Annotated in this window: 54 protein-coding genes and 3 tRNA genes; 6 read left to right on the top strand and 51 right to left on the bottom strand. The window is 39.7% G+C overall.

Annotated features, from left to right (window positions below):
• Positions 1-188: 188 nt before the first annotated feature.
• The 6 genes from BXY41_RS25960 to BXY41_RS25935 all read right to left on the bottom strand — a co-directional run bounded on the left by BXY41_RS25960 (position 189) and on the right by BXY41_RS25935 (position 2,928).
• On the bottom strand, positions 189-653 hold the full coding sequence (locus tag BXY41_RS25960; protein ID WP_104439779.1) for a PDDEXK family nuclease: 465 nt from the start codon (positions 651-653) through the stop codon (positions 189-191).
• Between the two features lie 52 nt (positions 654-705).
• On the bottom strand, positions 706-1,512 hold the full coding sequence (locus tag BXY41_RS25955) for a hypothetical protein (RefSeq protein WP_104439778.1): 807 nt from the start codon (positions 1,510-1,512) through the stop codon (positions 706-708).
• A gap of 64 nt (positions 1,513-1,576) precedes the next feature.
• Complete coding sequence (locus BXY41_RS25950; protein ID WP_104439777.1) at positions 1,577-1,777, bottom strand: hypothetical protein; 201 nt, start codon at positions 1,775-1,777, stop codon at positions 1,577-1,579.
• Positions 1,778-1,839: 62 nt separating this feature from the next.
• A complete protein-coding gene (locus BXY41_RS25945) occupies positions 1,840-2,271 on the bottom strand; it encodes a hypothetical protein (protein ID WP_104439776.1) in 432 nt (143 codons plus the stop codon).
• Positions 2,272-2,443: 172 nt separating this feature from the next.
• Positions 2,444-2,659 (bottom strand): helix-turn-helix domain-containing protein, encoded by a 216-nt coding sequence (locus tag BXY41_RS25940; protein WP_104439775.1) that lies wholly within the window; start codon positions 2,657-2,659, stop codon positions 2,444-2,446.
• Between the two features lie 11 nt (positions 2,660-2,670).
• Positions 2,671-2,928, bottom strand: coding sequence for a hypothetical protein (locus BXY41_RS25935; protein WP_104439774.1), 258 nt, complete (start codon positions 2,926-2,928; stop codon positions 2,671-2,673).
• Between the two features lie 281 nt (positions 2,929-3,209).
• Here BXY41_RS25935 and BXY41_RS25930 point away from each other — a divergent pair, with 281 nt between their 5' ends.
• Positions 3,210-4,679, top strand: a complete 1,470-nt coding sequence (locus BXY41_RS25930) for an IS1182 family transposase (RefSeq protein ID WP_242980418.1) — start codon at positions 3,210-3,212, stop codon at positions 4,677-4,679.
• Between the two features lie 59 nt (positions 4,680-4,738).
• Here the strand turns inward: BXY41_RS25930 and BXY41_RS27305 are convergent, their stop codons facing one another.
• From BXY41_RS27305 to BXY41_RS25865, 12 genes are all read right to left on the bottom strand, one after another.
• Positions 4,739-5,815, bottom strand: coding sequence for a toll/interleukin-1 receptor domain-containing protein (locus tag BXY41_RS27305; RefSeq protein ID WP_242980417.1), 1,077 nt, complete (start codon positions 5,813-5,815; stop codon positions 4,739-4,741).
• 360 nt (positions 5,816-6,175) lie between these two features.
• Positions 6,176-6,844 (bottom strand): hypothetical protein, encoded by a 669-nt coding sequence (locus BXY41_RS25920; RefSeq protein ID WP_146088596.1) that lies wholly within the window; start codon positions 6,842-6,844, stop codon positions 6,176-6,178.
• A 401-nt stretch (positions 6,845-7,245) separates the two neighbouring features.
• Entirely contained in the window at positions 7,246-7,626 is a 381-nt protein-coding gene (locus tag BXY41_RS25915) for a hypothetical protein (RefSeq protein ID WP_104439772.1), read from the bottom strand.
• A 285-nt stretch (positions 7,627-7,911) separates the two neighbouring features.
• Entirely contained in the window at positions 7,912-8,916 is a 1,005-nt protein-coding gene (locus tag BXY41_RS25910) for a hypothetical protein (protein WP_104439771.1), read from the bottom strand.
• A gap of 26 nt (positions 8,917-8,942) precedes the next feature.
• On the bottom strand, positions 8,943-9,800 hold the full coding sequence (locus BXY41_RS25905) for a hypothetical protein (RefSeq protein ID WP_104439770.1): 858 nt from the start codon (positions 9,798-9,800) through the stop codon (positions 8,943-8,945).
• A gap of 111 nt (positions 9,801-9,911) precedes the next feature.
• Positions 9,912-10,247, bottom strand: a complete 336-nt coding sequence (locus BXY41_RS25900) for a hypothetical protein (RefSeq protein WP_104439769.1) — start codon at positions 10,245-10,247, stop codon at positions 9,912-9,914.
• A 431-nt stretch (positions 10,248-10,678) separates the two neighbouring features.
• A complete protein-coding gene (locus tag BXY41_RS27300; RefSeq protein ID WP_242980415.1) occupies positions 10,679-10,852 on the bottom strand; it encodes a hypothetical protein in 174 nt (57 codons plus the stop codon).
• Positions 10,836-11,228: an HU family DNA-binding protein gene (locus tag BXY41_RS25890; RefSeq protein ID WP_104439768.1), complete on the bottom strand. Its 393-nt coding sequence runs from the start codon at positions 11,226-11,228 to the stop codon at positions 10,836-10,838. The genes BXY41_RS27300 and BXY41_RS25890 overlap by 17 nt, the downstream gene beginning before the upstream one ends.
• 593 nt (positions 11,229-11,821) lie before the next feature.
• Positions 11,822-12,223: a hypothetical protein gene (locus tag BXY41_RS25885; RefSeq protein WP_104439767.1), complete on the bottom strand. Its 402-nt coding sequence runs from the start codon at positions 12,221-12,223 to the stop codon at positions 11,822-11,824.
• A 437-nt stretch (positions 12,224-12,660) separates the two neighbouring features.
• Entirely contained in the window at positions 12,661-13,326 is a 666-nt protein-coding gene (locus BXY41_RS25875; RefSeq protein WP_104439765.1) for a hypothetical protein, read from the bottom strand.
• Between the two features lie 312 nt (positions 13,327-13,638).
• Positions 13,639-15,756: a hypothetical protein gene (locus tag BXY41_RS25870; RefSeq protein WP_104439764.1), complete on the bottom strand. Its 2,118-nt coding sequence runs from the start codon at positions 15,754-15,756 to the stop codon at positions 13,639-13,641.
• Positions 15,746-18,043 carry an efflux RND transporter permease subunit gene (locus BXY41_RS25865; RefSeq protein ID WP_104439763.1) on the bottom strand — a complete coding sequence of 766 codons (2,298 nt, stop codon included), beginning with the start codon at positions 18,041-18,043 and terminating at the stop codon, positions 15,746-15,748. The genes BXY41_RS25870 and BXY41_RS25865 overlap by 11 nt, the downstream gene beginning before the upstream one ends.
• Before the next feature lie 274 nt (positions 18,044-18,317).
• Between BXY41_RS25865 and BXY41_RS25860 the strand changes: the two genes are divergently transcribed.
• Positions 18,318-19,283, top strand: a complete 966-nt coding sequence (locus tag BXY41_RS25860) for a DUF5688 family protein (RefSeq protein ID WP_104439762.1) — start codon at positions 18,318-18,320, stop codon at positions 19,281-19,283.
• Here BXY41_RS25860 and BXY41_RS25855 read toward each other — a convergent pair.
• The 9 genes from BXY41_RS25855 to BXY41_RS25815 all read right to left on the bottom strand — a co-directional run bounded on the left by BXY41_RS25855 (position 19,246) and on the right by BXY41_RS25815 (position 28,407).
• A complete protein-coding gene (locus tag BXY41_RS25855; RefSeq protein ID WP_104439761.1) occupies positions 19,246-19,665 on the bottom strand; it encodes a threonine/serine exporter family protein in 420 nt (139 codons plus the stop codon). The genes BXY41_RS25860 and BXY41_RS25855 overlap by 38 nt on opposite strands.
• Complete coding sequence (locus BXY41_RS25850; RefSeq protein WP_104439760.1) at positions 19,659-20,438, bottom strand: threonine/serine exporter family protein; 780 nt, start codon at positions 20,436-20,438, stop codon at positions 19,659-19,661. Before BXY41_RS25850 ends, BXY41_RS25855 begins: the two co-directional genes overlap by 7 nt.
• 19 nt (positions 20,439-20,457) lie before the next feature.
• Entirely contained in the window at positions 20,458-22,455 is a 1,998-nt protein-coding gene (feoB, locus tag BXY41_RS25845) for a ferrous iron transport protein B (protein ID WP_104439759.1), read from the bottom strand.
• On the bottom strand, positions 22,448-22,681 hold the full coding sequence (locus BXY41_RS25840; RefSeq protein WP_104439758.1) for a FeoA family protein: 234 nt from the start codon (positions 22,679-22,681) through the stop codon (positions 22,448-22,450). Before BXY41_RS25840 ends, feoB begins: the two co-directional genes overlap by 8 nt.
• Before the next feature lie 132 nt (positions 22,682-22,813).
• Positions 22,814-24,799 (bottom strand): excinuclease ABC subunit UvrB, encoded by a 1,986-nt coding sequence (gene uvrB / locus BXY41_RS25835; protein ID WP_104439757.1) that lies wholly within the window; start codon positions 24,797-24,799, stop codon positions 22,814-22,816.
• A gap of 115 nt (positions 24,800-24,914) precedes the next feature.
• Positions 24,915-26,162, bottom strand: coding sequence for a 3-isopropylmalate dehydratase large subunit (locus BXY41_RS25830; RefSeq protein ID WP_104439756.1), 1,248 nt, complete (start codon positions 26,160-26,162; stop codon positions 24,915-24,917).
• A gap of 9 nt (positions 26,163-26,171) precedes the next feature.
• Complete coding sequence (locus BXY41_RS25825; RefSeq protein ID WP_104439755.1) at positions 26,172-26,663, bottom strand: LeuD/DmdB family oxidoreductase small subunit; 492 nt, start codon at positions 26,661-26,663, stop codon at positions 26,172-26,174.
• 20 nt (positions 26,664-26,683) lie between these two features.
• Positions 26,684-27,925 (bottom strand): 3-isopropylmalate dehydratase large subunit, encoded by a 1,242-nt coding sequence (locus BXY41_RS25820; protein ID WP_104439754.1) that lies wholly within the window; start codon positions 27,923-27,925, stop codon positions 26,684-26,686.
• A gap of 2 nt (positions 27,926-27,927) precedes the next feature.
• The gene (locus BXY41_RS25815; protein WP_104439753.1) at positions 27,928-28,407 is read right to left on the bottom strand and encodes a LeuD/DmdB family oxidoreductase small subunit; all 480 of its coding nucleotides are present in this window, start codon (positions 28,405-28,407) and stop codon (positions 27,928-27,930) included.
• A gap of 193 nt (positions 28,408-28,600) precedes the next feature.
• On the opposite strand from BXY41_RS25815, the gene BXY41_RS25810 reads away from it, so the two are divergent.
• On the top strand, positions 28,601-29,629 hold the full coding sequence (locus tag BXY41_RS25810; protein WP_104439752.1) for a threonine aldolase family protein: 1,029 nt from the start codon (positions 28,601-28,603) through the stop codon (positions 29,627-29,629).
• 59 nt (positions 29,630-29,688) lie between these two features.
• Here BXY41_RS25810 and BXY41_RS25805 read toward each other — a convergent pair whose 3' ends face one another.
• The 14 genes from BXY41_RS25805 to BXY41_RS25740 form a co-directional block, all read right to left on the bottom strand.
• The gene (locus BXY41_RS25805; protein ID WP_104439751.1) at positions 29,689-30,984 is read right to left on the bottom strand and encodes a S41 family peptidase; all 1,296 of its coding nucleotides are present in this window, start codon (positions 30,982-30,984) and stop codon (positions 29,689-29,691) included.
• A gap of 22 nt (positions 30,985-31,006) precedes the next feature.
• Complete coding sequence (locus tag BXY41_RS25800) at positions 31,007-32,164, bottom strand: murein hydrolase activator EnvC family protein (protein ID WP_104439780.1); 1,158 nt, start codon at positions 32,162-32,164, stop codon at positions 31,007-31,009.
• Between the two features lie 57 nt (positions 32,165-32,221).
• Positions 32,222-33,130, bottom strand: coding sequence for a permease-like cell division protein FtsX (gene ftsX, locus BXY41_RS25795; protein ID WP_104439750.1), 909 nt, complete (start codon positions 33,128-33,130; stop codon positions 32,222-32,224).
• The gene (ftsE, locus tag BXY41_RS25790; RefSeq protein ID WP_104439749.1) at positions 33,120-33,806 is read right to left on the bottom strand and encodes a cell division ATP-binding protein FtsE; all 687 of its coding nucleotides are present in this window, start codon (positions 33,804-33,806) and stop codon (positions 33,120-33,122) included. The genes ftsX and ftsE overlap by 11 nt, the downstream gene beginning before the upstream one ends.
• Positions 33,807-34,060: 254 nt before the next feature.
• Positions 34,061-35,149, bottom strand: coding sequence for a PucR family transcriptional regulator (locus BXY41_RS25785; RefSeq protein ID WP_104439748.1), 1,089 nt, complete (start codon positions 35,147-35,149; stop codon positions 34,061-34,063).
• A gap of 101 nt (positions 35,150-35,250) precedes the next feature.
• The gene (locus tag BXY41_RS25780) at positions 35,251-36,363 is read right to left on the bottom strand and encodes an ABC transporter ATP-binding protein (RefSeq protein WP_104439747.1); all 1,113 of its coding nucleotides are present in this window, start codon (positions 36,361-36,363) and stop codon (positions 35,251-35,253) included.
• Between the two features lie 321 nt (positions 36,364-36,684).
• On the bottom strand, positions 36,685-37,269 hold the full coding sequence (locus BXY41_RS25775; protein ID WP_104439746.1) for a class I SAM-dependent methyltransferase: 585 nt from the start codon (positions 37,267-37,269) through the stop codon (positions 36,685-36,687).
• A 28-nt stretch (positions 37,270-37,297) separates the two neighbouring features.
• Positions 37,298-38,137 carry a CvfB family protein gene (locus BXY41_RS25770; protein WP_104439745.1) on the bottom strand — a complete coding sequence of 280 codons (840 nt, stop codon included), beginning with the start codon at positions 38,135-38,137 and terminating at the stop codon, positions 37,298-37,300.
• Position 38,138: 1 nt separating this feature from the next.
• The gene (locus tag BXY41_RS25765; protein WP_104439744.1) at positions 38,139-38,864 is read right to left on the bottom strand and encodes an acyl-[acyl-carrier-protein] thioesterase; all 726 of its coding nucleotides are present in this window, start codon (positions 38,862-38,864) and stop codon (positions 38,139-38,141) included.
• A gap of 194 nt (positions 38,865-39,058) precedes the next feature.
• Positions 39,059-39,131: transfer RNA gene (locus BXY41_RS25760), tRNA-Gln, on the bottom strand.
• 161 nt (positions 39,132-39,292) lie between these two features.
• The gene (locus BXY41_RS25755; RefSeq protein WP_104439743.1) at positions 39,293-41,002 is read right to left on the bottom strand and encodes a glycoside hydrolase family 2 protein; all 1,710 of its coding nucleotides are present in this window, start codon (positions 41,000-41,002) and stop codon (positions 39,293-39,295) included.
• Between the two features lie 13 nt (positions 41,003-41,015).
• Complete coding sequence (locus BXY41_RS25750) at positions 41,016-41,861, bottom strand: carbohydrate ABC transporter permease (RefSeq protein WP_104439742.1); 846 nt, start codon at positions 41,859-41,861, stop codon at positions 41,016-41,018.
• A 5-nt stretch (positions 41,862-41,866) separates the two neighbouring features.
• Positions 41,867-42,778 (bottom strand): carbohydrate ABC transporter permease, encoded by a 912-nt coding sequence (locus tag BXY41_RS25745; RefSeq protein ID WP_104439741.1) that lies wholly within the window; start codon positions 42,776-42,778, stop codon positions 41,867-41,869.
• 82 nt (positions 42,779-42,860) lie between these two features.
• On the bottom strand, positions 42,861-44,231 hold the full coding sequence (locus BXY41_RS25740; RefSeq protein ID WP_104439740.1) for an ABC transporter substrate-binding protein: 1,371 nt from the start codon (positions 44,229-44,231) through the stop codon (positions 42,861-42,863).
• A gap of 212 nt (positions 44,232-44,443) precedes the next feature.
• On the opposite strand from BXY41_RS25740, the gene BXY41_RS25735 reads away from it, so the two are divergent.
• From BXY41_RS25735 to BXY41_RS25725, 3 genes are read left to right on the top strand one after another with little or no spacing between them, the layout of a single operon-like run.
• Complete coding sequence (locus tag BXY41_RS25735; RefSeq protein WP_104439739.1) at positions 44,444-46,216, top strand: sensor histidine kinase; 1,773 nt, start codon at positions 44,444-44,446, stop codon at positions 46,214-46,216.
• A 2-nt stretch (positions 46,217-46,218) separates the two neighbouring features.
• Positions 46,219-47,745: a response regulator transcription factor gene (locus tag BXY41_RS25730; RefSeq protein WP_104439738.1), complete on the top strand. Its 1,527-nt coding sequence runs from the start codon at positions 46,219-46,221 to the stop codon at positions 47,743-47,745.
• Between the two features lies 1 nt (position 47,746).
• Positions 47,747-48,859, top strand: a complete 1,113-nt coding sequence (locus BXY41_RS25725) for a glycoside hydrolase family 88/105 protein (RefSeq protein ID WP_242980411.1) — start codon at positions 47,747-47,749, stop codon at positions 48,857-48,859.
• A gap of 70 nt (positions 48,860-48,929) precedes the next feature.
• Here the strand turns inward: BXY41_RS25725 and BXY41_RS25720 are convergent.
• The 10 genes from BXY41_RS25720 to BXY41_RS25675 all read right to left on the bottom strand — a co-directional run bounded on the left by BXY41_RS25720 (position 48,930) and on the right by BXY41_RS25675 (position 56,417).
• Positions 48,930-49,001, bottom strand: a tRNA-Gln gene (locus BXY41_RS25720).
• Between the two features lie 95 nt (positions 49,002-49,096).
• Positions 49,097-50,524 carry an anti-sigma-I factor RsgI family protein gene (locus tag BXY41_RS25715; RefSeq protein WP_104439736.1) on the bottom strand — a complete coding sequence of 476 codons (1,428 nt, stop codon included), beginning with the start codon at positions 50,522-50,524 and terminating at the stop codon, positions 49,097-49,099.
• A gap of 8 nt (positions 50,525-50,532) precedes the next feature.
• Positions 50,533-51,111 (bottom strand): RNA polymerase sigma factor, encoded by a 579-nt coding sequence (locus BXY41_RS25710; RefSeq protein ID WP_104439735.1) that lies wholly within the window; start codon positions 51,109-51,111, stop codon positions 50,533-50,535.
• A 76-nt stretch (positions 51,112-51,187) separates the two neighbouring features.
• Positions 51,188-52,366: a cation diffusion facilitator family transporter gene (locus BXY41_RS25705; protein ID WP_104439734.1), complete on the bottom strand. Its 1,179-nt coding sequence runs from the start codon at positions 52,364-52,366 to the stop codon at positions 51,188-51,190.
• A gap of 18 nt (positions 52,367-52,384) precedes the next feature.
• Entirely contained in the window at positions 52,385-53,128 is a 744-nt protein-coding gene (truA, locus tag BXY41_RS25700; protein ID WP_104439733.1) for a tRNA pseudouridine(38-40) synthase TruA, read from the bottom strand.
• A complete protein-coding gene (locus tag BXY41_RS25695; RefSeq protein WP_104439732.1) occupies positions 53,125-53,574 on the bottom strand; it encodes a VanZ family protein in 450 nt (149 codons plus the stop codon). The genes truA and BXY41_RS25695 overlap by 4 nt, the downstream gene beginning before the upstream one ends.
• 5 nt (positions 53,575-53,579) lie before the next feature.
• Positions 53,580-54,746 carry an aminotransferase class I/II-fold pyridoxal phosphate-dependent enzyme gene (locus tag BXY41_RS25690; RefSeq protein ID WP_104439731.1) on the bottom strand — a complete coding sequence of 389 codons (1,167 nt, stop codon included), beginning with the start codon at positions 54,744-54,746 and terminating at the stop codon, positions 53,580-53,582.
• A 130-nt stretch (positions 54,747-54,876) separates the two neighbouring features.
• Entirely contained in the window at positions 54,877-55,494 is a 618-nt protein-coding gene (locus tag BXY41_RS25685; RefSeq protein WP_104439730.1) for a L,D-transpeptidase family protein, read from the bottom strand.
• An 18-nt stretch (positions 55,495-55,512) separates the two neighbouring features.
• Positions 55,513-56,112, bottom strand: coding sequence for a cytidylate kinase-like family protein (locus tag BXY41_RS25680; RefSeq protein ID WP_104439729.1), 600 nt, complete (start codon positions 56,110-56,112; stop codon positions 55,513-55,515).
• A gap of 232 nt (positions 56,113-56,344) precedes the next feature.
• A tRNA-Gly gene (locus BXY41_RS25675) sits at positions 56,345-56,417 on the bottom strand.
• Positions 56,418-56,582 lie beyond the last annotated feature (165 nt).

Here is a 56,582-nt window from a genome sequence, read left to right as displayed (position 1 = left end):
CCAGATCGTTGTAGAAAACTAAAAACACGGTAAAGATACCGCCGCCCCAATCGGGCGGCGAACTTATTGACCTGGACTGGTTATTTACCATTTACTCCTTTCCCGACACCAAGTTGATTTATAAATACTATAAAAGGCACTGATTTATTATTGTTCAATGCCCTCTTACTATCCATAAATATTTAGTTTTATTTAAATCTATCAAAATTCGTTGCAATATATTTTTCAAACCTAGGATAAACATACTCTTTCTTTTCACCTATTGATTTGTCTATTTTGTTGCCATTGAACCATATACTTCTTTTTCCACAGTTTTTCCCATTTTTGTTTGTGACGCACTCTTTCAAAAATTCTTCAGATGACAGTATCCACATAGTTTCAAGCCTTTCTGAATAAAAAAGAAAATAATAATTGTCTCTATGCTCATGGATTAATGCAGCAAACAGGGCAGCATCTCCATCTGCGACTTCTTTTGATCTTGCTTTAATCTGAATTTCTATATATGTACCATCACTTTTTCTTATAACAACATCAATACCGTCATCATCGACAAGTGGCACATAGCAATCCAAACCTTCTTTTAACATCAGGCCTATTAAATAATACTCCATTCTTTTACCGAATCCTGCGCTATGTCTAAATGTATTTCCCATTTTTCTCCTTCGAATCTTAGATTTCATTTAAAAATAATTAAGCGCTACTCTTTTAATTTTCGTCAAGGTTGTCTACGACACTCTTTATACACTCTCCTAATTTCACGAGTAAATCTATACATAAAATGGCTTTTAAAGAATGCTCTTCTGTTCCATAATTTAATTGATCGCCGTGGCAAATCTTATTTCTCAAAGGCTGATGCTCCCATCTGCTTTTACTATCCGATGATGATAATACATCTTCTTTAATGTATTCAACAATAACTTCTTTAATTATATATCCTAAATCCGTGATAAAAGCCATTTGTATAAATTTTCCCTTTTCGCTATCAATGTTAGTCATATTGTATTTATTTGCTAATTTCGCTTTACTTTCATCGTCAATTTCGATATCATTTTTATCAAGGTATCTATAAATATCTATTATCACACCGTACAATTGACACATCATCATAGATGTACATGCATAATAATATTTTTTTCTGTGTAGTTCTACTGCTTCTTCAAATATAGATAGTCTCTCTTTATTGATACAACTAGAGCTGTGCCACTTTTTAAGCATATTGTTTAGGTAGTCATCATTTATATATTTATTAATTATTTTTTGAATATTATTGCTGTTATTCTTGTTCTCTACTATTTCTCTTTTAAAATTTATATTAGTTTCAAGAAATAATGGATACTTTAATTCTCGCAAAGCCATTATGTAACTCGTACCCAACATCATTTCAGGGGCAATTTCTATTTTAGGTATTTTATTATACGTCTCGCGTAATGCCTGTGCGAATTGGGATATTGCAGCAATAGCTCCTTTTATATCAATATAATCATTGTTTAGTTCATTATTATCTTTATTCATACTGTTTCACCCTTCTAAGTTTAAATAGCAATACATAAAATGATCCCATTTTAACTATTACCTACTATGGCCTACCGCCTTGGCAAGCTGGACACTTCCTAAGATGAATATCGGAACCATTTGCTTTATATTGATGTTTACATTCTTGACATACCATTTGATAAAACCACTGTCCGTGATCACTGCCCTTTTCATCAAGTCTTCCTAAATTTTTTTGCTTATTATTGTTTTCATAACCTAGTACTATAGAATAAGACTTCTTCATATTTTACCTCAATATTTTCATTGTAGTAATTTCAGAATAAATGTCGATTTAATTAAAACCAACTATTTATGTTTAACAAAAAAATTATCGTAACTTTGTACTCGCATACCATTCTTTAAGCCTTTATTCGTTGTAAATTGTTTTATTGACTCATTACAATCACTTAGTCTCGCAAGTTCTTCAATTGTCTTTCCAATAAACAGTTTTCCATTATTAGCTCCAGAACTATATGGATCGCATTCATCACAGTAATAATGTAGATCTGGATTTTTACTATAAATGCTATATCTGGTTGCTATATTTTTAGGCTTACATTTTCCATAACAAGCACACTGAAAAGGAATCCTGTTGAGAATACTTACATATTTTTTCATTGCCTGAAATTCTTTTCTATTAGTCATCTCTTGTCTCTTCATCCATTTAAAATAAGAGAAATCATTTCGTATAACCCAACCAACATGTTTATCTTTATATTGTCCGAAACTCATTATCATAAATCATACCCCCAATTTTTATCACCATTATAAGGCATTCAGGAATGTCACTCGATACCTATGATAGCAAGTGAAACGGCCATCTTCTATCTTAACTTCAGCCATCACTTTACTAATATCAACAAAACTTTCGCTCTGCCTCTAGAATCATTAAATCTAGGTACACTACTAATTAACGGAATAATTCCGAATCAAATTCACTACAAAGCCAAGTTATCGTGGTATCCAAATGCATCGCCATTTTCTCTAAAACATCCATCTTAGGGCTTGTAAGATCCTTTTCATAATTTGACAAGGTGGATCTGCTTACGCCTAATAGACCGGCAAGATATTTTTGTGAATAACCCTTTTGTTTTCTTAATGTTTTTAACCTATTTCCGATTTTCATAAAAATCCTTTCTAATTCACAATTCCAGATCCTCCATTATCTTTTTCATGCTTATTATAAGCGGTCTTTTCAGAAGAATTCAAAGGCATATCACCATATGTGCAGGTCATGCTTTTCTTTTCTATTGATTTCATATACTCTCCGCCGCCTGGATAGTCTTTATACTTCCAATCAAGATATTCCTGTGTACCATATCTGGGAGGTTTATTCTTTTGATTGATATATAGGATACCACCAACAATAAATAATAGTCCCAAATATGTACCCATCTTACGCTACCTCCTTAGACAATGTAAATCCAGAGTTTTCAAGTGCCTCTTTCATATTATCATACCATACATGCGGATCGTTTTCATTATAAATCATCTTATTCCCTTCTCATTAAACACGTATTTTATTTAAAATTTAATGATAACAAAAAACTACTAACCAATAATAGTTAGTAGTTCAGACTGTAGACAAAGTCCGGGCTTACGCCACGGACTTTGTTGCTTTTTCTAGTTCGTTTTTGATATAATGGAAGTATCAAACCAGAGGCGGTGAATTACTTATGCTGACACAGAATTCGGATAAAAAACGAGATCAATTGCAGATTTTTTGTATGGATGACTTAGTACCGCAAGATCATCTTTTGAGGTTAGTTGATAGAGCCATTGATTGGAGCTTTATTTATGATCTGGTTCAGGACAAGTATTCTATAGATACTGGGAGACCCAGCATGGATCCGGTTATGCTGATTAAAATTCCTTTCATTCAGTACCTTTATGGGATTAGAAGTATGCGGCAGACTATGAAAGAAATAGAAGTCAATGTTGCTTATCGTTGGTTTCTTGGACTCGAAATGACAGATAAGGTTCCTCACTTTTCAACTTTTGGGAAGAATTATGCAAGACGTTTTCGAGATACTAACCTTTTTGAACAGATTTTTACGCATATACTCGAACAATGTTATAAATTCAGGCTGGTTGATCCAGGAGAAGTTTTTGTGGATGCCACTCATGTAAAAGCCTGTGCTAACAATAAAAAGATGCAGAAACGGATTGCAAAAGAAGAAGCATTATTCTACGAAGAACTTCTGAAAAAAGAAATTAACAAAGATCGTTCCTTGCATGAAAAAAGGCCTTTAAAGGACAAGGACAAAGATGACAGCGGGGATCAGCCTCCGTCTTCGGGAAGTTCTAGTACAGAGCAAAAAACCATAAAAAGCAGCACAACAGATCCTGAGAGCGGCTGGTTTCGAAAGGGAGAACATAAACATGTCTTTGCTTATGCAGTGGAGGCGGCCTGTGATAAAAATGGCTGGATTCTTGGGTATACAGTGAATCCGGGAAATTTGCATGACAGTAGAACTTTTAAAGGTCTTTATGATAAAATTAAAGAGATAGGGATCCGAACCCTGGTGGCAGATGCAGGGTATAAAACCCCAGCAATTGCGAAGCTGTTAATAGATGATGGAATAAATCCACTATTTCCGTATAAGCGTCCTATGACAAAAGAAGGTTTTTTTCGAAAACACGAGTTTGTATATGATGAGTATTATGACTGTTACATTTGTCCAAATAACAAGACATTAAAATATAGTACAACAAACAGGGAAGGATATCGTGAGTATAAGAGCTGTGGTTATATATGTGAAACCTGCCCTTATCTAAAGCAGTGTACAGAAAGTAAGGAACATGTGAAACTGGTGACCCGCCATATCTGGGAGCCGTACATGGAGATGTGTGAAGACATCCGTCAGACACAGGGGATGAAGGAACTTTATGGGCACCGTAAAGAAACGATAGAACGGCTCTTTGGAACAGCAAAGGAAAATCACGGATTCCGATATACGCAGCTGATAGGAAAAGCTCGAATGGAAATGAAGGTCGGGCTTACATTTACGTGCATGAATTTGAAAAAACTAGCAAAAATGCAACAAAGGTTTGGCCTGTTAAAAGTTAATTTAACTTCGTTGGCGTCCGAAATTACAAAAAAACCATATAAACAGAGAAAATCGGTGCTAGGACTTGTGGCCTGACACCGATTTGTCTACAGTCTGAACTACTAACCAATAATAGTTAGTAGTTCAAATTAATATTAATTATTTTTGTAACGCTTGATTAATTCTTTGGCAAGCGAGATAGCTATTTGTTCATCAGAATTTTCATCACTTTTTATTGCTTGGATGTATTGTAGCGCAGGGTATTTATCTTTAAGCTGTTCAAATGTTATATTATGTAACAACGGTAGAATAGTTTTCTGTTTTATTTTATTTTGCCTCTGTAGAAATTCTGACAGTTCGATCTCTGTCCACTCCCTGTCAAAAAAACTTTCGGAAATCACTATTATTGCAAATTCAGATTTTTCTGTACCTGTAAGTATAGTATCTTTCCAATTATCTCCCCACGACAATACATCACTATCATAAAAAATGTTAATTCCTAATCTTTTAATTGTTCTAACCAGATGATCTACATAATTATTTTTATCACGATTTGCATGAGATATAAATACATCATACTCTTTTAATTTTTTATCGCTGATGCTTGTCTTTCTCAATGATTCATATTCCTCCTCTTGCTCTTCGTATGTCCTAGCAGAGTTGTTGATTTGAATATTATAAGGCTTACTATCTGCCCACATTATTTTTATATACTCCTTATCCACTAATTCACGAAGCAAACTTCGGAGTATTTCACATTCTTTTAAAGAGACACATTTCTCAAATCGTTCACTAAGCATTTTACTTGGATTTTCCGAATCTATAATCTCTTTAAGAAGTTTTCTGCTATTTTGGGGAAGCCTTTTATAATTTTCTCTTATTACAACTGGTTCACTTACCTCTTGGTGCTTCTCAGTAATTTCATTATCATCTATCGACTTTAAGTCATTTAAAACAGCTCTTAATAATCCCATCATTTTGTCATAATCTGCAATTTTATTTTTATTATGGAGTATAACCGTGTTAATATCATCGTATAGGGGATGATCTACTAAATTCCTCTTTGTATAAATTTTAATACTACTCATCCACTCTTGCATGCTAGTAAGCATATCACCAGATAGGTCGGCAACTCTATTCTTTGTCAGATCGTCATGTCGTTGCCAATGCTCTTTATAAAGTTTTATTCCGGTATTGATAAATTGTTCAATTGCATATGCCTTTTTATCCATAATCATTCCCCACTTTGCTTCTGCTCATAATAACTTATTTTATCTTAATTGTTAATAACAATCAATAGTGAAATTATTCTTTCGATAGCAGAGTCGCTCATTTACATAATTGATAGAGAAATGTCTAATTTGCATAAAAGCAAACATGTCTTTTATCGAGACGTACATATAGTCTGCTCCACCGCATTAGATCGTCGTAAAGATCCTCTAATACTTCATCTACTTTCTTCTTACTTTCTCTTCTCTCAATATCGCTTGATACCACTGAAAAATAAAACGACATTTTGTCTCCTTTTCTATTAAAGACTGCTTTTATGATAGTAAAAAACCAACTACTTTTCATAGTAGTTGGTAGACATATTAATTATTCAATTGTCTTGCTAAAATATATCTTTTCAATTCCTTTTGGTTAAAATTTCCTTCTCCATTCAAATCTTTTTCCCACTCTTCGCAATATTGGATTACAGAAGGTGAAATCAAGAAATCAATATTGTTCAACAGCAAAGAACTTATAAATAATGAAGATGTATTCTCATTGTTATCCACTGCATATAGATTCCAACAATTATTAATAAAAGGATCAACAACCTTAAAAACAAACTCTAGTGTTTCTATTAAAGCATTTTTTGACTTATCCATTATACCAAAATGTTGCAAACCATTTCTTAATTTACCAAATGAAACAAATCTATCTATATCTGGCATCGTTATACCTGTTGTTGCCCATAAAATGGTTGGGATTTTGTTCCAATCAATTGTCCTCCCCTTATCAAGCAATCTTTCTATGCTTAGTGGGTTGCAAATACCTTTTTTATATTCTGGTAATTGATCAAAAATAAGCAATGGATGTTCTTCTGCAATTCTGGATTTAAAAATAATTTCTGCTGCATGTGCTGCTTGTATAATTGCCAATTCATTCATTAAAGGACTAGACCCATCATGAAATGCTGCGTGTCTATTTGCACTAGCTAATGCAGCTAATCCAATTTCTTTCATACTCTTAGATATATCTAGTAATTGACTGCTCATAACTACCCTCTGTACACATTTTGTTTCAATTATATTATAATAATTCATTTATTTCAATAAAATGTAAATTTAATCAAGGCTTCCTCATAATCTCCGGTGACTCAATATCATAAGTGGAATCAACAAATACACAAAGCAAAAACCCCAGAAACCCTTATATCATCAGTTTTCTGAGGCTTTCATAAGAGAGGCGACAACCAGATTTTTATTTGAACATCACCAGAACCCGCATAACATAATTAAATAGATTGGAGCATATCTGTAGTTGCTGACCGTCTTGCTTGTATAATAAATATAATTGATCAGAGTTTCTATTTCGTCATCATTTATTATCTGCTTACTTCGCTGCCTTCTCTTACAACGAATATATGAAACCTCCACGAATTCCATAGGATTAACAGTTATATATTTCTGTTCCTTTGCTCACTTATAGTTTGGTTATACAAATGATTCTTGACCGTACTTTCATATTTTAAATACGAAGTGTCCCTTATGCTCCCATAGATAAAATTCTTCATTGTAAACTCCACCATGTCGTGCAAAGCAGGAACACCTTGGTTAATTTTATCTGGCACAACAAGACCTCTAAATAACGCAATCTCAAGTTTATTTTTAGAAATAACCTCTTCTTCTGTCTTTCCATATACAGGGTATCTCTTGCCCGTTTTGCTGTGTTTAATCGGAACTGTAATATAAAAATCATTTCTGCTTTCTCTAAATCCAATTTTAGGCAATATTGAAATATCTGTATTTTCTTCTTTAATATCATAAAAAAGAGACAACAGATCACTCTTTGTAATATTTCCGTTTTTAACAAGTACCTGTAAAAACTCTTTTGTAGAATTATTGTTTCCCGTATTTCATCACCTACTGGTATATTCCTATATTTTCCATGTTTGTATAAGAAATATAACATATATTCCTCTGAAATAGATTTCCAATTATTACCTATTGCACATTTATATGTAAAAAGCCAGCACTATCGAGAGTGATAGGCTGACTTCTATTTTCCGGGTACTAGATTACTTATAGTACCTTATGAAAAGGTAATTTTATTTTTGGTAACATTATGACATATTGTTTATAATAAAATCACAAGCGCCAGTTATGTTTACTATAATTGTTGAAATTAATAAAATTATAGAGACAATATCAAATCCATGTTTAAAATCATCTTTATATAAAATATCGTTTATATTTATCAATGATTCTAAATCAGAAACTTTATCTTTATTAAAGTTTTTAATTTTCATTTCAATCTCTTTCATTAAATTTTCTTTCCACATAATTAATATTCGTTTAAGAAAAGCGTAGGGCACAATAAAAATAGCTATAAATGTTCCAATTCCAAATAATAATGTTATACCTCCAATTACTACTGCATAAAGTTTTTGTTTTATTTCTACGTTAGTACTAATTAAGTTTAAGATTAAATAGCCACATATAGAATAAAGCAAAGATACAATTAAGAAAACATATGCATTATTATTTGAAAATGAAATCAAGAACTGAAATCCATAAGTTGAAGATGGTATGTATTTATTACATTTAAATTTCTTTGTTCCTGCAAAGTTTGAAAGATAACGTAAATAGATTACATAAGATATACAAAAGTAGTAACTTGCTCCATTTAAAACCATTGAAAGTATAAAAATCACCAAGCTATATGCCCCAAAAATATTATATAAGTAAAAATGTGTTCTGTGTGCAATACTTATAACTGCTATAATACTTAAAATCCATATTACTATAAAGCTTGCCTTGTATATATTGAATCTTTTTTTTAAATAAAAAAAATCCTTTTTTTCGGTATAAAACGATTCATAAGAAACATCTTTAAAGCAACAGCCAAGTAATTCAAATTTATGGCAGAATTTAGGAGCATAATAAATCCAAAGATATATAATAATAAGAATTAAAAAATCAAAAATCAATAAATGCCAGTTACTTAAAATATCTTCATAGTATATAATAAACGGCATAACATAAAGAACGCATAAGAATAAAAAGAATAATTTTGTCTTTTTTTCTCTGATATTTATTCTTTCATTTATAAATTCAAAAACTTCCATTAACTCTCCTCCTAAATAAGATTACATTAGAAAAATTTTTCATATGACGAATATACAACTTCAGCCCCTTCTTTAAAATACATCTTATATAGCTTTTTAATATACGTAACTAATAATGTAAAATACGAAATAATAAAAAAGGAATGAGAAGCTAAATTATAACTATTTAAATTAAATTCTTCTATTTTTTTATAATCATCTTTTATATAAATTAGAGTAATTAGTATAATAGTGCAAAAAAGTAAGAGCATAAAAATGTCCATTATAAAGTGCTTTATCATATAATTGTATTTTTTCTCCTTAAGGCTTTGATTTATCGTTTCTAAATCATTAAATACCAAACTCCAATCTATTTTGTTATCCCCCCAATAACCTAAAATATTCCATAACGCCCCTATTAAACAGCCAGTAGCAACAATAATAGCAATATAATATGAATTATTCATTCCATAATAACGTAGAAAATAGGTGAAAATATAGGCACAAAACACTGAAACCAGCATATAGCTAATTAATCCAACAAAGTGTATAATGGCAGATGTTTTTTTCATATAATTATCGACTATCTCGTATTTTAAATAATTAACATTCTTTATATAACAAGCACATTCATATATACTTTTTAATAAATATCCATTAATAAAAATACTATACAGTAAGTAAATTAACAATGAAATTAAAATAGGGAAAAATATCATTATTAAAATAACATTTGTATCAAAATTACTTTGGGAAAATAAATTACTATAGATAAGAACTCCTTCGATTACAAATAAAGATATAGCCGCTTCAAGAGGTGCCTGAATAAGATTTAACCTAACAATAAAATTAATGCTCTTCATGTTACAGTTTTGCTTAATATATTCGCTTTTATGATATATCATACACTTCCCCCCCATTATCGCTTTTGTCTTTATTTTACCACACCTACATAAGAAAAAAAATAGGCACATGAGATATTTCTATCCAATATGCCTATAATTTAATCGTCAATTTCAATCCGGGCTATACACATTGTTTCCCTTAAACAGAATATCTTTATCCAAATCCATTTGTTCATCACCAACAGTATAATAATTATCGTCATACCAGTTCTTGAAATTGCTGTAGTTCTTCCATTCCTCACAGACTTCACAGACAGAATATTGCTCCTGCCTTAAATGAAATCTTTCATTGTAACAACGGTGAATCATATCATGCCATCTCAAATACGATCTCGACTTACAATCAACCTCCAGGCTTCCACGAAACCCAACTCCGCACATTAAGGGCACTAATTCAGTGTTTATTTTATAAAATACCTCTTTACATTTAATCTTATTGTCATTCATTTGACCTCCTTTTTTATAACTAGAGGTTTAAGAAAATTGCATAGCAAATAGACCCAGTCGCAACCTACGACTGAGTTTTATAAATCCCATTATTCTATATATACTTTTCAATGTCTTTGTCACATGGAAATAGTCGTACTGATCTGCATTGTACATGGTGTACAACTGACACATAGATAAAAATAGAAATATTCTTGAATTCTAGTGTTGTCTATTGTTTACTTCCCGGCAACTAGGAAATACAAAGATTGCTTTACTTATCTTCCCTTAATGGACACCATTGGGGACTTGTCTTTGGAGGTTTATCTACTCCTAGACATTTGGAATAATCCAGATTCTTAAAAGAACGGTGCTTGCAATAATATGTTTTATAAAACAGCCCTTCATCTCTTTTCATAAATTTACATTCAGTACTATGCGGTAGCAATTTTCTATCCATGATTTATCTCCAGATTATTTTCGTCTTCCTTAATTTCTTCGATGGCTATTGCCAGATATCTATTTACAATACCTTCTAATTCACTTTGATCGACCTGACCATAAAGATCATAAATCCCACTCATATTGTGTTCAGTAACAACAACTACCCTATCTTTCAACTCCATTATGTAATCCCTCCTTGCATTCAACGTCTTCCTTTAAACTCTTAATCCCTTTTTTAAGATTCTTATTTAATTTTGCCTTTAGCATCTCCAATAGCCTATGCTTTGTATGGAATCTCATTTTTATATAGGGTGTAACTTCACTATCGTTTGCCCTTGGGAGTCCATAAGATATTGGCGTTACGATATGAGGTTCAATCGTACCTATATCTTCTATGTTTACCTTCTCCCCTTTCATTAATTGCTCATGGCATTCCTCCAAGTACATTTTAATAACACTTCTGATGACCTCTTTGTCGTATATATTATCTGATCTTTTTATAATCAGATCTACGGCTCTCTGCGTTGTCAATCCATAATCATATTTGTTTTGTTTCATGATTTATTACCTCTTTCATTTTATTTTTGTACAATAAAACAGCAGTTTCAATACTTGTGGTATTAGTGCTATTATAATGCCCCTGTGGCGCACCAGAAGGCTCATATTGCCGTTCAACTGTCACTGGTACAGATTTCCTTGTATGGTATTTTTAGGCACTAAAATAAGCCTACAGGCTCATATTTCTACAAGCATATAGACTTATTTAGATGTCCAAATATTTAATTGGTCAATAAGTGGTCAAACTGCTATTGATGACGCTCAAATCATTGATTTTACGTTGTTTTTTAGTAATTAACCGTAGGTTCGATTCCTATCAGATGCACTATAATTATCTGGAATTATTCACCAAAAATCCTTAGCTTATAAGGGTTTTCTTTTGTTTATAGGGGTTTTAGCCAAATTCAGCTGATTTTAATTTATAGACACCTGTCCGGAAACATTCTCTTAAACCATGTATATCCACGTTGTGATACATTTAATACAATTTTTATTATAACGTTGTAAAAAAAGGCCTGTCTGCATTCTTATTATAAGAATATCAGACAAGCCCGTTTTAAATCTATCTCCTATACATAACAGCTGTTGTTCCATCATTCAGCTGCTTTCCTTGCCTCTGATCTGGTATGCAATACCCCTCCCTCGATGATGAACAACCCACTCCTGCTTCTCATTACGGAATAGTATTCCTTTTGATTTCCTGGTAAACCATAGGCGATCTGAACCGTTTTCCAGTTACTCCTGTAAAGATTACCTACCTTTACAACCTCTGGAATACGTTCTGTTCTGCTGACTTCCACCATATTTCTATTATGTATCATATCAATGTAATTGTAACTGGTCACGGTTATTGATAAAATCAGCCCCATGAGTAAAAAACCAGACAGACCGGTAAGCATCATCCAATCTTTTCCCAGAAAGAATAAAACAAAAAGCAAAAGCATAATCACTAAATACAACACTCCATAAACTGTAATCCCAACAATATTTGTCATATAGTTACCCCCAGGATACAAAAAGAATTATACCATGAATCAATGGATATCTGATTGAATTATACCATATAATTTCTTAAAATAACAGATATATGTTGTATTTATATTGTTCTGTCTATCTTTTCAAGGCAAATGGCGTTATATATTCGGAGCAATACATAAAATATAATAATGATTTTACTTATTCCACCTAAGGCAATTTGCCAAAAAAAGCAACTATTATAGCTGAAATAACAAGTAGTATGGAAAAGATATATTTATAGTTCTTCTTTATATTGAGCAGCCATATTAAACAAATTAAACTCGTTACGATAACAATGTATACGGCCAGCATTTGCAAAAGACTGTTGTACAATTTATAATGATTGGCACTCCACATAATGATTGTAAAAACCGTAAATACAATCATGGAAACAGCTTTTTTAATTTTTTTCATATCAGTATGTACGAACCGACGTTACCTGATGTGTAATTTTATACACTTGTCGTCTCCCCATTCTGGTTCTGTAGTATTTTACGGTTTTTATGGATAATTTTAACCCATGATTAGAATCATTGGGAATAAGTAAAGTGCCGCCCCCTACAATTGTGCTGATTGTGCCAGTTATACCACCAGCGATTTGTGCCCCTGGAACTTTTGTCAGAATTAAACCAACAACTCCTGCTACAGTGGCCGTTGTACCTATTGTATCTCTAATTTCTGCATAAGAAATATATTCAGTACTATAAGAAGACTCTGATCTTAAAGAAATATCACCTTTGTTGCCACGATTGCTTATATCAATTGTTTTACCCGTAATAGATGAGTAGATTGTATCAGATGACTTATCATATTTTAAATAATTTTCTTTACCTGTCTCCAGGTTTTTAATGGTAACCGTTCTTGTATCATCATCTTCTGCAACGGTTACAAGTTCTGAAGATCCCTGGGACTCTACCAATACTGAAGTATCACCAAGTATTTCTATATTATCTACCAGGTTTTCTGATGAATCACCGGATGTAGATACAATGTCACTTTCCGCCGCCGAGACGGGTGTAATCGATAAAACTGTCACAGTAGTTACAGACAATATTATAGCTAAAGCTTTTTTCAATCTCATATTTTTTCTCCTTATATATAAATTAGTCATCGCTAACTCTTGTGTGAAAATACGGCCGTGTTTTCATTTCTATTATAATTCTTTTAAAATTTTATAACAACATTTTACCCCTTAAGTTATTCTTAAATAAAAGCAGCATGATAGACCATAATTTATAACATATTCGCCCTTTTTCGACACTATTTGGCATATTCCGATATCAGTATTTAGATAATACTTAAGGTTTCTTTAACATACTAAAAAACAGGCGAAGAAAAATATCACATCCATCTTCACCCGTTTCATTATTTTATTCCTTTTGCTTTGGTTCTCTTAACTAAAAATCCCCGTAACTGCATTCCACATCTTTGCAAATACATTCTTCACCCGCTGCCATACTCCCACATCCACAGGCGCCGGCTCTATATCTACCGCATTGGTATTTACATCATCTTCTGATATTTCCTGTGACCTTAAGATAATCTGGATACTGGAAGGAGTCTGGTTCTTATCCGATGTAAAGGAAACCATCTTATCATCTAAATTCATTTCCAGCAGATTGCTGTCGTCGGCAATCTTATCCAGCTTCTCATCCAGACTGTTTCTGATACTCTCATTGGCTCCTTTTAGCTTATTTGTGGTGGAGGAAGTATCCGCCGCCTTTTCCAGAATATCAATCAATCCGTTTAAAGTATCTTTTGTACCGCCTTCCAATGCTGCCCGATTGTTTTTTATGGTGTTTTGAACACTGCGGAACAGGGAAATCACCTGGTTGGTTGCAGAACTGATCTGTTCTACAGAAGCTGCGGTGTCATCAAGCATTAAATCAAAGGCTGCCTTATTATCATTTTTTGTTTTATTTAAACTAACCACATCTCCAATTGTTGTATCGATATCGTAAGTAATAGATGCAAGCTTACTTACGACTGCTTTACTGTCTTTTACTCCTCCCTGCACATCAATTCCGGAAATTGTATAACGAACACTGGATAAGATGTTGTTCATGGAGTTTAAGATTTTTGATAATACAGCTGCTGTCTGTACCAGTGCAGCCGCATTGGGGTTGCTCATACCGGAAGCCGCAACCGACTGAAGCTGGGCACGGAGCTTGGCTACCGCATCTGCCCCCAGGGAAAACTCCAGGTCATCAAGAACATCATTCATATCACTCATAAGCTGCTGCATACTTTCAGCCTGTTTCTTAAGATCTTCTGCACTTAAAGCCTGAGATGGGGAAGCAGTGGAGCCAAGCTTCTTTAAAACGCTCTGAATCGCATCAAGCTGCTGCTCAATATCTTTAATCTCACCTGTAATCTGATCTGCATCAGACTCCTCCAGGCCGCTCTGCAGATCTCCCAGGGAATCTTTTAAATCTCTTAAGGATGAAGATAAATTATAGAAATCTTCCCCGGAATCCTGAAGTGTTTCCACCAAAGTATTAACTTTGTTATTTACATCATCAAGTCCCTGCTTATTGGCCATAATGTCCGGTGCAAGCTGGCTGATCTTCTGATTGGCAGCTTCCAGACTGTCTATACTTGCATCTGTTTTTGAGATTATTTCATCCTTTGATGCATCGAAGTTTTCTCTTGCTCCCTGCAGCTGGCTCAGCCCCTTTTTCGTAACATCCATACCATTGCTGATGTTGTGCAGCGTATCCAGCATTTCATTCATACCATCAAGGAGCTCGTCTGCTGAATCCTTAAACGTATCCTTTGCCTCTTTCACATCAGCGATATCACTGATCTGATCCAGGGTTCCCGGAACCATCATCATAATTACTCCGCTGGATTCAAAATCGTGGGAACTTATTTCAATATGAAATGTCTTTTCCTGACCTGGAACAGCTGCAAAAAGAACAGCCTTATAAGTACCCAGAGACTGGATCTGGGCTCCGGGGGCTTCAACGGAATTGACATCTTCCATATCCACCAATGTCGCAACCTGTAAAAGCATGTTGTTCTGATAATATATATTGGCATTCTTATTGGGAATGCAGTGAACGTCTATTTCTACCAGCCCATCCGCATGTAAAAGATCCTGGGCTTCTTTTGGTATTCCATTTAGTTTATAGGAGATATCAAAATCCCATGGAAGAACCACTTCTCCGTTATTTAACTGGCATTCATAATAGAAACGTTCCTTTGTATCATCAGGAAGCTGCCAGGTCACTGTGTCTCCATCTACAGCTGGCTGGGCATAATTTGACATATTGGTAATATCCTTATAAGTTCCATAATCAGAAAAGGAACGGATTCCATTTAATGTGACTCCTTTTACCACGCTGCTGTCAGTCTCTTTTCCGTAATAGTCCAGATTTACATATAGTGTTTCGTCCACAGATACGGCTGGCGGGCCGGCGTAAATAGTTCCAGCCATATTAATACTGATCATTGAAGTGATGAGTGTCGCTGCTGTCAGCCGATATACTGCGCTCCATTTACTTTTCATTGTTTTTCACTTCCTCCTGTTCCTGCTTTTTATCATCTGTCTTTGTTCTCTGTCCACCTTCTGCATTACCGGCTTTTGATTGTTCCGCTTCCAGCAAAGATTTCTTCTTTTCAATTCTGTTCGCTTTGAACGCTTTTTTCTTTTCAATTACGGCCAGATGAGAAGCAATGATCTTTTGTCGTTTTCCATCCTCCCACATTAGGACAGGATCTGCCAGGGTTAAAAGCACCGGCAGCAGGAACAGCACCATAATTACACTGATAAAGGCTCCACGTCCGATTAAGTGCCCCAGACCTGCTATCGCAGATACAGAAGAAATAAAATAAAGCCCATATCCAACTATGGTTAAAATAGTCCCGGAAGTCAGGATGGAAAGTGCACTTTTAGAAATGGTGTGCTTAATAGCCCTTGCCTTTTCCGGATACTTTTTCTTTATATCCATATAGTTATTGGTCATCAGAATGGAGTAATCCACTGTTGCTCCCAATTGAAGACAGCTGACAATGATATATCCAAGATATAAGATGTCCTCACCTGTAAAATAAGGAATTGCAAAATTGATAAATACAGCAACTTCAATGGGGATTAAAACAATAACAGGAATAATCAGAGAACGGAAGGTAACCATAACCACCAGACCCACACCCAGGATGGAAAGAATATTTACAAAATTATAATCTTCCGTAATGATTGACCTGATATTCTGGGTAGATGGAATCACCCCTGTTATATAAGCGCCCTCTGGATAATACTGATTTACGATAGCTGTAATTTCATCCGAACACTGGAATGCAAAATCACTTTCATCCGAAGATTTTACATAGATCATAATTCTGCTGTAATCTTTTGTATGCAGCAGGCTCGTTATGCTCTTTGGTATAATCGTTTCCGGTATTCCTTCTGGTAAGGTACCGGCCAGAGAAGTTGCCGATCTTACATAATCCAGATCCTTCAGTGTATCTGTTAAATTCTTTTCCGTCACCATGTTTGTGTTCGGAACAACTGCAAGAATTAAATTACTCTTTCCAAACCGGCTGTTAATCTGCTGTTCGTCATTATATACTCTGGTACCCGGGCTTGACCCCAGTGCACCATTTCCGAATGTAAATGAATTCATGTTCTGGGCTATAAAAGCCGGTATAACAAGGAGTGCGATTGCAGTCAAAACTCCGTAGCGCACTTTATGTACAAGAATTCCAAGTCCATGGAAGGACGGCATAAAAGAACGATGCTCTGTTTTTTTGATTCTGTCTCCCCATCGAAGCAGCAGGGAAGGCATTAAAAACAAAACCGTAGCGAGGCTGATTACAATTCCTTTTGCCAGAACAAATCCCAAATCGTATCCAATGGAAAAGCGCATCAGCATCAAAACCAGAAAGCCGATAATGGTTGTTGCGCCACTTGCGAGAATGGATGGAATGGATTTGTGAAGCGCATTGGTAATTGCCGTTACCGGATCGTCTCCTTTTTCCCGCTCCTTTGTAAAACTGTCCAGAAGGAAAACCGAATAATCCATGGCTACTGCCAGCTGTAAGATAGCAGCCACACTGAACGTGATAAATGATATGGTACCAATCATCAGGTTGGTTCCCATATTAATGATGATTGCAATCCCCATAATCATCAGAAACAAAAATGGTTCAAACCAGGAAGTTGTTGTTGCGCACAATACCAGTGCAATCATTACCACTCCCATAGCCATGGCAATACTGATCTCTCTGGTAAGGGTCTCATTTAACGATTTGTTCTGAACTGCTGATCCCATGAAATAGCCTTTGTCACCTGTCATCTTCTGCATCTGGCCGATTGCAGACTTGGTGAGACTGCTGGAATCCCCTTCTTTAAAAATGATATCCATAACAGCATAATTATCTTTATAGTAATCCTGGATATCATCATAATTAATAAATATGTTCGCTTTATAGACATCGGTGGTGGTATCTGCCCACATCACCATATCCACACCATCTATATCCGCAATCCGGTCCTTATAGGCCTTCGCTTCATATAGAGTTACAGGACCAACCATCACCCTGGCCGTGCCTGGATATCCGAATTCTTCTTCCATTACATTCAGGCCTTTTTTCGCTGGTGCCCAGTCGGGAAGATATTCACTCAGATCATAATTAACATGAACAAAGCAGGCGCAGAAAGCAGATATAATCACTGCCAGCGCAAAGAGTTTTTCAATTCGTCTGCCGTTCTTAACGATCAGTTCTATAAGGCCCGAATGTCTTTTTTTAGGTCTGGTATCATGAAGCTTTTTGTTTTTTTCTTTTGTATTCACTGTCCTCACCCTTTATTCGTCTTTTCAGTGTATACCATAATACCAATTTCCAATTTTGTAATTATACAATCTTTTTAAGTTGAATGATTTTTCGACAAAATTCCAAATATGTCTAAACATGTTGTCATTTTTTATCAACTAATGTATAATGGACTTGATTTTATTGCTTATCTATCTGCATATCTGTTAATCATATCGAATCCCATTTTTCAACTACTGTGCTGTATCTCGCATCATGCGATTTACATAGATCAAATCTAAGGAGGTATACAATATGGTATACAATCAATTTCAAAAAGCAGTAAAGGAATCACTGGAAGAACGTTTTGGCTCTGGTTACAGCCTGACGCTTCAAAGCATTACGAAAAATAACGGACTGACCCTTGACGGTATCTGCATCAGCAGGCCACAGGAACACACAGCTCCGGCTATTTATCTTAAGACCTTTTATGATACTTATAAAAATGGAAAATCATTTCCCCAGGTTGTAGATGAGATTATGGAATTATATCAGACACAGCATTTGCCAGATGATAATTTTATAGAAGAACTACACTCAGAAAGCCCTTTAACAGACCGTATCATCTTCCGCCTGATCAATGAACCGGCCAACCGTACCCTTCTAACCGATCTCCCCCACATATCATTACCAGATCTGGATTTATCACTGATCTTCTGTCTGTCTTTAAACAAGAAAGATGACCAGCTTCTCACAGCTATTATCCACAATTCCCATCAAAAACTATGGAACTTATCCACCGAAGATTTATATCAGTATGCTAAATTAAATACTCCGGACTTATTTCCTGCACAGATCAGTTCTCTTATGGAGGTAATAAAAGAAATAGCAAGAAAATCTTCAGACACGGAAATAAAAGAGGAAGACTGGTCCGGTTTATTTGACCCCTCTCCCCTGTCCCCTCCCATGTATGTCCTCACCAATCCTTACGGTGTCCACGGTGCTTCCTGTATGTTCTATGAAGACATATTAAAAGACTTCGCAGATAGCATGGAAGGCGATTTAATCATTCTGCCTTCCAGCATTCACGAAGTCCTGCTAATCCCCCACAGCAATCATATTTCCTATGAAGAGCTGGCGGAAACCGTATTTTCCATCAATCAGGAGGAGGTTCCTCAGGAAGACCGCCTCTCCAACCATATCTATTACTATTCCAGATCAAAGAACCACCTGTCTGTTGCTTTTACTTCTTCTTTCCCAATCGGAACAATGAATCCATAATAAAAATTGCCATGGCAATGGCACCGGAAACCTGAAGTGTCTCCACCAGATAATGGCTGGAAAGCACCGGATCATTGCTGATCACATAGGACACGCTTCGGTATATAGAAGCACCAGGCACGGAAGGCAGGATTCCTGCCACCAAAAACACTGTAACAGGTGCTTTACATACTCTTGCAGAGATATGACTGAACAGCGCTACCAAAAGAGTGGATAAAAAAGCCGCAGCTATGACCGACCCGGCTGCGGCTTGTACGAGAAGGTATACCAGCCAGCCGACTGCACCGATTGTTCCTGAAAGAATCAGATACTTTTTCGGAAGCTCCAGTATCAGAGCAAAGCTGATCACTGCAAGAAATGCTCCAACTGTCTGAATTACCATATAATATACCCCCCGGTCATCCACTGATACAGGCCCATGCCAGCACCCACTCCTGCCGCTACTGCAAGGGCAATCACCACAGCCTCCACAATTCTTGCCGTACCTGATGCATAATCCCCATTTAACGTATCACGGATCGCTGTGGTAAAGATTACTCCCGGCACTAATGGCATGATGGCACCGATTATAATAATATCACTTTTAATTCCAGATAGTGCCCATCGTTCCAGTAAAAGAGTGGTCAAAGCAATTAAGAAGGCACAAAATGCATTGGCACAAAAATCATTTAAACGGATCTTTTGGGAAATCTCCATGGCAACCGCCAACACAGCTCCGGTCACAGCTGCCGCCACACAGTCTCTTGCGTTACCCCCAAGAAGCAGGGTAAAAAATACCGCCACTCCCACAAAGCCCATATCCTTAAGCCTTTTATGAAACTGAACTGTCTTTCGTATCTCCTTCAGCCGCTCAAATGCCTCTTCCACCGTCATAAGGTCTGCACAAAGCTTTCTTGACACATCATTCACCAGATAAACCCGGTTTAAATTGGTATTTCTGACCGTCACCCTTCTTGCTACTGTAATCGCCTCTATGGACGGATCGTTTAAGGATGCAAAAATGCCTGTGGAAAATACGATGGCTTCTGCCGTATTCCGGCCTGCTTTTCTTAAAATATGGTCAATGGTATCTTCCACACGAAAGATCTCCGCACCACTTATCAACATAATCTCACCTGCCAGAACAGCAGTTTCCACAAGCAGTTTATCATTCATCAGCTTATCCTCTATCCAATTAAAAAATCAAACTTCCAATCTGATACACCATTACAGCAAAGAACCAGGCAACTGCCAGCTGAAACAGAACCATACCAAGTGTCCATCTCAGCGATCCGGTTTCTTTCTTTATGGTGGCAACCGCAGCAATACAGGGGGAATAAAGAAGGCAGAAGATCATCAGCGCATATGCGTTCACTCCGCCAAATCCCACATTACCCAGCAATCCGGATAATTCAACCATTCCAGCTGCCGAATTAATATTACTGATTCCAAATAATACGGAAAAACTGGAAACCACAACTTCCTTAGCAGAAAGCCCGGAAATAAGCGCTACCGCAATTCTCCAGTCTCCCAGTCCCGCAGGAGAAAGAACAGGAATTAAAACCCTGCCAATCATGGCTGCAAAGCTTTGTGATACATCGGTAACGACCCCATGAAGCCCTGTATTGAGTACAAACCACAGTACGATAGAAGCCAGAAATATGGTAGTACCTGCTTTTCCAAGATAATCTTTCACTTTATCCCACACATAAATTGCAACCGTTCTTGCATTGGGCGTCTTATATTCCGGCAGCTCAATTAAAAGTGTATCCTCTTCCTGAGATTTTATCATCTTATGAGTCACATGGGCAATCAAAATCGCAACCATAAGTCCGATCACGTATAAAGAATAAGCCGCAATCAACGCATGGTTCGGAAAAAACATCTCTGAAAACAATACATAAATAGGCAGTCTGGCAGAACAGGACATAAACGGTGTGATGAGTATTGTCCTTCTCCTGTCCCTTTCACTGGGCAGCGCTCTCGCTGCCATTACAGCCGGCACCGTACAGCCAAACCCTAAAAGCATGGGAAGAAACGCCTTGCCGGAAAGTCCCACCCTTCCCATTATTTCATTCATTACATAAGCAACTCTCGCCATATAACCACTGTCTTCCAAAAAAGCCAGGGCAAGAAACAGAATAAAAATATTCGGTAAAAAAGTAAGGATTCCTCCTACACCTGCAACGATTCCATCCACTACCAGGGAAGTGATCCAGTCCGCTGCATGAATCCCCGTCATCATCTGATACATAAACGACGACAGATGATCCAGTGCGATCTCAAAATAACCCTTCAGAAAATCCCCCACAGTGAATGTCAGGAAAAACACAAGGGCCATAATACCAAGAAACAAAGGAACTCCCCAGAAGGGATGGGTCAGATAATCGTCAATTTTATCTGTCATTGCCGCCTTCTGCTCTTTGTTAACCAGGCATTCGTGAATCACTCCTTCTATATAGTCATATTTCTCATTTATAATCTGTTTTTCATAATTATGATCAATTATATTGCTTAAATCAACGGGATGGTCATTTGCCACCTCTTCATCATATTCCAAAAACTTAATGGCATGCCACCGAAGATTTTTAAGCTTCCCATAATGGGCTTTCAGTACTGTCTCCACTTTGGATATCTTGTTTTCAATTCGTGGTGTGTACGTAACCACCACTCCCTGGGGTCCTTCCTCGTAATGATGAACCACTGCATGCATAAGAACATCAAGTCCGGTCCGCTTTCTGGCTGAAACCGGTACTACAGGGATATTCCCAAGCATCTCAGGAAGGCGGTGAAGATCAATCTCCATCCCCCTGTCTTCTACAATATCCATCATATTTAGAGCCAGAATCACTGGCTTTTTCAGTTCCAGAAGCTGAAGTGTCAGATATAAATTCCGCTCCAGAGAGGAAGCATCCACAACGTTAATAATCACATCAACAGATTCATCTTCCAGACACTTTCTTGTAACAATCTCTTCTATGGTGTAGCTGGTCAGGCTGTAAATTCCAGGTGTATCAATTACCCGTATGGTCTGGCCTTTATAAATGGTTTCCCCTTCCACACGCTCCACCGTAACACCCGGCCAGTTTGCCACTTTCAGCCTTGCACCGGTAAAAGCATTAAACAGAGTTGTCTTCCCGCAGTTGGGATTACCAACGAATGCAACACGGATAGTTCTGTTGTCATCACTCATGGCTGGTCTCCTCCTTTATCTCAATTCCCTCTGAGATCTTCCTGCCCAGAGCCAGACGAGTCCCTCTGACCTTTATAATCACGGTGCCGCTTCCTTTTTTGTTTAATAAGGTAACTGGCGTCATCTCGTTGACGCCTAATGCTTCCAGCCTTCTTGTAATGGCATCTTTCACCATAACACTGTATACAATGTAGGTCTTTCCGATATCTCCTTCATGAAGCTTCATAATAATCTCCTCTGAATGCAGCCAGTTCCAAAAACCGGCGCACCAGGGTTCTTTCCCTGGATTGCATCCATAGAGATTTTACACTTATTGAGAATCATTGTCAATACTATCCTAATACCTGAAAGATATTTTTTACTGACTGATATCCTGAAGCATCTTTTTCACCTGTACCATTCGGTCACGCAGCTTTGCAGCCTCTTCGAAATTCAGTTCTGCTGCTGCCTGATGCATCTTTTTTGTCAGTTCCTTTGATAGCTTTTCCAGTTCCGTTGCATCCATGGATTCTGGATCTTTTTTAAATTCCTTATCGTCAGCTGCTGCCGCTTTTGATATGGCTATTAAGTCGCGAACCGCCTTTTTAATGGTAGTGGGTGTGATTCCATGTTCTTCATTATACCGTTCCTGAATTGCTCTTCTCCGGTTTGTCTCTTCAATTGCAACTCTCATGGAATCCGTCATATTATCTGCATACATGATAACGTGGCCTTCCGAGTTTCTGGCTGCTCTTCCTATGGTCTGAATAAGAGAAGTCTCAGAACGCAGGAAGCCTTCCTTATCCGCATCCAGTATGGCTACCAGTGTGATCTCCGGAATGTCCAATCCTTCTCTCAAAAGATTGATTCCTACCAAAACATCGAACACATCAAGTCGCATATCACGGATGATCTCCGAACGTTCCAGCGTATCAATATCGGAATGGAGATATTTGACCCGGATGCCTACCTCTCTCATGTAATCCGTCAGGTCTTCTGCCATACGTTTGGTCAGAGTGGTGATTAATATCTTATTCTTCTTCTCCACCTCTTTATTGACCTCAGAGATCAAATCATCAATCTGGCCTTCCACCGGTCGGACGTCAATCTCCGGATCCAGCAGTCCGGTTGGACGTATGATCTGTTCTACCCGTAAAAGCTCATGCTGGGATTCATAAACAGATGGCGTAGCCGAAACAAACATCATCTGATTGATCTTGGCTTCAAACTCTTCAAAATTCAAAGGCCGGTTATCCAGGGCTGAGGGAAGACGGAATCCAAAGTTTACAAGAGTGGTTTTTCGGGAGCGGTCTCCTGCATACATTCCTCTTACCTGAGGAAGAGTAATGTGGGACTCGTCCACTATGATCAGAAAATCATCGGGAAAATAATCAATTAAAGTATAGGGTGGTTCTCCCGGTTTCCCTCCTGTTAAATGTCTGGAATAATTCTCAATTCCGGAACAGAAGCCGGTCTCTTTCATCATCTCCACATCAAAATTGGTCCGTTCAGAGATTCTCTGGGCCTCTAAAAGTTTGTCTTCACTTTTAAAATACTCCACCTGCTCTTTTAATTCAGCCAGAATTGTGGAAGCGGCGTGCTCCATCTTATCCTTGGAAACAACATAATGAGAAGCAGGAAATACTGCAATATGACCCAGCTCTGCCCGGATTTCACCTGTCAGTGTATCAATTTCCGTAATCCGGTCTACCTCATCTCCAAAGAATTCCACCCGGTAAGCTTCACTGCCGGAATAGGATGGGAAAATCTCCACCACATCCCCCCGTACCCGGAACGTACCGCGCCTGAAATCCATATCATTCCGGTCATACTGAATATCAATCAGTTTATGAATTACTTCATCCCGGTCCTTGATCATTCCAGGCCGTAAGGAAATCACCATCTCCTGATAATCGATGGGACTTCCCAGTCCGTAAATGCAGGAAACCGAAGCAACGATAATCACATCTTTGCGCTCCGATAATGCCGCAGTGGCAGAATGGCGCAGTTTATCGATCTCATCATTGATGGAGGAATCCTTTTCAATGTAAGTATCGGTAGATGGTACGTATGCTTCGGGCTGATAATAATCGTAATAGGAAACAAAATACTCCACTGCATTCTCCGGAAAGAATTCCTTGAATTCCCCGTAAAGCTGTGCAGCAAGAGTTTTGTTATGAGCAATAATTAATGTAGGCTTTTGTATTTCCTGTATAACATTGGCCATGGTAAAGGTCTTTCCAGAGCCGGTAACTCCCAGTAAGGTCTGAAACTGATTGCCTTCCTTAAATCCTTTTACAAGCTGTTCTATGGCCTGGGGCTGATCTCCGGTCGGGGCAAACTCTGAATGCAACTGAAATTCCATACGTTCTTTTTACCTCCTTGGTGAACTATCGTACCAGGATTATAACATAGCAAAGATAAAAAGTATAGGCAGGGAAGGAACATTTGTTCTGATTTTATTTTTTAGTAATCTGCTGCTATTCAGCGCTTACAATTCGGCCGGCTAATGCACAGGCGGCGGCCGTTTTGGGAGAAGCCAGATATATTTCAACTTTGGAAGTTCCCATTCTTCCCAGGAAATTCCGGTTATTGGTAGCCACTACCCGTTCCCCGTCACTTAGAATTCCTCCGGTTCTTCCGCAGCATAATCCGCATCCCGGATGGGTGATAATGGCACCTGCCTCAGACAGAATCTCCATGATTCCCTGGTCCATGGCTTCCTGGTAGATCTTCCGGCTTGCAGGTGTCACAATAAGCTTTACGTAATCAGCTACCTTTTTGCCCTTTAACACCTCTGCTGCCGCTGCCAGATCCTCCAGACGCCCATTGGTGCAGGAACCGATAAATACCTGGTCAATATCGATCCCCTCCAGTTCACTGACGGGCTTGATTTTATCCACCTGGGAAGGACATGCCATAACAGGAACAAAATCCTCTGCACGATACCGAATTACTTTTTTGTAAACCCCATCCTCATCTCCAGTCAGACTCTTCTGAAATTCGTTCAGCTGTATTTCACAATACTCAGCCGTTTTCTCATCCGGAGTAAACAAGGCACATTTTGCACCTGCCTCAACAGCCATATTGGCTATGGTCATGCGGCTTGACACCGACATCTCCTCCACGGTGCTTCCTGTAAATTCAAGAGCCAGATAAGTGGCTCCGTCTGCACCCAGATCCCCGATCAGGCGCAGAATAATATCCTTAGACATCACATCATCCGGAAGTTTTCCTTCAATTACCACCTTAATCGTCTCCGGTACCTTGATCCACATGGTACCGGTACCCAGAATACTTGCCATCTCCGTATAACCGATTCCGGAAGAAAATGCTCCCACACAGCCATATGTAGTGGTATGGCTGTCTGTCCCAAAAACCACATCTCCCGGTTTTACGTATCCCGCTTCCGTCATCAGCTGATGGCAGATTCCATCACTTCTGTGAACATGCTTCATTCCGTATTTTGCTGCAAATGCATCTCCGATCCGAAAATGCCTGGTGTCATCAAGCTGGCTGGCTGGAACCAGATGATCATAGATGAGAACCGCTTTATCCGGATCCCAAAGCTTTTTAAAGCCCATTTCTTCAAATTTATCTGCTACAAAGGGAATAAAAATATCATGAATCATTACCCTGTCTGCTTTCACAGTCACAATATCTCCCGGCTTTACATTTTGAGCACCTGTATTATGCCTGATTATTTTTTCAATGATTGTGTATCCCATTGCCCCTCCTTAATCCAGTCCGTTGCGTTTTCTCATGGCTTTTACCAGTCCGCCTGCACTGATAATATCAACCAGATTCTGAGGCAGCGATGCAATCTGATAAAATCTGCCCTGGTATTCCACATGTTCATTTACCGTAACCTGAATGATATCACCTTCTGTCATATCATCATATAAATCCGGCTGTTCCATAAGAAGCAGACCATTGTTAATGGAATTGCGGAAAAATATTCTGGCAAAGGATTTGGCTATTACGCATTTCACACCAAGAGCCTTAATAATCTCAGGCGCCTGCTCCCTGGAAGATCCGCAGCCAAAATTTTTACCAGCTACTATGATATCTCCTTCTTTGATCAGTCCAGCCAGTTCCGGCCGGAGAGGGCTAAAGCCATACTGCTTCATCTCATCTATGGTTTTTAGTGCCAGATATTCCGTAGGAATAATGATATCGGTGTCAATATCATCTCCAAGAACCCAGACTTTTCCTGTAAATGTCTCCATTTTTATATCCTTTCCCCTGATTATGCCAGCGTAATTTCTCCTGCAATCGCTGATGCCGTCACTGTGGCAGCAGAACCTAAATATACCTTGGAACTGGGATGACCTGCCCTGCCTTTAAAATTACGGGTTCCGGTACTGATGAGAACCTCATTCTCACCAATGACACCCTGACAGCTTCCCCAGCAGACACTGCAGTTGGGATTCATAACAATTGCACCAGATTCCATGAAAATGTCTATGAGTCCTTCCTTTAATGCCTGTTTGTATACGGAAAGGCTTGCCGGGACAACCAAAAACCGGACACTGTCCGCTACCTTTTTTCCCTTAATAATACCGGCTCCGATTCTCAGTTCTTCAATCCTGCCATTGTTGCAGGACCCTAAAAATGCTTCATCTATTTTCACGCCGCAGACTTCTTTTGCAGGAACCACATCATCTACAAAATCCGGTCTTGCAATCACTGGCTGGATAGCAGACAAATCAATGGTATATTCCCTTGCATAAACAGCATCAGGATCACTTTTATATACAGCTTTTGGCTTTCTCCCATGCTCTTCTAAATACGCAAGGGCGATTTCATCGGCCTCAAAGATACCGGTTTTTGCTCCTGCTTCAACGGACAAGTTGCATAAAACCATACGGTCATTGACACTCAGTGTCTTTGCTCCCTCTCCGCAAAATTCCATCACCTGATAGTTGCATCCATTGGCACCAATCTGACCAATAATGGTAAGCATTAAATCTCTTGGATAAACTCCCTCTGGAAGCTTTCCAACCAGATTGAATTTAACTGACTCCGGAACCAGCACCCAGGATGTCCCTGTAACCATACCATAAAGAAAATCCGTACAACCAACGCCTGTACCAAAGGCACCTAACGCACCATACGTGCAGGTATGGCTGTCTGCTCCAAAAATCAGTTCTCCAGGACAAACGTAGTTTTCCATCATAATCTGATGGCATACGCCCTTTCCCTCCCAGAAATCAATCTGATGCTCTCTGGCAAAATCTCTCATCTTCTTCTGGGCTGCCGCAGTCTTTGGATTATCTGCAGGCACATTGTGATCTACTATAAAGACCAGTTTTTCAGGATCTGCAATACGGGGATTGGTCAGCTTGTTGTGATACATATCAACGGTTAAATGAGTTGTTCCGTCATTGCTCATCAGGCGGTCTAAATTAACAGTATGAATGTCCCCCGGCTTTACATGATCCACACCGGCAGCAGCCGCTATTATTTTTTCTGCGATTGTCATTCCCATACTTATTCCTCCTTATTTAAAGATGCAATCAGGCCGCCCTGATTCAAAATATTCTGCATATATTCCGGAAGCTTCGTACAGGAGTACTCTTTTCCCTTTGCCTTAACGATTCCCTCTGACAAAGACAGCTCCATCACATCACCTGTATTTACGTCATCCGGAAGTTCTTTGCACACGATCACAGGAAGTCCGATATTAATTGCATTCCGAAAGAAAATTCTGGCAAATGATTTGGCGATCACTGCTTCAACACCAAGAGCCTTCAACACTCCCGGTGCCTGCTCTCTGGACGAACCGCATCCAAAATTCTCCCCTCCCACTACATAATCTCCCGCCTTTACTTTTTTAGGAAAGTCGGGATCAAGCGATTCAAATGTATGTACTTTCATTTCTTCAAGGTCAGGTAATAACAGATACTGGGATCCTATAATCTGATCCGTATCCAGATCATTATGAAATTTAAAAATTGCACCTGTCGGCATAAGGTTTCCTCCTGCTCATACGTAATACATATTCTTTTATTTATTTTACCACAGCCATTAATATAATAATAATACATGATATGAATATTTACTATAACATAAGATTATATTATACTTGTCCATCTGCCATTGTAAATCTGTCCCATTTAGTATATCATATTTTTTATACCATCAATCATCAGGAGGACATTTTATGTATAGCTTTAATAACGATTACAGCGAAGGCGCGCATCCAAGGATTCTGGAAGCGATCACACGGACCAATCTGGATCAGAACAGCGGATACGGAACTGACGGGCACTGTACCCGTGCCAGGGAGATGATCAGACGGGAAATCGGGCGTGAGGACGCTGATGTTCATTTTATTGTGGGGGGAACCCAGACGAACCTGATTACCATCGGAGCTGCTCTCAAACCGTGGCAGGCAGTGATCTGTGTCGCTCAGGGACATATTAATGTCCATGAAACCGGTGCGATAGAAGCCACAGGCCATAAAGTTCTGGCTATGCCTGGAAGAGACGGAAAACTGACTCCTGATGATATCATTCAGGCGTTGGATCATCATACAGACGAACATATGGTACAGCCCAAGATGGTCTACATCTCAAACTCCACCGAAATCGGAACCCAGTATTCCAAAGCAGAACTGGAAGCAATCAGCAGTCTGTGCCTTTCAAAAAACCTTTATCTCTTTTTAGATGGCGCCCGACTGGGATCTGCACTGACCAGCCCGGTGAATGATTTGACTATAAAAGATATAGCTGCTTTAACTGATGTTTTTTATATCGGGGGAACAAAAGCCGGTGCTTTGTTTGGTGAAGCTTTAATTATCAGCAATCCGGATTTAAAACCGGATTTCCGCTTCATGATGAAACAGCGTGGAGCTCTGCTGGCAAAAGGCTGGCTCCTTGGCATTCAGTTTGAGGAGTTATTTACAGACAACCTCTACTATGATCTGGCTTCCCATGCCAATTCCATGGCAGAAATCTTAAGAAAGGGAATTATTGACTGCGGCTACTCTTTTTATTCTGCCTCATTAACGAATCAGCTGTTTCCAATATTTCCTGATGATGTGATAGAAAAGCTGGAGAAAGAATTTGTATTCTCCATACAGGAAAAAAGAGCTGATGGCCACTCTGCCATTCGTCTGGTTACCTCCTGGGCGACCAGAGAAGATGCATGCAGGCATTTTCTAAGTATACTGAAGAACTGCTCCCTGTAATGAGAAAGCCCTTAAGAAACCGGCAATGAAATTGCTGTTGTCTCTTAAGGGCTTTATTTTTATTTTAAAGCATTAATTGCTTCTATCAGCTGATTGTCTTCATTATGCTCAATCTTAATTTTTGTTTTCAGCTCTTCTTTTAATTCTACGGGAACATCTGGTTCAAGGCCCTTTTTATGAAGATCAAAACCGCTTGGCGTATAGTAATGGGCAACTGTCATCTTAATTGCAGTTCCGTTATCTAACGGGAACAGGGTCTGCACAATCCCCTTGCCAAATGTTTTAGTACCTACAAGCTTTGCTTTCTTATATGCCTTAAGGGCACCGGAGAAGACCTCAGATGCACTTGCAGACTGACCATTCACCAGAACTGCCATTGGAACATCTACCTGATGACCATCTGATGCATAATACTGATCACCTTTTCCGTTCTTATCTGCCATATAAACAAGAAGGGTTTTATCTTTTTTGGTTCTTACCAGATTGGGATCGCCTTCAATGACCAGATTATCGGGAAGAATGTAATCCAGCATGGATACAACTGCATCCACGACTCCGCCAGGGTTATTTCTTAAATCAACCACCAGCTTTTTCATTCCCTTTTTCTCCAGATCATCGATTGCACCTTTAAACTGATCAGCAGTTACCGTATCGAACTGACTGACTGAAATATATCCAACATTGTCAGCCAGCATTTCATACTCAACTGTAGGCACTGTAATCTGCCGGCGTTCCATGGTCATATCGATATAATCGCCTGCCTCCTTACGAAGTACAGTGATTGTCACAGGTGTTCCTTTTTCGCCTTTGATGTAATCCTTTACTACCAGTTCCAGATCAATTCCTGTCACTTCTTTGCTGCCTACCTTATAAAGGATATCACCAGGCAGTATTCCTGCTTCCGCCCCGGGAGTTCCTTCAAATACCTTGCTGACTGTAATGACTCCCGTTGAGGGATTCTGACTTACCATCACACCAATCCCGCAGTATTCTCCGGCTGTATCTTCCATCAGTTTTTTATATTCATCAGCCGTGTAATAAACCGTGTAGGGATCCTCAAGGCCATAAAGCATTCCTTTATAGATCCAGTCTTCCACTTTCGTATTGTCTTCGTCAAAGAGATAATACTTATCTATTACGCTTTGAATGGTCTGAATCTTAGCCACAATCCGGTTCATATCCAGATCGCCGTTCTGATTCTCTGCCTGAACGGATTCAGCCGTTGTTCCCTTATCAATTGCAGTTCTTCCAATTAAAAAAATGCCTAAGGACATCCCCACAATTACAAGGGCTGCCAATGTGGTAAGAAGTGCTCCGACTAGGGCACCCTTCCAAAATTTATTCTTACTTTCCACTGTCATTCTCCTATCTAGCTCATTATGGGCTTACATACTTCACTGGATTTACATAACTTCCATTCACTCTGATCCCAAAGTGGAGATGCGGTCCTGTGGAATACCCGGTAGAACCCACTTTTGCAATTAACTGTCCCTGCGACACTTCCTGCCCCGCTGAAACCAGGAGTTCGGAACAGTGCATATAAACAGTATAGACTCCCCCGCCATGATGAATCATGATATAATTGCCGGCAGAATAACTGTATGTAGAGATCGTTACAGTCCCGGAAGCTGCTGCTACAATACCGGCACCGGTTGATGCTCCGATGTCTATGCCCTGATGATTAGAAGAGGCTCCTTCGGTTGGAGATTCTCTGTCTCCGAAAGAAGAAGTGATTCTTGAAGATGACGGGCTGGGCCATATAAAGCTAATATTCCCGATTGCCACCGTATTATACGTTTTTCCAGCCTTCTGGGCAGCTTTCCGTGCTTCTTCCTCTTGTTTTCGTATCTGTGCTTCCATTTCTTTGATACGCTGTTCCTGAGCTGCTATATCCTTTTCCAGTTCAGATAAGTTTTCCTGGTTCTTGGCTATCCTGGTCTGAACCGATGCAAGTTCCTGGTTTTTTGCCTGTAAAAGTTCCTCAGCCTCCTGCTTTTTGTCTCTGGCAGCAGTCTGGAATCCAAGCAGATTCTCATATTCTGCCTTTAACAGAGCTTCTCTCTGACTGACCTCTTCTTTGGTTCTTTTATAATCCTCCAGCATTCTTCTATCATATGCAGCAATGCTTCTGATATATTCCGCCCGGTTATAAAGCTGGGTGAGATCGGCGGACTTAAACAGCAAGTCCAGATAATTCGTCTCACCCTTTTCATACATATATTGAATTCTGAGTTTCATATTCCGGTATTGATGTTCCTGTGCTTTTTTTGCGGTCTCAAGATCTGCTTTGGCAGTTTTTATCTGCTCTTCTTTCGCTGAGATCTGGGCGGTGAGTGCCGTTAGCTGCTTATCATAGACAGCCAGTTTGTCATCCAGACCTTTCACATAAGACGCAGCATCCGCTTTCAGCCCTTCCAGCTCTTTTAAAGCTGATTCCACTTCCTTTTTTTGATCCTCCATGGAACTGGCCTTTTTCTTTGCATCATTTACATCATTCTTTGTACCATAGGAGGGAAATATACATGATACGGTCATCAAAAGACCGATTCCCACTGCAAACAGTCTTTTTCCATGATTCACGGACGACTCCCCTTATACTTTTAAATGTTTCCGGATTGTAAAGAAACTGACAAAGAATCCAATTCCAAGTCCCAGTGACATAGCAGTTGCCGCCATGTAAGGAAATATGGCATCCACGGGAAGAAACTGAAACAATCCGGAAAGAATGCTGAACTTAGTCACTACATATCCAACTGCTGAACGGTAGAGAAAATAAATGGCGATCAGAGGAAGAGAGGCACCCACCAGTCCAATGATGACTCCTTCTACCACAAAGGGTGCTCTGATCATATAATTGGTCGCACCGATCAGCTTCATAATCTGGTTCTCGTTTTTACGAAACGCAGCTGCAACGGAAATTGTATTGCTGATTAAGAAAATAGCCACAGCCAGAAGAATACCAATGATCAGCATGGAAAGGATTCCTATCACTTTGTTTAAGCTGTTCATACCTTCTGCCGCTGTCTTGGAATAATTAACTTTCCTTACTCCCTCTATTCCATTTAACCAGGATACAAGCTCATCCTGCTGGGTTAAATCATTTAGAAATATTGAATAGGAAGAAGAATTGGCGAGGGGGTTGTCCTCTTCAAAGCCTTCTGCAAGATCCTGCATATCACCGAAGTACTCTTTCTTTGCTTCTGACCATGCGTCCTCAGCAGAGGTGAATTTTACTTCTTTTACTTCTTTTCGTTGTTTAATCTCATTGCCAATCTCAGTGATCTTGTTCTTATCAAGACCCTCATTAAAAAATACAGTGATTCCTACTGTGCTCTCCGTATTTTTCACTACATACTGTACATTTACCATAATAGAGAAGAACAGACAAAAAAGGAAAATGCATGCGGATACTGTTGCAATGGAGGCCAGGGAAAATAATATGTTTCTGCAGATGTTTATTACACCTTGTTTCAGACAATACCAAAATGTACTAATTCTCATACGTATAACCGCCTTTTTTCTCATCGCTTACGATGGTTCCGCGATCCATCATAATTACCCGCTTCTTCATACGGTCTACAATCTCCTGGCTGTGGGTAACGACAATTACTGTAGTACCCAGCTTGTTGATCTCCTCTAAAAGCTTCATGATCTCCATGGAGTTATGGCCGTCTAAGTTGCCGGTTGGTTCGTCGGCCAGAAGAATTTCAGGTTTGTTAATGAGCGCTCTTGCAATCGCCACTCGCTGCTGCTCTCCGCCGGAAAGCTGCTGCGGGAAAAATTTATATTTGGAAGAAAGCCCCACCATCTTTAACATGGCTGGCACTGATTCTTTTATACTTCTTGTGGATGCCCCTATGACACGCTGCGCAAATGCAACGTTTTCATACACATTCCGGTCTTTTAACAGGCGGAAATCCTGAAAAACCATGCCAAGCTTCCTGCGGTACCTGGGGATGAACCGCCTTGGCATCTTGCCTAAATTCATATCATTTACTATAATCTTACCAGAGGTGGGTTCCACTTCTTTTAACAGCATCTTCAGCAGAGTGGATTTTCCGGAACCGCTTCTGCCGATGATGAAAACAAATTCACCGTCCGCTACCGTCATATTGATGTTACGCAGTGCCTTGTTTCCCGCCTCGTATGTTTTACTTACGTTCCATAATTCAATCATTTTAGTCCTCTGAGTAATTTTGCATAGCGTGATTTTCTTTGATATATACGTGAAACAGTAGATTCGTTAAGACGCTAATAAGTAGAAACCTCGAAATATATTGAAACGCGACTCCGCAGTGGAACCTCGATTACGCTTCGCTTCATCTCGGTTTACGGGCTTCGCCCTATGAAAAGAGTCAGCAATACAGATGCTTTTGTGCAAGCACAACGCATCTGTATTACTGCCTCTTTTCGCACTGCTCTTGGCTGGCGTTAATAGTCCTGGTTCTCCATATACTTCATATACTTTACTACCATCAGGGCAATCTTAAACGTAATTGCATCCTCAAACACCCGAAGATCCAGTCCAGTGCTCTTCTGCAGCTTATCCAAACGATAAACCAACGTATTTCTATGAATATAAAGCTGTCTGGAAGTTTCGGAAACGTTCAGGCTGTTCTCGAAAAATTTGTTGATGGTGGTCAGGGTCTCTTCGTCGAAATCATCTGGTGATTTGCCGTCAAAGATCTCTTTAATAAACATGCGGCATAAAGGCAACGGAAGCTGATAAATCAGACGTCCGATTCCAAGCTTGCTGTAAGCTACCACATTCTTATTACTATAGAAGATCTTACCTACATCCATGGCCATCTTGGCTTCTTTATAGGATCTGGATACTTCCTTGATCTCATTTACAATAGTACCGAATGCTACGTGAACCTGTGTCATAGCCTCTGTGTTCAGCATGTCCAGAACCGTATTGGCCGTTTTCTCCAGATCATCGTAGTTCTCGCCTTCTTTTACCTCTTTAACAAGAATGATATTCTTCTCGTCTACGGCAGTTACAAAATCTTTTGTCTTTGCCGCAAATAAATTGCGTACGGTCTCCAGCGCATTCACATCTTTTTCGTGCTGTGTTTCAATAATAAATACAACACGTCTGATATTGGTTTCAATGTGAAGTTTCTTTGCCCGGTTATAGATATCCACCAGAAGCAGATTATCTAATAAAAGATTCTTAATAAAATTATCCTTATCAAATCTCTCTTTATAAGCAACTAAAAGACTCTGGATCTGGAAAGATGCTAATTTGCCTACCATATATACATCATCACTTCCGCCTTTTGCAAGGAGGATGTATTCTAACTGATGCTCGTCGAAGACTTTAAAAAACTGATATCCCTGGATTACCTGACTGTCGGCTGGAGAATCCACGAACGCCAGGATCGAACTTTCGTAATCTTCCGCATCAGGAAATGTGGTAGCCAAAACCTTTCCTTCTGTATCGCAAATACACAGATCTATTCTTGTTATTCCTTTTAATCCTTCAATGGTTGTTTGAAGTATTTGATTCGAAATCATGGCATAATCTCCTTTTTCGTAAATTTACCTTATTCTATATTAATGCAAAAAGAAAAAAAAAGCAAGCGAGTATCATACTCGCTTGCATAAAATTTCATCAATTAGTTTAATACAACTAATTCTGTATCCTTGTCAAATACATGAACTTTTGTTAAATCAAGAGCAAGCTTGATTGTATCGCCAGGTCTTGCAGTTGTACGAGGATTTACTCTTGCAGTGAAGTTTACTTCTTCTACATCGAAGTATAAGTATACTTCTGCTCCAAGTAATTCGTAAACTCTGATGGTTGCATCGATTACGCTTGCAGGAGAAGACTCAAGGAATGCTTCCTCATCATGAAGATCTTCTGGACGAATACCTAAAACTACAGTCTTTCCAATATATCCGCCATCTTCCAGTTTCTTTGCTTTCTCAGCTGGAAGAGCGATTGTGTTTCCACCAAATGTTAAAGTTACATCGCTTCCGCTCTTAGCAACAGTAGCTTCAATTAAGTTCATCTGAGGAGCTCCGATGAATCCTGCTACGAATTTGTTGCCTGGCTTATCATATAAGTTCTGAGGAGAATCAACCTGCTGAATAACACCATCTTTCATAACTACGATTCTGGTACCAAGTGTCATAGCCTCTGTCTGATCATGTGTTACATAAACCATAGTAGCTTCAAGTCTCTGATGTAATTTAGAGATCTCAATACGCATCTGGCCTCTCAGCTTTGCATCAAGGTTGGATAACGGCTCATCCATTAAGAACACTTTTGGATTACGAACAATGGCACGTCCCATAGCAACACGCTGTCTCTGTCCACCAGATAATGCCTTTGGCTTACGATCTAATAAATGTTCCAGATCAAGGATTCTTGCAGCTTCATGAACCAGCTTATCAATCTCATCCTTTGGAGTCTTTCTCAGTTTCAGACCAAACGCCATGTTATCATATACAGTCATATGTGGATACAAAGCGTAGTTCTGGAATACCATCGCGATATCTCTATCCTTAGGCTCTACATCGTTCATTAACTTTCCATCGATGTAAAGTTCACCGGAGGAAATGTCTTCCAAACCAGCAATCATACGAAGAGTTGTAGATTTACCGCATCCAGATGGTCCTACAAAAATAACAAATTCTTTGTCTGCAATCTCCAGATTGAAATCCTTAACTGCCTCAAATCCATTGGGATATCTTTTAACGATGTTTTTCAGTGATAAACTAGCCATTTACTAATCCTCCTAAAAATAAAATATATATTCTCTGTTCTGAACCACAAGCCCCCACAGCTGCAGCTCCATGTTTCTGAAACAATCATACATGAATTGTTTTTTTTTTACCATATTCTTATTTACCAAAATCCATTTGGGGCTTTTGGCTAATTTGTATAACCATTGAAAAAACTGACTGAAACGTCAAAATATCAAGATACAGGCTCGTACATTTCTGTCTATATTCGATACCCTGTGACTATTTTGCCTCTTATTTGGTTATATATTACAAGGCGATGTCGTTATTTTCGACATCGCCTTGTAATATTTTAAATATATTTATTTCTTTTTCGCAAGAACGTTCAGCCATCTTACGTCAGAATGACCGGAACGAATATCTTCGGTTTCCCACAGCTTTAAAATTTCAAATCTGCCGTTTTCTCTTAAGAGCTGGGAAATAGAGTCTGCGGTAAAGTCACTGAAATACCGTTCGCCGCGGAACCCCTCAAAATCTCCCAGTTTAAAAGACATGTATAGAATACCCTTCTCATTTAAGGCCCTTGCTATCTTTGTAAGAATGCCTGACAGTTCCTTTTTCGGAGTATGAAGCAGTGATGCACACGCCCAGATTCCGTCGAATACGTCGTCAAAATCTATCTGCTCAAATGTCATCTGTAGTACATCAAGACCCGTGTGGATTTCCGCCAGCTTACACATCTCAGAAGATGCATCCAGCGGTGTCACATCATATCCCAGTTCATATAGAGTTAGGCTGTCTCTTCCTGACCCGCAGCCCAAATCCAGAATCGTATCGCCTTCCTCCAGATAATTTAAAAATTCTCTCATGATTTCTGACATATCCTGATTTACTGTTTCTTCAAATTCCTTTGCCGCATACTTATTATAATAGTCTATCGAGTCCAAAATAATCCTCCTGTTATCCGCTTACCCGCTAATTAATTACTTCAATTTTGTTTTCTGTTATCCTTACTTTACTTTCTTTAAGAAGATGTCCCACTGCACGTTTAAAAGCATTCTTGCTCATGGAAAATTCCCTTTTGATTCTCTCCGGGTCTGCTTTGTCAGTAAATGGCAGACTTCCCGAAAACTGTTCTTCAATGATCTCAAGAACTTTTAGTGAATCCGCATCCATCTGAATATATGCTTTCTGCCTTGGACTTAAATCCAGCTTTCCATCTTCTCTTACCTTGGTAACCCTTGCTGTAATCTCATCACCTTCCCTGTATTTCTCAAAAAGCTCCTTTTTGGGAATCAGTCCATAGTATTTTTTATCTACTGCAACAAATGCACCCAGCGTATCGCTGAATTCATAGATAATCCCTGTGACCTGATCATCCTTTTTATAAGGAGACTGATTGCTCATATGGGCATATACCCGCATGGTTGCAGCCAGCCGCTTACTTTTATCAATGTACAAAGTAACAAGAACATTCTCACCGGTCCGTACTTTATATGTCTGCTCTTTATATGGCAGGAGCAGATCCTTCTCCAGTCCCATGTCCAGAAATGCGCCGATCTTGCCTACTTCCTTCACCTTCAGAACTTCGGTCTCACCAACCAAAAGCTTGGGAACTGCAGTCGTCGCAATCAACCGGTCTTCTGAATCCTTGTAGATAAAGACCGTAATCTCATCTCCCTGCCCCGTTCCTTCAGGAACCTGTTTCTTTGGAAGCAGTACAGATACTTCACTGCCGGCATCTTCTCCTAAATACACGCCGAACTCCTTTACCCTCTGGACTGTGAGGGTCTGCATCTTACCTAATTCAATCATCTTATATCCTCTCTGTTGTTCCACGCAGCCAGATGACTGCGTAAGCTGTCCCCTGTTCATCACACAGAGAAACAACGTATCCTTCCTCTGTCTTACTGACTCTGGGATAGACTGCATCTTTTAAGACTGCTGCCTTTTTATATTCCACTCTCAGTTCCGACACTTCCATTCCGTCTGGAAGCACTTCCCTGGCAATCTCCACATATTTGGAATTATTCACATGGTGGTTGGTATCAATGTGATGCCTGCCCACGGTAACAGGAGCTGAAGCTTCATACTCACCAGGAACTTCAATTCTGCGGGGAGCATACTCCATATCAAGAGGTTTCTCCCATGTGGTTCCATAACCGCGTATATCATCTGCCTCAATTTTTGCAGGCCGTCCTTTCTCCGTATCGAACAAAAACCATACGGAATTGGCTCTTACCAGATAATTGCCCTCCTGATCGCATACTGTAAAATTACGGTATCCGTAAAATCCTTTAAAATCATAGGGCCAGGTGCTGATCGTGATTTTTTCACCCAGAGTCGGATAACGGTCCACAACAATCTGCCAGGATGATAACCACCATACTTTGTGCCTATCGTTAAAATATGCCACTCCCAGTCCATTATCCTCAGATTGAAAAGTGGAACAATCCTGCAGATAATTCATAATACCGGTTAATGAAAGTTTTCCATATTCATCTGTCTCACTATATCGTACTCTGCTGCCGAATGTATACATTTAAATTTTCTCCTCAAAATTATATAACATTATAAAGCATTTTTTAACTATTGTCCAGATAAAAGAGTAACAGGCTGCACCTCATTTCACTTAAAAATACAGAAAGAATTATCTTTTAACATAGAATTAACAGTTCGCCCGGATATAGATCAATCGTACAAAAAAACGGGACCATATCAGGTCCCGCTCAGAAGCTGGGCTACAAGGATTCGAACCTTGAAAATGACGGAGTCAGAGTCCGTTGCCTTACCATTTGGCGATAGCCCATTAACACAACAAAAGGAATTATACAGGATATCTTTTAAATAGTCAAGTTATTTTTAATTTTTTCAATCAAAACTTTACTAACTGACTTTTACAGCGAGTTACCTATGGATAACAGCTCAGCCGCCTGGCTGAACTGATCCATTGAGACATATCGTCATCTATTACTCATAGCTTTTCTTTCCAAATATTCGTTCCAGTTCTTTTAAGGGTAGTTTCGGTGTTCTGTCTTCCCTTAACAACCCGTTTGTTTCCTGCATCACATCCGTCAGCTGGGTATAACAGAAACCGGAAAATTTTCTGCTTTTAATAAGAAAGTCGGTAATCGGCTCCAGGCGCTTTAGAAACTCCTCCTGGCTTCCCGCTTTATTGTAATAGCCCCAGCCCTCTGTTTCTGAGGTAAATGCGATACCGCCGTACTCTGTCATCAGAACAGGCTGTGCCTTATACTTCTGCCCATCAGCAAGAACCATACGGCGTTCTGCATATCCATTCATAACATCTTCCATAGATTCATATTTTCCTGTATTTTCAGGCATCAGTTCATAATCATGCAATGCCAGTATATCCGTGTTCTCCGTCTGTTCCCAGCCGTCATTACCGCTGACCAGTCTGGTTCTGTCCAGGGCTTTGGCCTGATAATACAGCATATTAGCCAGGCTCTGCTGACTGCTGTCCGTTCTGATATTTCTCATTCCCCAGCTTTCATTGACAGTAACCCACGTGATGATGGACGGATGATTGTAATCCCGTTCAATAAATTCAGTGAGTTCCCCAGAGGTATTTTTGAGAGTGCTGTCAGTATACTTATAACAGCTTGGCATTTCCCCCCATACAAGAAATCCCAGCCTGTCCGCCCAGTAATAATATCTGGGATCCTCAATTTTCTGATGCTTTCTTGCACCATTAAATCCCATCCGTTTTGCAAGTAAGATATCTTTTTTAATGGCATCTTCATCTGGCGGGGTTAAAAGGCTCTGTTTCCAGTATCCCTGATCCAGAATCAGCCTCTGATATAATACCTCACCGTTCAAAAGAATTCTTCCATTTGAAATACAGACAGACCGGAGTCCGAAATAACCTGATACCTTATCATTCAGAAGCTTTGCCTCCATCCCAATCAAATTGGGTTTTTCCAGTGTCCAGATCAGTTCTTCCCTGCGCACATCCAAGTCAGGTAAAGCTAAAATGCCTTTTCCATACCCATTTTCGCAGACCACATTCAGACTTCCCAAATCCATCTCAGTCCCGCCCTCTGCCGGTAGACTGCTAAACGAAATTTCTGCCTTCACCTTTTCCATGGAAGAAATAAAAATTTCACACAAAACTTCATTCCGCTCCAGATCAGGAGTTGCTTTCATTCGTTTTATATAGGTTTCTCCTGCATATTCCAGCCACACGCTCTGCCATATTCCGGTTGTAGGTGTGTACCAGCATGCAAAGTTTTTTCCTGTCCAGGTCTGTTTTCCTCTTGGCTTGTCCTCATCGCTATAATCCATTGCCTTAACGGTTATAACATTTTTCCCTTCCAAAACCAGTCCCGTAATGTCAGCTTCAAAAGGAGTATGACCCCCTCTGTGACCTGCTGCATGGATCTGATTAATATAAACCTCCGCCTCATAATCCACAGCTCCAAATTTTAAAAGCAGGCTTTTACCCTTTAATCTGCTTTTCTCAACCTCAAATTCTTTCCGATACCAGACAACGTGGTGAACATCTGTATTACAGATTCCACTCATTTCCGACTGATAGCAGAACGGAACCTTGATTTTTTTATCAAATAAGGGTTCATCAAATGAAAACTCCCACTCTCCATTGAGATCTGTCCATTCTTCCCTCTCAAAATCAGGTCTTGGAACATTTTTATTTATCATGATTCTTCTCCTTTTATCCCTTTAAACCCGATGTACTGATACCCTCCACCAGATATTTCTGCAGGCAGATAAAAATAATCACTGCCGGTAAAATGGACAGGCTTGCCATTGCAAACATAGCACCATAATCCGAAGAAGATCCCGGATCAGAAAACAGTTTAAGGGCAAGACTGACCGGATACCTTGCGGATTCATTGATATAAAGCAGGGCTGACAGGAAGTCATCCCATCTCCACATAAAGGAGAATATGCTGGCAGTTATTAACGCCGGTGTGATAAGTGGCATGATAATCCTGGAAAATATGCTGTAATAGGAGCAGCCGTCAATTTTAGCGGCCTCGTCAAGCTCCCTTGGAATGCCATCTATAAAATTAATCATCAGGTAAACAAAGAAACCCTGAATAGCAAAACAGTAGGGAAGAATCAAGGGTTTGTAGCTTCCTACCCAGCCTAATTTCTGATACCATAAATATTGGGGAATCATGAGCACCTGTGCCGGAAGCATCATAGATACCAGCATGGCTGCAAACAGAATTTTTCTGCCAAAAAATCTGCATCTTGCAAGTCCGTAAGCTACCAGCGCGGAAGAAAAAACAGTTCCTAATGTTGCTGTGATCGCTATAAAAAAAGAATTCTTAAAAAAAACTGCAAACGAAATTTTTGCAAATCCCTTCCAGCCGTTTGTATAATTGGTGAACACAAATTTCTCCGGAATCAACTGTCCCGCTGTTAAAAAGATGGTATTTGATTCCTTAAATGAACTCATAAACATCCAAAACAGAGGATAAATCATTACAAGCCCCAGGCTGCACACAATTACATGGTATAAAATCTTACCTGCCTTTTTTCTGGTCATCATCTGTCTCACACTCCTTCCGTATAAACCCAGAATCTTTTTGTTGCAAACAGAATCACTGTTATCACGCAGATCAGCAGCAGCATTACCCATGCCAGGGCAGCGCCGTATCCGGTGTTATAAAACTCAAAAGATTGCTGATACATATAAACGGTATAGAATAAGGTGGAGTTAAGGGGTTTTCCCTGGGTTATAATAAAGCATTGCGTAAATGCAAGAAAACCATTAATCATCTGCATAACCAGATTAAAGAAAATAGTGGGTGTCAGCAGAGGCAGCGTGATCCTGAAAAACTGGGAAAATTTATTGGCACCGTCTACCCGGGAAGCTTCATATAGCGATACCGGAATCTGCTTTAAAGATGATAAAAAAATCAGCATGGAAGAACCAAACTGCCAGATTGCCAGTATAATAAGAGTCCAGATCGCCGTTTTATTATTTCCAAGCCATGGAAAATTAGTGTGTATTCCTAAAATACCCAGTAGCAGATTTACTACACCATCGGTTGCAAACATCCGTTTCCATAATATGGAGACTGCCACAGATCCTCCGATAATGGACGGAAGATAGTAAAACGCCCGGTAAAAGCCGGTTGCCTTTGATGATTTCAGCAGAAGCAGGGCTACCATAAGCGCAAAGATCAGACGCAGAGGAACCGATACAAAGGCAAAATAAAACGTGACTCCTATGGTTTTATAAAACACATTATCATCAGTAAACATTTTTATGTAATTATTTAGTCCTGTAAAAACAGGCGGAGATAAAATATTATAATCACATAAAGAATAGTAAAAGGAAATTCCCATAGGTACAACCATAAACAGCAGAAATCCAACAATAAAAGGAAGGCTGAATACCACTCCCGCTGTGCTTTCTTTGTTCAGGAAATGTCTGAGTCCTGCACCTAACGTATCTTTCATAGACATCCTCCATTCATAGATAACCGTCTTCTTGACTATACAGGGGGCAAAGCTGTCTCTGCCCCCGTATTCTTCTGATTCACTATTTCTTGCTCATAATTTCGTTGGCCCCGTTATAGAATTCTTTAGCGGCTGTTTCGGCATCGTATACACTATAGCAAACCTGTTCCTGTACCTGGTTTAACAGATTTGAAACTTCGCTTGCACCATCTGGCTGGGGCGGGTTGATAGGGGAACAGTTTGGAGTAACTACTTCATTGACATAATGAATGACTTTCTGTTCCACATCACTCATCTTCGGTGCCAGTTCCTTGGCAATCACACTGGAAGCCGGAACTCCCCGTTCACCCAGTAAAATGTTATTTGCATCGGTGGAATTGGTTAAAAAGTTAATCACCTTTACTGCTTCTTCCGGATTCTTTGAATGAGCTCCTACAGAGAAGAACTGACTGGATTTTAAATAACCGGATTTTTTCGGATCTGCTGAAGGCCAGGTAGTGATACCAATCTCCATCCCTTCCGGAGCCGCTTTTTGCATTGCAGTCAGCTGGTTTGAATTATAGAAAGCGCACCAGGACATGGTTTCAGGACTGGAGCCGTAAACCAGGGGCTCCTGTTCTACGGAACCGATGGAAAGCTCAGCAAATACGCCTGGATCTATAAACCATCCTTCTTTAATACCTGTTTCATACATCTGGAAGAATGGAAGATAATCTTTTTCCTCTCCGCCCATCTTCTTATCTCCATAGAGAACAACATCATTTCCCCTCATGAAATAATCCAGAAACGCACCTGCATTGTAATAGGCAATGTTTGTTTTATACCCGGTCTTCTTATAAACCTCACGGCATAAATCAATAAATTCATCGGTTGTCATATAGTCCTTGACTACAATACCATTTTTATCTAAAAGAGTCTTATTATACAGCAGTGATGGTGCATTAATTCCTGCACAGACTGCATACACGCCTCCGTTCACCGTACCGCTTGCCATGGTATTGTCAGAGATATTTGAGGCGTCCAAAGTGCCATCTTTGATATAGGGTGTCAAATCCACCAGAAGTCCGTTTTTTACATACTGGTCAATAAATGAATAATCCATCTGAACAATATCAGGAATTGCCTGACCAGCTGCAGATGTGGCCAGTTTATTCCAGTAATCAGACCACTCAGAGAACTGCCCTTCTATTACTGTGCCAGGATTCTGCTCTGAATACAAATCAAGTGCTGCCTGTGTCTTCTCGTTTCTGACCTGATTTCCCCACCAACTCATGGTTAGCTTCAGCTTTCCGCTTTCATCCCCCGCAGCTGCCTTTGTGGTTTCTGCTGCTGTAGACCCAGCTGCTGTAGATCCCGTTGTATCTGCAGTAGTTGCTGTACCGCCGCCTCCGCAGCCGGAAAGGGACGCCGATGCAATAACTGCAGCAATAAGTAACCCTAATTTTTTCTTCATATAACCTTCCTCCAATCATTTTTTTCGTATATCAGGCGGTTTTTATTATACTTCCCTCTCTAATCCCAGTAAATGATTAAAACCGGCTTCCAGGTTGAAAAAACCGTGTTGTGTGTATAATTTGAATAGTTCTTTGTGCTTACCGGTTGTATTGGCAAAATGTTTTATATATAATTTAGCTGTCATTACTACAGACCCGAAAGGCGGTTTTTATGAAGCATTTTATAAGAAATCTCTCTTTAAAAAAGAAGATTCATTCCATTGTATTTTTTTGCATTATCCTTTTGGCTTTGGCCTCTCTTTTTAGTATTCAGCTGATTACAAAGGCCAATCAAAAAGTGCTTTACCAGTCTGTGGCTTCCTCTTTATCCTATACGGGCAAAGAGTTAAATAACCGGCTGGATAATATATCTACAATGGCTGATATGTTTCTGGCTGATATCAATATACAGAACGGACTAGGTATCTTAAAAGATTCTAAAAGCATCCAGGACCGTTCCATTGCATACAAATCACTCTACGGGGTTTTGAATGAATATTATTTTACCTTCCGCAAAAATAACATTAACTTTATGAGTCTTTATCAGGACCGGTACTCCATCCATACTCATATTGCAGCTGGCAAAACACTCCCTGAATCCGTGGTTGAGGATCTCGTCACAAGAGCCGAAGACGCCAGGGGACGAACCATCTGGATTACCGACTACAGTGATCAATATGGTTTATTTATGGTCAAGCATTTACTGCGTACAGAGTATCTGACCCTTGATTCGCTGGGAACACTGATTGTAAGCATTAACGTTGACGGGCTCATAAATGGTGCCACTAACACCAGTCATTTTAATGATGATACCCGCTATATTCTTTCCAGTCAGGAGAACTTAATTTATAATTCTTCCAATATTAAGACTGACCATAAAACTCTCTTTGGAACATATTTTCATTCCAGATATGGACTTGTAAATAAAGATGGAAACAGTTTCTTTTATGTCAAAGGAATCATACCGGAATATGGCTGGGATTATGTCTGTCTGATTCCCTATGGCAGCATTGCAGATTCTCTCCGCGCAAGTCTGGAAATCTGCCTGATTATCATAGCAGTCTCCATTGGACTGGCTATCCTGATGTCCTCTTCCTTAATTGACTCAATCACGAGACATTTTGATAATCTCATTTTAAAAATGGAACGCTTTGCAGCAGGGCAGACTGAAATACCCCAGGTTTCCTATGATTACAGCAAACGTACGGATGAATTAGGGATTCTGCACTCCCGTTTTGACCAGATGGTGGATAAAGTAAATCAGCTGATTAAAACGAATTACCTGAATAAAATACTGATTAAGGAAGCTCAGCTAAAAGCGCTGGAGACACAAATGAACCCTCACTTTTTATACAATACCTTGGAATCAATCAACTGGAGGGCAAAGACAATTGGCGCAAAAGATATCTCTTCCATGACAGAATCTCTGGGAACTCTCCTTCGTATCACACTGGACCAGAAAAGCAAGCAGGTACCTTTAAGCAGGGAACTTGAGCTGGTGCAATGTTATATGACCATTCAGAAATTCCGGTATGAAGACCGGCTGGAATATGAAATATCCGCCCCTGAAAATCTGGTCGGTTATTATGTGTTAAAACTGACGCTCCAGCCCCTGGTAGAAAATGCAATACGATATGGACTGGAAGAAAATACAGAAGGATGCCGGATTTTAATTACAGCTGAAGCAGACGGTGCTTCCCTTATTGTCACAGTCAGAAATAACAGCTCCGCCTTTGAAGAAGATCTGATAAACAAATTGAAAAAACGGGAAGCAGAACCTCATGGTTTTGGAATCGGCCTGTTAAATATATCGGAGCGAATGAAGCTGACTTACGGAGAACACTACGGCCTCACCCTCTATAATGAGGACGACCAGGCAGTCGCACAGCTTTCTTTTCCTCTGAGCCGGACTCCGGAAGACGTTATGGATACGAAAGGAGAATAATCATGCTTAAATTAATAATTGCCGATGACGAACGGGTAATACGGGAATCAATTTCCTCCCTGATTGACTGGAACAGCCTTGGCATTGAACTGGTAGGAACATGCCGTGACGGTATCGAAGCCTATCATATGATTCTCGATGAATCACCCCATATTGTAATGACCGATATCCGCATGCCCGGCCTGTCGGGATTGGAATTAATAGAGCGTATCTATGAGGCCCATATGGACACCCAGTTTATACTGCTGTCCGGATTCGGAGAATTCGAATATGCAAAGCAGGCAATGAAATACCGGGTCCACCATTATCTGCTCAAGCCCTGCAACGAGGAGCAAATCGTAGAAAGCATGAAAGATATCATAAAGGAATACTACCACCGCCAGGCTTTTCAGGATTTAAAGGAACGCCAGAAGGCGCTGACGGTCAATCTCCACCACAGCATTATGGGAAATATAATTAATGAGCAGATCTTTAAGTCTGATCCTGCTAAATTTTCCTGGGATGCTTATTCAGGATTTATGGATTTCTATCAGACAGGGTATGAATTGTGCTTCTTACACTATTTAGAAGAAGAATATTTAAATTCCGTTTTAAGCCGTATTTATGACTATATGGCTGAGCATGCCCCTGGCATTGAGCTGTATTGTATCTATGTGAAGAATTCACTGATTCTATTTTTTGAAAAATATCAGGCTTCCTACGACAAATTCGATTTGTTTATGCAGACCTTAAAACCAAAGGAGCTGCCATTTCAGTTAGACTATAAACGATTCACCATCAATAGCCTGGAACAGCTTTTGAAAAATCTGATCACAAAAATAAGGCGTTATGGAATTATTTATTATATGAATGGCCTGGAACCGGTTCCCATCTGCAATTATAAAAATCTAATTACTAAAATAGAGGAACTGACTGCACGGTTAATCGTAGCAGAAGAACCGGAACGGAAAGCCTGTGTGGAGAATCTTACTGCAACTTTAAACGATATCAGCAACACGGATTTTTTAAAGCAGGCCGGATCACGAATTTTAATTAAACTGGCTACAGAAACCAGTTATCTGTCATCGGTGGATACCACAGAGTACCTGATGGACTTAAACCAGCAGACAGAATATTCTGAAATTAGACACATGCTGTGCCGAAAGCTAAACGAAATTTTGAAAAAACCTTCCAGCCGTTCCCCGCATTACAGCCCTTTCATCGACAAAATCATTCGATATGTGGTGGAGCATCTGGAGGATCCCAATCTTACATTAAAATGCATCGCCGAAAATTATCTTTTTATGAATGTAGATTATGTCAGCAAACGTTTCAGTAAAGAAACAAAACAAAAATTTTCCAACTACATCACTGCCCTGCGCATCCAAAAAGCCAAGCAATTATTAGCAGAAGGTCATACAGAACAGATCCAATGGATCGCCCAGCAGGTAGGGTGTGGAAATAATCCCCAGTATTTCAGCCAGATTTTCAAAAAAAGCACGGGGATGACACCTAGCGCATACGCTAAAAAATTAAATGGAGGAGAATGAAATGACAAACAAGGAATTACTTCCGAAAATCCATCTTGTGATGGACAAACTGATGAATCTGGGAGGCGGTAATTATGAAAACGACCGCTCAGTGGGAAAGGAAGATGCAAGCCGCGGTATTATTGCCAGAGATTTTGGCATTGAAGAATGGGACTGGCCTCAGGGCGTAGGTCTATATGGACTGTTAAAACTTCAGAGTTTTTATGGAGATGACCGTTACTTAGATTTTTTTGACCGCTGGTTTCAAAATAATCTGCAGAAAGGTCTCCCCAGCAAAAATATAAATACTACGGCTCCCTATCTTGTTTTAGCCCAACTGCTGGATGCGTTTCAAAACCCGGATTACGAAAAACTCTGTCTGGATCATGCGCACTGGCTGATGAACGAACTGCCGAAAACAAAAGAAGGCGGCTTCCAGCATGTAGTAACTGCAATCGGAAACCGTGATGGTGTGTTGTTAAATGAAGGTGAAATGTGGATAGATACATTATTTATGGCAGTTCTGTTTTTAAATAAAATGGGACATCGTTTCAAAAATGAGGAATGGATAGGGGAAACTCTCCATCAGGTATTACTTCATATCAAATATTTATATGACAAACATACCGGATTGTTTTATCATGGCTGGAGTTTTCCCCTGAACAGTAATTTTGGCGGAATTTTCTGGTGCAGAGGCAATTCCTGGTTTACCTATGGAATTCTGGAACTGATTGAGTCATTTGATCAAACTCTGGATCCGGGACTTCTCACCTATCTGACAGATACCTACAAAGCCCAGGTGAATGCCCTAAAAGATTTACAGGCTCCTTCCGGGCTGTGGCATACCGTTCTTACTGATCCGGATAGCTATGAAGAAGTATCGGGATCTGCAGCTATTGCAGGTGGTATTTTAAAAGGGATTAAAATGGGAATTTTAAATGAAACATATCATGACTGTGCAGCCAGGGCTGTTGAAGGAATCTGCAATAATATAGCAGAAGACGGAACCGTCTTAAATGTTTCCGCAGGAACTGGTATGGGTTACAATGCAGAGCACTATAAAAATATAACAATTCGTCCCATGGCATATGGGCAGTCACTGACCCTGATTTCACTGATAGAAGCATTAAAGTAGCTGAACTGAATGCATCAAAAAAGCGTTGATCTGCTTTTGCAAACCAACGCTTTTTTTGTTTTTTTCATCACTGGGCTACAAGGATTCGAACCTTGAAATGACGGAGTCAGAGTCCGTTGCCTTACCATTTGGCGATAGCCCATCAGTGCAACGAGTGTATTATACTATAGCTTTCTGCTGTGGTCAAGCACTATTTTACATTTTTTTACCAAATATTCTTAAAGCTCAGGAAGAGCCTTATTGCACTGAATGCCCTTCCTGATTTGCTGATTCTGTATTCTTTTTCTCTGCCACGGTTGTATCTGTTTCTGGCGCTTTCGTGGTTGTAGTTTCAGACGGCTTTGTCACTTCCTGCTCGGTGGTCTCCTCTGTTTCCGTGTCATCAGCTTCCCCGTTCCCAATTACAGGTGTCTCAAAAACGCCCTTTACAGTGGTCTGCTTACCCGATTTCGGTGATATTCCTCCAAGTACAAAGGTATATTCCCTGCCTCCTTCTAAGCCGGTTACACTGATCTCACAGTAATCAGAATCGGTATCTTCTATCTTTGATGAGTATGTGTTATTATCTCCATCCTTAACCGAAACTGTAGGATTTTTCCATTTGACTCTCGTTTTAAAGTGAACCATGACAATGCCATTCTCATAGTCCACGTAATCAATCTTTATTTTCTCTGATGACACCACATCCTCAGATGTGGTTGCTGCTGCCGTCGTTTCCCCGCTTGTAGCCGGAGGCTGAGTGCTGGATGGCTCTGTATGCACCTGACTCTGGGTCTCAGCAGATGTGGATTCCGGAGTGGTTTCAGTGACAGACTCTGTCTCTTTCTTTGTAGTCGACTCCTCCGTTGTCTGAATGCTGGTCCTGGTCTCTTCCAGAGTTTCCTCTGAAACTTTTGTCTTAGCCCCCACTGCATAGGACCTTTCTGTAATAACCTTTGCAATCTCTTCCATGGTAAGTGGAGCCAGTTCTTCCATATCTTCCATAGAAAGGGAAGAATTCTGAGCAATCAGTTCTTTTAGGAAATAAGCTTTTCCATAGGATATGTTATATTCCTGAGCCAGCTGCTTCACATCGTCTTCCTCTATGACCTGCTGGTCATACACAACCGCTTTTAATCTTTTTTCCTCCAGTGTGGTCCTGATATCAGTGACCACTGCAGATCTTAAATTGGAAGCCTTTTTAATGCTGTCGTTGGATACCGTAACCAGTATGGCATTATCCAGATCATCAAGAAAGCCATGGGTAACCATAGATCCGATAATGGCATTAACAGCCACATTTAAATCCACGCCTTCCATATCCATATCCTTAAGTATTGTCATTCCGTCCTGATTGACCGCTTCCGCTTTCAGCACCCGGTTTTTCTTGTTTACAGATAGTTCAACACTGGGGTTCACATCAATTCCTATGACAGAATCCACTCTGCTGTTTTGATAGCTGTAAGTTCCTCCGGCAAGCATAATCATGCAAAAGCAGGCTGCAATCAGCCCTGCAATCACCCTCTGCCGTTTTAAAAAAACCGGCTTAGAAACACTGGTCTCCCCAATCTGGGAAGTGCTTAAATCAATCCGGTCCAATACATTGGGGATTAAGTCATCAGTTGCAGATTTTAAGCAGGCTTCGATCTGTTTTCTATTTAGTTGTTTGTGTTTATCTAAAGCCATATCAAAGCCTACTCCTCTCTTAAATAATTTTCCAGCTTTTTCATAGCCCGGTTATATCTGGACAGAGCAGTTGCCAAAGGAATCTTTAAACTGGCCGCTATTTCCCTGTGCTTCATTCCGGCGGAAGTATGAAGAAGAACGATCTCTCTCTCCTCTTCCTTTAAAATGGACAATGCTGCCAGCAATACCATCTTATCTGCTGCCATCTCTATTTCTGAACAGACCTCTCCGGTTTCCGTTCCAGACAAGTCTTCTAACGTAATGTCCGAGTCATGCTTTTGCTCCCGGAATTTCATATAACATAAATTCCGTGCTATGGTAAACATCCACGCCAAAGGTTTCCCCTGGGATTTGTAGCTCTTTGCAGAAGTCCATATCTTTAAATAGACTTCCTGTAAGATCTCCTCCGCATCCTGGGGGTGCTTTATAATGGACAGAATAAAACTGTACATCGTGCGGTCTGTATTCTGATATAAACGCTGAAAAGCCTCCTGGTCGCCCTCTGCCACTTTTTTTAAAAGCGCTTCATCGCTTAACAGGCTGTAATCTTCAGCTCCGCCAAAGCTCATCAATCCCATAAACAGCATGGATCCGATTTCCTTTCTATTAGGTTAATGCTGATTTCTGTCATCTTATTGCATAAAATGGAAATATTTTATTACCTTATTTTTCCACACCGAAACCGCTTTCCGCGGTTATGACCAGACAGCAGCGTTTATCTATCTCAGTTACCTTTTTTGTGATCTCTTCCTTTAGCCATTCCCTTTTTTTGCGGTCATATTCCCTGGGAACTACCAGATCAAAGATCAGATTAATCTGATCCTTTCCTTCTATCATTCTAAAATCATGAAATGTGACTCTTTCATCTGTATCTTGAATCACATTTTCCACCATGCTTCCAAATTCCATTACTTTAGAATCTCTGGTTTCCACAGGATCCATATGAATAACAAGAAATATCCCAAATTTTTTTAATGCCTCCCGTTCAATCCGGTCGATAATCTCATGGGATACCTCTACATTTACGTCATTAGGAACTTCAGCATGAATGGAGGCCATACTTCTGGTTGGTCCATAATTATGAACAATCAAGTCATGACTTCCCACAATCCCCTCATAGGCTTCCACGAAATCAGTGATTTCCTGGTAAAGCTTTGGGTCAATGGGCTCACCGATTAATGGCGTAAGAGTATCTTTTGCAATCCTGATACCTGCCCACATAACGATGACTGAGACAATTACACCCACAATTCCATCAATATTTACCCCCCAGATACCATAAATACCCACAGATAAAATAGTAGAGGTGGTGGTTATTACATCACCCATAGAATCTGCTGCGGTCGCCTTCATGACGGCTGACTGTATTCGATTTCCAAGAGTCCTGTTAAAAAACGCCATCCATAATTTCACTAATACAGACAATATAAGGATAATAACAGACACAGCATGAAAAGACATTTCCTGAGGATGAAGAATTTTATCTATTGAGGTTTTAAACAGTGAAAATCCCACCTGAATAACAAGGAATGCAACAATAAATGCCGCAATGTATTCCACTCTTCCATGTCCAAATGGATGCTCCTCATCTGCCGGTTTCCCAGCCATCTTCACACCAATAAACCCTATTATGGAGGATGCCGCATCCGATAAGTTATTAAATGCATCTGCCATAACAGAGATACTGTTAATCAGCAGTCCCGTTAATAGCTTAGCGGTAAATAAAAGAATGTTGCAGAAGATCCCCACCACACTTGCCATCAGCCCGTATCGGGTACGAACCAGGGAATCCTCCGTGTTTTTGTAGTCCTTCACAAATATGCGAACCAAAAAATCAGTCATAGTTCTCCTTTCCTGATTTTAAAGTAAATAGTTGACACTCTCTAAAAAAAGACCTTCCGGAGGCACGGTATAACCTGCCATTTGCCGGTCCAGCGCCTTTAAAATACCAGACATCTCCTCAGGTCTTCGTTCTTTCAGTCCTACTTCTATTAAAGTGCCCATAAGAATTCTTACCATATTATAGAGAAATCCATTTCCAGTAAAACGAACGAAAAGTCTGGTATCCTCTTTTTCAAATTCTATTTTCTTTAAATTTCTTACCGTTGACTTCTTCATCTTCCGGTTAGAACAAAAGCTTTTAAAATCATGCTCTCCACAGAGTAAAGCAGCAGCCCGTTCCATCGCTTCTACATCCAGGCTTTTATGAAGGCCATAAATATATTTACGATCAAACACCTGCTTCTTTTCTCCCATTTCAATACGGTAAAGATATGTCTTTTCCTGTGCATTCAAACGGCTGTGAAACCGCTCCGGTACCTGATCCAATGCCTTTACCCGAATATCTTCAGGCAGATAATGATTTAAATACTCCATTATCTCCTGCCCTTTTTTATTTATATCAACATGAAAATTAGCAACCTGATTAAGAGCGTGTACCCCTGCATCTGTTCTGCCTGATCCATGTACCTCCACGCTTTGTCCGCATAATCGCTCTAAAACAGTCTCTATTTTCCCCTGAATAGTCTGATCGGTATTTCCCTGCTTCTGCCATCCATCATAACGGCTTCCGTCATATTCAACTATAATCCGGTAATTTGTCATATTTTACTCCATTCTTTTGCGTATATAAAAAACAGGAGTGCTGCAATCGCAGTTCCGGCTGCCACTCCTGAACAATCCAGCCATACATCAGAGATCTGTCCTGATCTTCCCGGTACAAACAGCTGAATGGTTTCATCAATAAAAGGAATCAGAAAACCTGCCATTCCATGGATAAATAACCGCTTCTCCATGTTAATTTCATATGATTTCACACATTGAAACAAAATTATTCCTAACAGCGTATATTCCGAGAAATGACCTGCCTTTCGGATTATATGCTCTGTGAGCCACTGGCTCTCAATGCCAGCAGAGATAAACAGATTCCTTAAATACTCCAAAACATGCCCACTGTCAACCGATGATAAATCTGCTGTCTTAAGTGAGTTGGAGTAAATAAATAAAATATATAAGACTGCTGTCACTGTCCACACCAATCTCTTTTTCATATGTCTCACCTCAAAATTCCACTTTTATCTACCTGTTCGGCAGCCTGAATGAGGACTTCTTCCTCACGCACCAGCGCAAGTCTTACAAATCCTTCTCCTGAAGGGCCAAACGCGCTTCCAGGTGTTACCAGTACTCCAGCCTTTTCCAGAAGTTCTCTGGAAAATGTCTCTGAATCTTTAAATTTATCCGGAATCTTTGCCCATACAAACATGGTAGCCTGAGGCTTTTCCATATTCCAGCCAATTCGGGTCATATGTTCACACAAAGCATCTCTTCGTCTCTCATATGCCATTCTGGTGGATTCAACACAGGATTGATCTCCTGTAATTGCAGCAATCGCCGCTTTTTGAACAGGCAGAAACATCCCATAGTCCATATTAGACTTTAAGGTCTTTATTTTATCAACGATGTCCCGGTTTCCCAGACAGAATCCGATTCTTGCACCAGCAAGTCCATAGGTTTTAGAAAGAGAATTAAATTCCACACCAATCTCTTTTGCACCAGGAAAGCTTAAAAAACTGCCGCATTGACGATGGTCAAATACCAGTTCACTATAGGCATTATCATGTAAAACCACGATGTCATACTTCTTTGCAAATTCAATTAAATTTTTATAGAAACTATCAGGTGCCATGACTGTGGTAGGATTATTGGGATAAGAAACAATCATGAACCTGGCTTTCATTGCTATCTCTTCCGGTATTTCTGAAAAATCGATGAGATAATCCTTTTCTTTCCTCTGGGGCATGTAAAAAAGACTGGCTCCAGCCAGTAAAGGACCATCAGCAAATACCGGATAACAGGGATCGGGAACAAGCACGATGTCCCCTTCGTCTACAATAGACAAAGCTATATGTGCCAGCCCTTCCTGAGAACCAAGAAGTGAGCAGATTTCTGATGAAGGATCCAGGGTAACTCCATATCGTCTTTGATACCATAGAGCGACTGCCTCTAGTAGTTCTTTCTGATCCTGTATGGCATAAATATAATTGTTGGGATCAGCGGCCGCTTCGCAAAGAGCTTGTGTAATATGTCCAGCCGGCGGAATGTTTGGTGCTCCCACGCTCAGATCAATTACCGGTTCCCCTTTCTCCTCTTTCTGGCGTTTCAACTCCAGAAGCTTAGAAAAGATTCCCTCTCCAAAATGGTTCATTCTTCTAGCAAATCGCATGGACACTCCACCTCTGTCTTTTATTAATAAAATATAATCTTAGTTATTATAGTACAAAGGTTCTTATATTACAAGGACAGGCATTAAAAAAGTCCCCAAAAACGGCATATACCGAGTTTGAGGACTTCATTTATGGACCAATTGTGACCGGAACACCCAAATTACAGTAACTCCACAAAACATCCATCACATCATTATCAACTGCTACGCAGCCATGAGTTGTTCCATCTGGAACTCTGCATCCATGAATCATAATAGCTCCGCCAAGTGCGGTTTCCCACGGTGGCTGCTGTCCGTTTAAATTGGCATTAATAATTTCATCTCTTTGTTCCTGAGTGATGATTCCCTGCTCAAATCCCCGCTTAGCATCTTCTACTCCGGGATAAGAAAGCCCAAGTGCCAGATATGCCACACTTTTGTCATTTCTTGTACAAACGTAAAACTGACCGCTGGGAGTTCTCATATCACCTTCCACCTTTTTGTTTCCGTCAGAAGATGAGGCACCAATAGAAACGGGATACTCTCCAATTAAAGTCCCATTTTGTTTTAATGTCAGGGTTTTCAACCGTTTGCTCACATATATGGAGACACCATTCACCGATGCTGCATTACCTGAATTTCCACCTGCTCCCGGTCCCACCGCTTCCTGGGCATAACCGGTGGTTGCAGTCAAAGCTATCAATACAATTGCCATCAAGCCCGAAAAAACTCTTCTTATCTTTTTACTCATTCTTACGTTCACAACCATGCTCCTTCATAACTATAATTAAATACAATGACCTAAATAGCTTAAAACGGCCTGATAACAGCCTTCCACTCCTGCTAGACCGCTGTCCAGGCAAAGGTGATAATTCTGCGCCTTTCCCCATTCACAGCCTGTATAATACTGATAATAATCTTTTCTCTTCCGATCTGTTTCCCTGATTTTATTCTCTACTAATTGAGGATCCAGATCTTTATTTAAGGAGATAATTCGCTCTATTCGGTGTTCAATCCCTGCGTATATAAACAGATTGATGCTGTCTTCCAGAACCCTGTCCGCACACCTTCCAACAATTATACACGGTCCCTTTTCAGCCAGACTTTTAATCACTCTGGACTGAGCCAGAAATACCTGATCAGAGATAGGTATTTCATACAGAGGGGAAAATGAGGTATAAAGGGGTGGTTCCAATGATTGCTCTGTTACGGGAATGCTTTCATAATAATTAAGAAACTCAGTCACAGACATGTTTGTCTCCTGTGCAGTTAAAGAAATTAATTCTTTGTCGTAGAAAGGGATTTCAAGTTTCTCTGACAGCTTCATTCCCAGTTCCCTGCCGCCGCTTCCAAACTCTCTGCTTATGGTAATCACACGATCTAACATATACCCTCCTTATCTTCCGTCAGACAATTCTACCAGTTCCTCTTTTCATAATATAACATTCCATTCACACTGCAGAATTTCAGGTATTCTTATTTGGTACATCCATCCGCATTTTATCACATTATGAAATCTATGTATACCTTATTTCCGTATTTCGTCCATATAATCTATCCTGGAAATAAAAAAAGACCAGAGTCTTCTATTAAAAGAAAGACTTCCGGCAAATAAAAAAAGCGCGAGACGGGACTCGAACCCGCGACCCCGACCTTGGCAAGGTCGTACTCCACCAACTGAGCCACTCGCGCTTATTAATTATTCTTTTATCTGGGCATATACCCTCAAAACCACACATTGTTATATATCTTTCATCCGTTCTTCCTCTTACCTAAACCAACCTGGTTAAGCCCTCGACCTATTAGTGACAGTCAGCTGCACATGTTACCATGCTTCCACCTCTGCCCTATCTACCT

This window comes from Lacrimispora xylanisolvens (assembly GCF_002934545.1).
Lineage (GTDB): Bacteria > Bacillota > Clostridia > Lachnospirales > Lachnospiraceae > Lacrimispora > Lacrimispora xylanisolvens.
This window is presented reverse-complemented; position numbering and strand designations above follow the sequence as displayed.

What these genes read in the sequence shown, in the direction of transcription:
- BXY41_RS25885 (WP_104439767.1), bottom strand. Translation starts at nt 12,223, where the DNA reads ATGACAAATATTGTTGGGATTACAGTTTATGGAGTGTTGTATTTAGTG.
- BXY41_RS25765 (WP_104439744.1), bottom strand. Translation starts at nt 38,864, where the DNA reads ATGTATACATTCGGCAGCAGAGTACGATATAGTGAGACAGATGAATAT.
- BXY41_RS25770 (WP_104439745.1), bottom strand. Translation starts at nt 38,137, where the DNA reads ATGATTGAATTAGGTAAGATGCAGACCCTCACAGTCCAGAGGGTAAAG.
- BXY41_RS25725 (WP_242980411.1), top strand. Translation starts at nt 47,747, where the DNA reads ATGACAAACAAGGAATTACTTCCGAAAATCCATCTTGTGATGGACAAA.
- BXY41_RS25755 (WP_104439743.1), bottom strand. Translation starts at nt 41,002, where the DNA reads ATGATAAATAAAAATGTTCCAAGACCTGATTTTGAGAGGGAAGAATGG.
- BXY41_RS25685 (WP_104439730.1), bottom strand. Translation starts at nt 55,494, where the DNA reads ATGGTTGTGAACGTAAGAATGAGTAAAAAGATAAGAAGAGTTTTTTCG.
- BXY41_RS25715 (WP_104439736.1), bottom strand. Translation starts at nt 50,524, where the DNA reads ATGGCTTTAGATAAACACAAACAACTAAATAGAAAACAGATCGAAGCC.
- ftsE (WP_104439749.1), bottom strand. Translation starts at nt 33,806, where the DNA reads ATGATTGAATTATGGAACGTAAGTAAAACATACGAGGCGGGAAACAAG.
- BXY41_RS27305 (WP_242980417.1), bottom strand. Translation starts at nt 5,815, where the DNA reads ATGGATAAAAAGGCATATGCAATTGAACAATTTATCAATACCGGAATA.
- BXY41_RS25830 (WP_104439756.1), bottom strand. Translation starts at nt 26,162, where the DNA reads ATGGGATACACAATCATTGAAAAAATAATCAGGCATAATACAGGTGCT.
- BXY41_RS25705 (WP_104439734.1), bottom strand. Translation starts at nt 52,366, where the DNA reads ATGACTGATTTTTTGGTTCGCATATTTGTGAAGGACTACAAAAACACG.
- BXY41_RS25890 (WP_104439768.1), bottom strand. Translation starts at nt 11,228, where the DNA reads ATGAAACAAAACAAATATGATTATGGATTGACAACGCAGAGAGCCGTA.
- BXY41_RS25690 (WP_104439731.1), bottom strand. Translation starts at nt 54,746, where the DNA reads ATGCGATTTGCTAGAAGAATGAACCATTTTGGAGAGGGAATCTTTTCT.
- BXY41_RS25960 (WP_104439779.1), bottom strand. Translation starts at nt 653, where the DNA reads ATGGGAAATACATTTAGACATAGCGCAGGATTCGGTAAAAGAATGGAG.
- BXY41_RS25940 (WP_104439775.1), bottom strand. Translation starts at nt 2,659, where the DNA reads ATGAAAATCGGAAATAGGTTAAAAACATTAAGAAAACAAAAGGGTTAT.
- BXY41_RS25815 (WP_104439753.1), bottom strand. Translation starts at nt 28,407, where the DNA reads ATGCCGACAGGTGCAATTTTTAAATTTCATAATGATCTGGATACGGAT.
- BXY41_RS25680 (WP_104439729.1), bottom strand. Translation starts at nt 56,112, where the DNA reads ATGTTAGATCGTGTGATTACCATAAGCAGAGAGTTTGGAAGCGGCGGC.
- BXY41_RS25850 (WP_104439760.1), bottom strand. Translation starts at nt 20,438, where the DNA reads ATGAATGATAAACTGCTTGTGGAAACTGCTGTTCTGGCAGGTGAGATT.
- BXY41_RS25855 (WP_104439761.1), bottom strand. Translation starts at nt 19,665, where the DNA reads ATGGTAATTCAGACAGTTGGAGCATTTCTTGCAGTGATCAGCTTTGCT.
- uvrB (WP_104439757.1), bottom strand. Translation starts at nt 24,799, where the DNA reads ATGGAATTTCAGTTGCATTCAGAGTTTGCCCCGACCGGAGATCAGCCC.
- BXY41_RS25735 (WP_104439739.1), top strand. Translation starts at nt 44,444, where the DNA reads ATGAAGCATTTTATAAGAAATCTCTCTTTAAAAAAGAAGATTCATTCC.
- BXY41_RS25905 (WP_104439770.1), bottom strand. Translation starts at nt 9,800, where the DNA reads ATGATATATCATAAAAGCGAATATATTAAGCAAAACTGTAACATGAAG.
- BXY41_RS25950 (WP_104439777.1), bottom strand. Translation starts at nt 1,777, where the DNA reads ATGAAGAAGTCTTATTCTATAGTACTAGGTTATGAAAACAATAATAAG.
- BXY41_RS25695 (WP_104439732.1), bottom strand. Translation starts at nt 53,574, where the DNA reads ATGAAAAAGAGATTGGTGTGGACAGTGACAGCAGTCTTATATATTTTA.
- BXY41_RS25955 (WP_104439778.1), bottom strand. Translation starts at nt 1,512, where the DNA reads ATGAATAAAGATAATAATGAACTAAACAATGATTATATTGATATAAAA.
- BXY41_RS25820 (WP_104439754.1), bottom strand. Translation starts at nt 27,925, where the DNA reads ATGGGAATGACAATCGCAGAAAAAATAATAGCGGCTGCTGCCGGTGTG.
- BXY41_RS25945 (WP_104439776.1), bottom strand. Translation starts at nt 2,271, where the DNA reads ATGATAATGAGTTTCGGACAATATAAAGATAAACATGTTGGTTGGGTT.
- BXY41_RS25920 (WP_146088596.1), bottom strand. Translation starts at nt 6,844, where the DNA reads ATGAGCAGTCAATTACTAGATATATCTAAGAGTATGAAAGAAATTGGA.
- BXY41_RS25900 (WP_104439769.1), bottom strand. Translation starts at nt 10,247, where the DNA reads ATGAATGACAATAAGATTAAATGTAAAGAGGTATTTTATAAAATAAAC.
- BXY41_RS25730 (WP_104439738.1), top strand. Translation starts at nt 46,219, where the DNA reads ATGCTTAAATTAATAATTGCCGATGACGAACGGGTAATACGGGAATCA.
- BXY41_RS25810 (WP_104439752.1), top strand. Translation starts at nt 28,601, where the DNA reads ATGTATAGCTTTAATAACGATTACAGCGAAGGCGCGCATCCAAGGATT.
- BXY41_RS25745 (WP_104439741.1), bottom strand. Translation starts at nt 42,778, where the DNA reads ATGAAAGATACGTTAGGTGCAGGACTCAGACATTTCCTGAACAAAGAA.
- BXY41_RS25750 (WP_104439742.1), bottom strand. Translation starts at nt 41,861, where the DNA reads ATGATGACCAGAAAAAAGGCAGGTAAGATTTTATACCATGTAATTGTG.
- BXY41_RS25910 (WP_104439771.1), bottom strand. Translation starts at nt 8,916, where the DNA reads ATGGAAGTTTTTGAATTTATAAATGAAAGAATAAATATCAGAGAAAAA.
- feoB (WP_104439759.1), bottom strand. Translation starts at nt 22,455, where the DNA reads ATGAGTGATGACAACAGAACTATCCGTGTTGCATTCGTTGGTAATCCC.
- BXY41_RS25870 (WP_104439764.1), bottom strand. Translation starts at nt 15,756, where the DNA reads ATGAAAAGTAAATGGAGCGCAGTATATCGGCTGACAGCAGCGACACTC.
- BXY41_RS25710 (WP_104439735.1), bottom strand. Translation starts at nt 51,111, where the DNA reads ATGCTGTTTATGGGATTGATGAGCTTTGGCGGAGCTGAAGATTACAGC.
- BXY41_RS27300 (WP_242980415.1), bottom strand. Translation starts at nt 10,852, where the DNA reads ATGGAGTTGAAAGATAGGGTAGTTGTTGTTACTGAACACAATATGAGT.
- BXY41_RS25785 (WP_104439748.1), bottom strand. Translation starts at nt 35,149, where the DNA reads ATGATTTCGAATCAAATACTTCAAACAACCATTGAAGGATTAAAAGGA.
- BXY41_RS25930 (WP_242980418.1), top strand. Translation starts at nt 3,210, where the DNA reads ATGCTGACACAGAATTCGGATAAAAAACGAGATCAATTGCAGATTTTT.
- BXY41_RS25800 (WP_104439780.1), bottom strand. Translation starts at nt 32,164, where the DNA reads ATGACCGTATCATGTATATTTCCCTCCTATGGTACAAAGAATGATGTA.
- BXY41_RS25740 (WP_104439740.1), bottom strand. Translation starts at nt 44,231, where the DNA reads ATGAAGAAAAAATTAGGGTTACTTATTGCTGCAGTTATTGCATCGGCG.
- BXY41_RS25840 (WP_104439758.1), bottom strand. Translation starts at nt 22,681, where the DNA reads ATGAAGCTTCATGAAGGAGATATCGGAAAGACCTACATTGTATACAGT.
- BXY41_RS25825 (WP_104439755.1), bottom strand. Translation starts at nt 26,663, where the DNA reads ATGGAGACATTTACAGGAAAAGTCTGGGTTCTTGGAGATGATATTGAC.
- ftsX (WP_104439750.1), bottom strand. Translation starts at nt 33,130, where the DNA reads ATGAGAATTAGTACATTTTGGTATTGTCTGAAACAAGGTGTAATAAAC.
- truA (WP_104439733.1), bottom strand. Translation starts at nt 53,128, where the DNA reads ATGACAAATTACCGGATTATAGTTGAATATGACGGAAGCCGTTATGAT.
- BXY41_RS25860 (WP_104439762.1), top strand. Translation starts at nt 18,318, where the DNA reads ATGGTATACAATCAATTTCAAAAAGCAGTAAAGGAATCACTGGAAGAA.
- BXY41_RS25780 (WP_104439747.1), bottom strand. Translation starts at nt 36,363, where the DNA reads ATGGCTAGTTTATCACTGAAAAACATCGTTAAAAGATATCCCAATGGA.
- BXY41_RS25935 (WP_104439774.1), bottom strand. Translation starts at nt 2,928, where the DNA reads ATGGGTACATATTTGGGACTATTATTTATTGTTGGTGGTATCCTATAT.
- BXY41_RS25875 (WP_104439765.1), bottom strand. Translation starts at nt 13,326, where the DNA reads ATGAGATTGAAAAAAGCTTTAGCTATAATATTGTCTGTAACTACTGTG.